The 57,671-nt window shown below is 44.8% G+C and carries 45 protein-coding genes (1 of these 45 cut by a window edge); 29 read left to right on the top strand and 16 right to left on the bottom strand.

Features of this window, described 5'->3' with window-relative positions; all coding sequences use genetic code 11:
• The first annotated feature begins 272 nt into the window (after positions 1–272).
• Together ACYQ28_RS11575 and ACYQ28_RS11580 are read left to right on the top strand one after the other, a co-directional pair.
• Positions 273–842, top strand: coding sequence for a PoNe immunity protein domain-containing protein (locus tag ACYQ28_RS11575; RefSeq protein WP_460052311.1), 570 nt, complete (start codon positions 273–275; stop codon positions 840–842).
• Positions 843–910: 68 nt separating this feature from the next.
• The gene (locus ACYQ28_RS11580) at positions 911–1,321 is read left to right on the top strand and encodes an energy transducer TonB (protein WP_460052309.1); all 411 of its coding nucleotides are present in this window, start codon (positions 911–913) and stop codon (positions 1,319–1,321) included.
• A 589-nt stretch (positions 1,322–1,910) separates the two neighbouring features.
• On the opposite strand, the gene ACYQ28_RS11585 is transcribed toward ACYQ28_RS11580, so the two are convergent.
• From ACYQ28_RS11585 to ACYQ28_RS11595, 3 genes are all read right to left on the bottom strand, one after another.
• Positions 1,911–3,227 (bottom strand): aminotransferase class V-fold PLP-dependent enzyme, encoded by a 1,317-nt coding sequence (locus ACYQ28_RS11585; RefSeq protein ID WP_460052308.1) that lies wholly within the window; start codon positions 3,225–3,227, stop codon positions 1,911–1,913.
• A 508-nt stretch (positions 3,228–3,735) separates the two neighbouring features.
• Positions 3,736–5,076, bottom strand: a complete 1,341-nt coding sequence (locus ACYQ28_RS11590; protein ID WP_460052306.1) for an imelysin family protein — start codon at positions 5,074–5,076, stop codon at positions 3,736–3,738.
• Positions 5,077–5,098: 22 nt separating this feature from the next.
• Positions 5,099–5,752: a histidinol-phosphatase gene (locus ACYQ28_RS11595; RefSeq protein WP_460052305.1), complete on the bottom strand. Its 654-nt coding sequence runs from the start codon at positions 5,750–5,752 to the stop codon at positions 5,099–5,101.
• Between the two features lie 249 nt (positions 5,753–6,001).
• On the opposite strand from ACYQ28_RS11595, the gene ACYQ28_RS11600 reads away from it, so the two are divergent.
• The 3 genes from ACYQ28_RS11600 (at position 6,002) to ACYQ28_RS11610 (ending at position 9,430) form a co-directional block, all read left to right on the top strand.
• Positions 6,002–6,499 carry an RNA pyrophosphohydrolase gene (locus ACYQ28_RS11600; RefSeq protein WP_460052304.1) on the top strand — a complete coding sequence of 166 codons (498 nt, stop codon included), beginning with the start codon at positions 6,002–6,004 and terminating at the stop codon, positions 6,497–6,499.
• A gap of 3 nt (positions 6,500–6,502) precedes the next feature.
• A complete protein-coding gene (gene ptsP / locus ACYQ28_RS11605) occupies positions 6,503–8,779 on the top strand; it encodes a phosphoenolpyruvate--protein phosphotransferase (RefSeq protein WP_460052302.1) in 2,277 nt (758 codons plus the stop codon).
• 141 nt (positions 8,780–8,920) lie between these two features.
• Positions 8,921–9,430: a shikimate kinase gene (locus ACYQ28_RS11610; protein ID WP_460052301.1), complete on the top strand. Its 510-nt coding sequence runs from the start codon at positions 8,921–8,923 to the stop codon at positions 9,428–9,430.
• 229 nt (positions 9,431–9,659) lie between these two features.
• Here ACYQ28_RS11610 and ACYQ28_RS11615 read toward each other — a convergent pair whose 3' ends face one another.
• Positions 9,660–10,436 carry an NRDE family protein gene (locus ACYQ28_RS11615; protein ID WP_460052300.1) on the bottom strand — a complete coding sequence of 259 codons (777 nt, stop codon included), beginning with the start codon at positions 10,434–10,436 and terminating at the stop codon, positions 9,660–9,662.
• 126 nt (positions 10,437–10,562) lie between these two features.
• Here ACYQ28_RS11615 and lgt point away from each other — a divergent pair, with 126 nt between their 5' ends.
• The 8 genes from lgt (at position 10,563) to ACYQ28_RS11655 (ending at position 18,055) form a co-directional block, all read left to right on the top strand.
• Positions 10,563–11,393 (top strand): prolipoprotein diacylglyceryl transferase, encoded by an 831-nt coding sequence (gene lgt, locus ACYQ28_RS11620; RefSeq protein WP_460052299.1) that lies wholly within the window; start codon positions 10,563–10,565, stop codon positions 11,391–11,393.
• Between the two features lie 22 nt (positions 11,394–11,415).
• The gene (locus ACYQ28_RS11625; RefSeq protein WP_460052297.1) at positions 11,416–12,249 is read left to right on the top strand and encodes a thymidylate synthase; all 834 of its coding nucleotides are present in this window, start codon (positions 11,416–11,418) and stop codon (positions 12,247–12,249) included.
• 643 nt (positions 12,250–12,892) lie between these two features.
• Entirely contained in the window at positions 12,893–13,678 is a 786-nt protein-coding gene (locus tag ACYQ28_RS11630; protein ID WP_460052296.1) for a DUF3450 domain-containing protein, read from the top strand.
• The gene (locus ACYQ28_RS11635; RefSeq protein ID WP_460052295.1) at positions 13,675–15,054 is read left to right on the top strand and encodes a MotA/TolQ/ExbB proton channel family protein; all 1,380 of its coding nucleotides are present in this window, start codon (positions 13,675–13,677) and stop codon (positions 15,052–15,054) included. Before ACYQ28_RS11630 ends, ACYQ28_RS11635 begins: the two co-directional genes overlap by 4 nt.
• Before the next feature lie 11 nt (positions 15,055–15,065).
• Complete coding sequence (locus tag ACYQ28_RS11640; RefSeq protein WP_460052293.1) at positions 15,066–15,590, top strand: MotA/TolQ/ExbB proton channel family protein; 525 nt, start codon at positions 15,066–15,068, stop codon at positions 15,588–15,590.
• A 43-nt stretch (positions 15,591–15,633) separates the two neighbouring features.
• The gene (locus ACYQ28_RS11645) at positions 15,634–16,038 is read left to right on the top strand and encodes an ExbD/TolR family protein (protein ID WP_460052292.1); all 405 of its coding nucleotides are present in this window, start codon (positions 15,634–15,636) and stop codon (positions 16,036–16,038) included.
• Positions 16,039–16,040: 2 nt separating this feature from the next.
• The gene (locus ACYQ28_RS11650) at positions 16,041–16,643 is read left to right on the top strand and encodes an energy transducer TonB (RefSeq protein ID WP_460052290.1); all 603 of its coding nucleotides are present in this window, start codon (positions 16,041–16,043) and stop codon (positions 16,641–16,643) included.
• A 17-nt stretch (positions 16,644–16,660) separates the two neighbouring features.
• Positions 16,661–18,055: a tetratricopeptide repeat protein gene (locus ACYQ28_RS11655; protein WP_460052289.1), complete on the top strand. Its 1,395-nt coding sequence runs from the start codon at positions 16,661–16,663 to the stop codon at positions 18,053–18,055.
• A gap of 76 nt (positions 18,056–18,131) precedes the next feature.
• On the opposite strand, the gene ilvD is transcribed toward ACYQ28_RS11655, so the two are convergent.
• The 5 genes from ilvD to argE all read right to left on the bottom strand — a co-directional run bounded on the left by ilvD (position 18,132) and on the right by argE (position 24,221).
• The gene (gene ilvD, locus ACYQ28_RS11660; protein WP_460052288.1) at positions 18,132–19,967 is read right to left on the bottom strand and encodes a dihydroxy-acid dehydratase; all 1,836 of its coding nucleotides are present in this window, start codon (positions 19,965–19,967) and stop codon (positions 18,132–18,134) included.
• A gap of 187 nt (positions 19,968–20,154) precedes the next feature.
• Positions 20,155–20,703, bottom strand: coding sequence for a cysteine hydrolase family protein (locus tag ACYQ28_RS11665; RefSeq protein ID WP_460052286.1), 549 nt, complete (start codon positions 20,701–20,703; stop codon positions 20,155–20,157).
• 144 nt (positions 20,704–20,847) lie between these two features.
• Complete coding sequence (gene argA, locus ACYQ28_RS11670) at positions 20,848–22,164, bottom strand: amino-acid N-acetyltransferase (RefSeq protein ID WP_460052285.1); 1,317 nt, start codon at positions 22,162–22,164, stop codon at positions 20,848–20,850.
• 71 nt (positions 22,165–22,235) lie between these two features.
• On the bottom strand, positions 22,236–23,018 hold the full coding sequence (locus ACYQ28_RS11675; RefSeq protein WP_460052283.1) for a nucleotidyltransferase domain-containing protein: 783 nt from the start codon (positions 23,016–23,018) through the stop codon (positions 22,236–22,238).
• Between the two features lie 57 nt (positions 23,019–23,075).
• Positions 23,076–24,221, bottom strand: coding sequence for an acetylornithine deacetylase (gene argE, locus ACYQ28_RS11680; protein WP_460052282.1), 1,146 nt, complete (start codon positions 24,219–24,221; stop codon positions 23,076–23,078).
• Between the two features lie 1,212 nt (positions 24,222–25,433).
• Here argE and ACYQ28_RS11685 point away from each other — a divergent pair.
• The 7 genes from ACYQ28_RS11685 to waaA all read left to right on the top strand — a co-directional run bounded on the left by ACYQ28_RS11685 (position 25,434) and on the right by waaA (position 36,418).
• Positions 25,434–27,188, top strand: a complete 1,755-nt coding sequence (locus ACYQ28_RS11685) for a GspE/PulE family protein (RefSeq protein ID WP_460052281.1) — start codon at positions 25,434–25,436, stop codon at positions 27,186–27,188.
• Positions 27,189–27,223: 35 nt separating this feature from the next.
• Positions 27,224–27,631 carry a GFA family protein gene (locus ACYQ28_RS11690; RefSeq protein ID WP_460052279.1) on the top strand — a complete coding sequence of 136 codons (408 nt, stop codon included), beginning with the start codon at positions 27,224–27,226 and terminating at the stop codon, positions 27,629–27,631.
• 33 nt (positions 27,632–27,664) lie between these two features.
• Positions 27,665–30,787, top strand: a complete 3,123-nt coding sequence (gene glnE / locus ACYQ28_RS11695; RefSeq protein ID WP_460052278.1) for a bifunctional [glutamate--ammonia ligase]-adenylyl-L-tyrosine phosphorylase/[glutamate--ammonia-ligase] adenylyltransferase — start codon at positions 27,665–27,667, stop codon at positions 30,785–30,787.
• A gap of 88 nt (positions 30,788–30,875) precedes the next feature.
• Complete coding sequence (locus ACYQ28_RS11700) at positions 30,876–31,805, top strand: branched-chain amino acid transaminase (RefSeq protein ID WP_460052277.1); 930 nt, start codon at positions 30,876–30,878, stop codon at positions 31,803–31,805.
• 422 nt (positions 31,806–32,227) lie between these two features.
• Complete coding sequence (gene waaC, locus ACYQ28_RS11705) at positions 32,228–33,235, top strand: lipopolysaccharide heptosyltransferase I (RefSeq protein ID WP_460052275.1); 1,008 nt, start codon at positions 32,228–32,230, stop codon at positions 33,233–33,235.
• Positions 33,236–33,257: 22 nt separating this feature from the next.
• Positions 33,258–35,003, top strand: coding sequence for a lipid A export permease/ATP-binding protein MsbA (gene msbA / locus ACYQ28_RS11710; protein ID WP_460052274.1), 1,746 nt, complete (start codon positions 33,258–33,260; stop codon positions 35,001–35,003).
• Positions 35,004–35,134: 131 nt separating this feature from the next.
• Entirely contained in the window at positions 35,135–36,418 is a 1,284-nt protein-coding gene (gene waaA, locus ACYQ28_RS11715; protein ID WP_460052272.1) for a lipid IV(A) 3-deoxy-D-manno-octulosonic acid transferase, read from the top strand.
• Here the strand turns inward: waaA and ACYQ28_RS11720 are convergent.
• The 3 genes from ACYQ28_RS11720 to ACYQ28_RS11730 are packed head-to-tail and all read right to left on the bottom strand — an operon-like array spanning position 36,404 to position 38,508.
• Positions 36,404–37,138, bottom strand: coding sequence for a sulfotransferase (locus tag ACYQ28_RS11720; RefSeq protein ID WP_460052271.1), 735 nt, complete (start codon positions 37,136–37,138; stop codon positions 36,404–36,406). The genes waaA and ACYQ28_RS11720 overlap by 15 nt on opposite strands.
• 17 nt (positions 37,139–37,155) lie before the next feature.
• A complete protein-coding gene (locus ACYQ28_RS11725; RefSeq protein WP_460052269.1) occupies positions 37,156–37,623 on the bottom strand; it encodes a GNAT family N-acetyltransferase in 468 nt (155 codons plus the stop codon).
• Between the two features lie 9 nt (positions 37,624–37,632).
• The gene (locus ACYQ28_RS11730; RefSeq protein ID WP_460052267.1) at positions 37,633–38,508 is read right to left on the bottom strand and encodes a LysR family transcriptional regulator ArgP; all 876 of its coding nucleotides are present in this window, start codon (positions 38,506–38,508) and stop codon (positions 37,633–37,635) included.
• 139 nt (positions 38,509–38,647) lie between these two features.
• Here ACYQ28_RS11730 and ACYQ28_RS11735 point away from each other — a divergent pair, with 139 nt between their 5' ends.
• On the top strand, positions 38,648–39,268 hold the full coding sequence (locus ACYQ28_RS11735) for a LysE/ArgO family amino acid transporter (RefSeq protein WP_460052265.1): 621 nt from the start codon (positions 38,648–38,650) through the stop codon (positions 39,266–39,268).
• A gap of 68 nt (positions 39,269–39,336) precedes the next feature.
• On the opposite strand, the gene ACYQ28_RS11740 is transcribed toward ACYQ28_RS11735, so the two are convergent.
• The 4 genes from ACYQ28_RS11740 to ACYQ28_RS11755 all read right to left on the bottom strand — a co-directional run bounded on the left by ACYQ28_RS11740 (position 39,337) and on the right by ACYQ28_RS11755 (position 44,679).
• Positions 39,337–40,740: a hypothetical protein gene (locus tag ACYQ28_RS11740; protein ID WP_460052263.1), complete on the bottom strand. Its 1,404-nt coding sequence runs from the start codon at positions 40,738–40,740 to the stop codon at positions 39,337–39,339.
• A 41-nt stretch (positions 40,741–40,781) separates the two neighbouring features.
• Positions 40,782–42,218 carry a rhomboid family intramembrane serine protease gene (locus tag ACYQ28_RS11745; RefSeq protein WP_460052262.1) on the bottom strand — a complete coding sequence of 479 codons (1,437 nt, stop codon included), beginning with the start codon at positions 42,216–42,218 and terminating at the stop codon, positions 40,782–40,784.
• A gap of 249 nt (positions 42,219–42,467) precedes the next feature.
• Positions 42,468–42,935 carry a 2TM domain-containing protein gene (locus ACYQ28_RS11750; RefSeq protein ID WP_460052260.1) on the bottom strand — a complete coding sequence of 156 codons (468 nt, stop codon included), beginning with the start codon at positions 42,933–42,935 and terminating at the stop codon, positions 42,468–42,470.
• Between the two features lie 403 nt (positions 42,936–43,338).
• Positions 43,339–44,679: a TolC family outer membrane protein gene (locus tag ACYQ28_RS11755; RefSeq protein ID WP_460052259.1), complete on the bottom strand. Its 1,341-nt coding sequence runs from the start codon at positions 44,677–44,679 to the stop codon at positions 43,339–43,341.
• Positions 44,680–45,182: 503 nt separating this feature from the next.
• Here ACYQ28_RS11755 and ACYQ28_RS11760 point away from each other — a divergent pair.
• The 8 genes from ACYQ28_RS11760 to ACYQ28_RS11795 all read left to right on the top strand — a co-directional run.
• Positions 45,183–45,809, top strand: coding sequence for an NUDIX domain-containing protein (locus ACYQ28_RS11760; RefSeq protein ID WP_460052258.1), 627 nt, complete (start codon positions 45,183–45,185; stop codon positions 45,807–45,809).
• A gap of 348 nt (positions 45,810–46,157) precedes the next feature.
• Positions 46,158–46,619 (top strand): DUF1249 domain-containing protein, encoded by a 462-nt coding sequence (locus ACYQ28_RS11765; protein ID WP_460052257.1) that lies wholly within the window; start codon positions 46,158–46,160, stop codon positions 46,617–46,619.
• A 250-nt stretch (positions 46,620–46,869) separates the two neighbouring features.
• Complete coding sequence (cpdA, locus tag ACYQ28_RS11770; RefSeq protein WP_460052255.1) at positions 46,870–47,655, top strand: 3',5'-cyclic-AMP phosphodiesterase; 786 nt, start codon at positions 46,870–46,872, stop codon at positions 47,653–47,655.
• Between the two features lie 105 nt (positions 47,656–47,760).
• Entirely contained in the window at positions 47,761–48,354 is a 594-nt protein-coding gene (locus ACYQ28_RS11775) for a YqiA/YcfP family alpha/beta fold hydrolase (RefSeq protein WP_460052254.1), read from the top strand.
• Positions 48,355–48,433: 79 nt separating this feature from the next.
• Positions 48,434–50,317, top strand: a complete 1,884-nt coding sequence (gene parE, locus ACYQ28_RS11780; RefSeq protein ID WP_460052252.1) for a DNA topoisomerase IV subunit B — start codon at positions 48,434–48,436, stop codon at positions 50,315–50,317.
• 1,106 nt (positions 50,318–51,423) lie between these two features.
• On the top strand, positions 51,424–56,391 hold the full coding sequence (locus tag ACYQ28_RS11785) for an RHS repeat-associated core domain-containing protein (RefSeq protein ID WP_460052251.1): 4,968 nt from the start codon (positions 51,424–51,426) through the stop codon (positions 56,389–56,391).
• On the top strand, positions 56,392–56,730 hold the full coding sequence (locus tag ACYQ28_RS11790) for a hypothetical protein (RefSeq protein WP_460052249.1): 339 nt from the start codon (positions 56,392–56,394) through the stop codon (positions 56,728–56,730).
• A gap of 461 nt (positions 56,731–57,191) precedes the next feature.
• Positions 57,192–57,671, top strand: the 5' portion of a protein-coding gene (locus ACYQ28_RS11795) for an RHS repeat-associated core domain-containing protein (RefSeq protein ID WP_460164713.1). It continues 183 nt past the right edge of the window; only the first 480 of its 663 coding nucleotides appear in the window; the start codon lies at positions 57,192–57,194; its stop codon lies off the right edge, out of view.

Consider the following 57,671-nt stretch of genomic DNA (forward strand, 5'->3'; position numbering starts at 1 on the left):
TAACGCAATGAGAGATACATTCAGACCAAAAGAGTTTTTTGATGCAAAAATAAACTCGATTATCGAGTTTTCGTCTCAGGTGAACGTAATGGAGTTGTATCAGGCTTCATGCCAGAGAGAAAAGCACGGAGTACAAAAAATGCTTCCGTTGAGAATAATACTGCTAGATAAGCCTACTAGAATGATTCCTCTCCAATATTGCAGAGGAGAGGCATTGGTGGATATTCAGCAAAAATCGATATTTCCTTGTTGGATAATTATGTTTTTTTGTAATGGAAATGAAAAAGCATAATCTTGAGGAAATATTTTTATTAACAAATCAGACCCTAGGCACTAGCGGATTACGAGGTGAAGGTCCAGAGTGTAATTATCATTCTGTCTATACTTGGCTTTGTTGGTTTATCTGCTTTGGGGGAGATGCGCAAAAAATTGCTGAAGTGGCTCCATTTTTAGGGCGTGCAGGAAAAGATCGCTTAATTGATACCATTATTAAACATTATCAACCGAATCGCATTATAGCTAAAACCTGTATGAACCCAGAAACTTTCGGTTTGCTTGATCAAGTGATTGATGCTGATGTAAACGAACGCCCGGCTTTGGTGAAAAAGTATCTAGATGACTGGCCGAGGTTAATAGGCCATTTGCGTGGCCTTCATTCGATAGGAGTGTCTGCAGGTGTTAGGGTAAAAGACCGGAAAACTTTAATTGATTCAATTGATAGCCATTACCAAGGTTTTTGGGTTTGGGAAGCTGCTTTGGTGGTAAAATTCTTTAATATTGATGACAGGTCGTTTAAAGATCATGAGTTTTATCCCTACGAGTTAGTACACTTTTTGGATTAAATTTAGTTTTTAAGTGTTAGTGGTAAAAATAGATATCCGTATAAACGAGGTGTAGAGGGTTTTGGATCGTGACAAAATTTTTAGTATTTTTAGTTTTATTTACACTTATTGCTTGTACTTCAACTACTGACTCTTTTAATGGCTGTAATTCATACGAAGAATGTCCGCAAATCGTTGGATCGATTAGGCCTGATGAGGAATCCAGAAATAGTTACATCCAAAAAAGATGGCCTGTTTTGGTATACGCTACACCACCAATTTATCCGAAAGAAATGTTAACTCAAAAAATTCAAGGATTTGTTATAGTACGGTTCGATATTTCTACAAATGGCTTACCGATAAATATAGAAGTTATTGATGCATTTCCCAAAGATGTTTTTGATAAAAATGCTATTGCGGCGGTATCTCATTTTAAATACGAAGAAAGGACATCGGTATTAAAAGGGCATCAAACTAAAATTACGTTCACCATTGATTAATGATTCCCAGTAATTTTGAAGCTTACAAAAGATAACTAAATAAATTTCATGGATGATAATTAGCCACTTTTTGATATTGAATGCATAGGACATGTACAAGTTTAGCTTTGCTTTTATCCTTTGTCATAGTCCTAAACGGTGACTAAACCCCGCTCGGAACAAGTTTGCATCGACGACATGCCGTTTTATCACTGCATAGTTTGCTGTGTACGTCGCGCTTTTTTATGTGACGATGATGATGAAACTGGTGAGAATTTCGATCATCACAAGTAGTGGTTGGTCCCGTGCCTTCACTTTTTATACTACGTTTACGTTATCGATATTTTTGCTTACGCAGTGATGAATAATTATTACGACGTAATTTTGTATATTGATAAAAGTCGTACCGAAACTGTAGTTTGGTTGAGGTTGAGATAGTCGAGCGCTGGTTACGGTTGTTTAAATGCGATAAATCAATTTAGAAGCGGGTAAGTTTTCACGCGTGAATGTCTCGGGCTGAAATTGCTAAAGCCCGAGACATTATCAAATAGTGATGAGAGCGCCCAGACTAGGCTAGTTGGTTTGTGCTTGGTGTGACTGTTTAACGATTTTAAGCAGATTCTACTCGCAGCGCATTAATCAGCGCTTGAATGTCTTCGGTCTTTGTAAAAATCTGCGGTGTTACGCGAATACAGTAGCCGCTATTTAGGCCGTCTCTCACCACGGTAAATACGCCGTATTTTTCTTCCAATGTTTTTTGCAGGTTTTTTACTTCGGTTTCGCTGGCTTTGCCTTTTATGCGAAAGCTGCCCATTCCCGTTGTGGATTCTTCGTCGATTGCGCCAAGTATTTCAATGTTAGGATTTTCTTTAAGTTGATTGACCCAGAGTGAGCGTAGGTATTTAAGTCGGGCTTCTTTGTTTTTGCCGCCTATTTTTGTGTGAAAATCCAATGCCATGGGTACCGATATAAAACTCGCGAAGTCTGCGGTTGCCATGTGTACACGTTGGGCAATGGTATCGGTATTGGGCTTTGCATCTCCCGGAAAGGGTGCAATTTTATCGAGTAGTCCTTCTTTTATGTAAAGTGCACCCACTCCTAGTGGCGAGCCAATCCATTTATGCAGATTAAATACGGCTAGGTCTACGCCTAATTCTGGTAAGGTAAAATCAACTAACCCCCAAGATTGCGCGCAATCACAGATAACATCAATGCCATGTTTTTTTGCCTCGGCGGTAATTTCTTTTACAGGAAGTTTTAATCCGTGTTGATTACTAACGTGAGTAAGTAGGGCAATTTTAATGTTGGGATTTTCTTTAAATGCTTGTGTGTATATCTGAATTAAATCTGCTTTGGAACACTGCGCCGGTAACTTAAGTTCAATAGCTTTTGCATTGTGGCTTTCTGCTAGCCATTGCATGCCACGTTTAAAGCTGGGGTAATCTATATCTGCCCAAAGTACAGCGTCAGATGAGTTTAAGTTTTTGTACTGACGAATTAATGCATGAAACCCTTCTGAAGCGTTGCGTGTTAGTGTAATTTCGCTTGAATTTATATTCAGCGCATTGGCAAGCATTTGGTTAACACTTGTCATGTCTTGATTAAAATCTTTCCTCGCGTAGTAGGAGTTTTGTTGATTCACCGTTGTTATGGCGTTTAGATAAAAATCTTGAACCGGGTGCGACATTTTGCCCCAGTAGCCATGCTCTAAATTAATGATACCTTCGGTACGATCATAATATTTTGCAATGCCATTCCAATAGGATTCGTCTTTGGCGAGCATTGAGGGATTAGTATTTTTTGTTTCTTTGAAGTTGTAAGGTTCTAAAAGCTTAGTGGCTGCGAAAGTAGGTATGCTAGTGGTGGTTAGGAGTCCTAGGGTCGAGGCCAAAAAACAACGTCGGTTTAGTCTTATAGGCGAGGTCACTGTTAACTCCTGAGCAAAAGAAAAGTGAAGATGATTTTTAGAGGGTGCAATAAAATAAATGATTAAACAAGAGCTTGAGGTTTATTTTTTTAAATTGAGTAAGTATTTTTTTGGATTTTCTGAAGGTGTTTCTGCGAGTTATTGTTGGACGCAGTTTTTAAAAAGCAGGAATTCACCTGGAATTGAATGTGATAGAAGAATACTTGGAAATGACTGTTTAAAACGGTAATTTTCACCGTAGGTTGTTCTGTGTAATTATTTTTTTGGGGTTTTCTAATCTCGACTTTTTATTTCATAAACATAGAATTCTGTAATTAACGCCTTCTGGATTTAATCAACGGGTAAGAATTGTCATCACTTATCGCTCTTGAAATTAGTGACGCCTGACTACACTACGCAAATCTCTGGTTTATTCAGAGTTGCCTTATTTAATTGTATGTAGTCTTTTAACTTATTGATGGAATCATTCTGGAGTTAGTAAGTTCTACCTTGTATGTCTTGGTAGTTGTTAAATGGATAAAAGATTAAGGATTTCGGTTGCCTGTATCTTTAAATTTAAGTCGGCTTGAACGTCTTCCAAAGCAGAGTTATCTTCTAAAGGATCGGTCTCAAGAGCGTCGGTTTCAAGAGTGTCGATTTCAAGAGTGTCTGTGTTAAAAGTACCTGTATTAGCCGTGTTATTATTTTTGCTCGATGGATTAATGTCTTCTAAAGAATTATTTGTGTGCGAATGACTAATTTCTATAGCCGATTTAAGCGATTGTAGTTTTGTAATTATTTCGGCGTTGTTCACTGAGGCGGTTGTTCTTGAGTCGACTTGTAGTTGTCTGCTGAATATTTCTAAGTACAAATCGATGCTATTGCCGATAATAGCTTTTGGGATATTTGCATCGCTAATGCGAGAAAAAAACTCATGGTGGAGTTCTATCTCACCGTTGTCATTGATGTTGCTCAATACTTCTGTTTGCCAATGGGTTTTCAGTGCAGAATTCCACAAGGTAAGTTGTGAAATTGGCTCTAGATTTTTTAGGCGTATTGAGGTGTTTTTCTGCCAAAATAAGTGTAGCGCGGTTAAATCGTCGTGAAGTAATTGTGTTTGCAGTCGAATTAAATCTCTGCGGCGATTTTGTGGAGTTTGGTTAGGTTTTAAGTCTCGACTTTTAGCGGCAATAAAGTCTTTGATTGTACGAGTTCCGTCGGCGCCCCAAAGTAAAAACTCTATAGCGTGCAAGCCAAGAGAGACTTCTTCTGAATCGGTGATTTGGTGCTGTCCCCGAATTGTTTCGGCGTTGATACTTACCAGTAAGTCATTAACAATTCCGCTGTTGGTATAAATGCCAAAGCTGTCTAGGTATCCGGGTAGAATCGGTTGCGCATCTAACACCGTTTTAAAGCCTGCTAATTCGTAAAACAAATCTTCACTGGCATCTATTAAATTAAATAGAGCGCTAAGTTGAGTGTAGGATTTGTGTGTGGCAATCCACTGTTCTTTTATTACCGCCAAGTTTTCGCTCGAAGGCGTTGCATAAAAATCCGTGGCGAGGCTTTTGAGTTTTTCGGATTCCGCCAACGTAGCGTTAAATATTTGATGAAACAGGTTAATAACCGCTTGCGCCGATTCTTTTCGGGAGTCGCTTGTTAGTTCCGATGATTCAAGCGGTGCAATTTGGGTAGTAGGTAGCGGTTCTGGTTCATTCTGTGAAGAAGGCTCTGGCGAGCAAGCATTTAAAATGGGCAGTATCGCAACTGTAATGATGAGTGGTTTGAGAGAAGCCCAGTTTAGTGTCCATTTTATAAAACCTGGGCGGGTATTTGCGGTGTATTTATTGTTGTGAATTGAAGTTTCCATACTCAATTTTTATCAGTCTCTTTTAACGTAGAGAGGTAATTTTCCAGCCGTGTGCTAGGGCATGTTGTTTTAGGCGATCGTCTGGGTCTACAGCAATAGGATTTTCAACAATGCTCAATAGAGGCAAGTCGTTGAATGAGTCACTGTAAAAATAACTACCGGTTAGGTCACCTGAATATTCTTCCAGCCAATCATACAGACGTTTTACTTTTCCATCTTGGAAGCAAGGCACACCGGTGATTTTTCCAGTGTATTTTTCTTCCACAACTTCGGGCTCGGTTGCTAATAATTGGGTGATGCCAAGCCAAGTCGCAATGGGTTGGGTAACAAAACGGTTGGTTGCGGTAATAATTAATAGGTCGTCGCCTTCGTTGCGGTGGCGCTCAATTAATGCTTTGGCTTTTGGTAAAAACATTGACTCAATTTTTTGAGAAAAGAAGTCGCGTTGCAGGTGCGCAAGTTCTTGTGCGGTTTTTCCGGCGACGATTTGCAGAGCAAATTCGGAGTATTCAAAAATATTTAAGGTGCCGTCTAGATACTGTTGATAAAACCGATTGTTCTGAGCCCGAAATACTTCACTATCTACTAATCCTTGATCCGCAAGGTATTCACCAAATGCGTGGTCGCTGTCACCGCGAATTAATGTATTGTCTAAATCGAAAATGGCTAAGCTCAAAACTTCCCCCTAAAACCAAGTTTCCGAAACTTGAAAGTGTGCAGTTGCAGCATTTTTTTGGAATGTCGGAACAATCAATGCCGAGTTTTTATAAAGGGGTTTATTTTGAGGGATATTTTGAGTATTTGTCACTGTAAAAGTGTTTTTTGTGGGCTTGAATGGTAGAGAGTTCTTTTTGAAATTATGAAACTTGTGAAACAATAGTTTATATTGAAGGTTCAGAATTTCTTTCGTTAACAGGAGCAGGGTTTGATCGACGCCGATGGATTTCGTCCGAATGTGGGTATCATCTTATCGAATGATGAGGGCCAGCTATTTTGGGCACGGCGTGTAAACGGCCAAGATGCTTGGCAGTTCCCGCAAGGTGGTATTAACGAAAATGAAACACCGCGCGATGCGTTGTTTCGTGAGCTTTATGAGGAAGTTGGCTTACAGCCTGATGATGTTGATATTCTCGGCTGTACGCGCGGCTGGTTGCGCTACCGTTTACCAAAGCGATTGATTCGCCAAGGTAATACTCCGGTTTGTGTTGGCCAAAAGCAGAAGTGGTTTTTGCTGAAGCTGAGAACAAAAGATTCAGCAATCGATTTGCAAAAGTTTGGTCACGCCGAGTTTGATCAATGGCGCTGGGTCAGTTATTGGTATCCGCTTGGGAAAGTGGTGGCATTTAAACGCGATGTGTATCGCAGGGCGTTGAAGGAACTCTCAACCCTGCATTGCCAGTTGGAGGTCGCCCGCGGGCTGTAAATCATGCTTAATTCCCTGCGCACCCTCGTACAGGAAGTTAACGGCGCCGATGATTTGCAAGTCGCGCTGGACATTATTGTTCAGCGCGTGCGCGAAATTATGCACACGCAAGTGTGTTCAATCTATTTGCGAACCACCGAAGACAATTACCAGCTGATGGCCACTCAGGGCTTACGCCCAGAGGCCGTGGGTAAGGTTAATCTACAGTCACATGAAGGCTTAGTGGGTTGGGTTGTGGCCCGAGCTGAGCCTATCAATCTTGAAAATGCCGCAGAGCATCCTCGCTACGAATATTTCCCTGAAACCGGTGAAGAAAAGTACCAGAGCTTTTTGGGCGCGCCGATCATTCATCATCGCGAAGTATTGGGTGTGCTGGTTATTCAGCAGATCGAAAGTCGCAAGTTTGATGAAAGTGAAGAGGCGTTTCTGGTTACGGTATCGGCTCAGCTGGCCGGCGTTATTGCCCACGCTGAAGCTACCGGTGCTTTGGGGGCTATCGGTAAAGAATCGCGACAGGCGCGATTTAGCGGTATCAGTGGCGCAGGCGGTGTGGCACTGGGTGTGGGGGTCGTTGCATCGCCTTCAGCTGATTTGCATTCAGTGGCGCAAACAACCTGTAAAGATCCCGAGTCGGAAGTGGAGTTTTTGCTGGGCTGCATGGGCAAGGCTCGAAACGATATTGAGCATTTGGCTGAACATCTAAAAGAGCGGCTCAGCGCACAAGAGCAGGTATTGTTTGACGCCTATTTGGCCATACTTGAAGACACCATGCTTATCGACGAGGTCAGCCAGCGTATCCGTTTGGGTGAGGGCGCAGCTTGGGCATGGAGCCAAGTGGTGTTAACCCACGTCTCCAGTTTTATGAGCATGAACGACGCCTATTTACGAGAGCGCGCCAGCGATTTACGCGACTTGGGGCGCCGAGTGTTGGGTCATCTACAGCAATCCGCGGCTAAATCGCGGGTTTATCCTGAAAATACCATTCTAGTTGGACAAGAATTAAGTGCCTCTATCTTGGCAGAGGTGCCGCAAGAATGCCTTCGGGGCATCATCTCTGTTCAAGGTTCAAGCAATTCTCACGTAGCAATCCTAGCGCGTGCCATGGGTATTCCTACGGTAATGGGTGCCGTAGATTTACCCTATAAAAAGATGGATCAACGCCAGATAGTGGTGGATGGCTATCGTGGGTTAGTGATTACCGATCCAACCCAAGAGTTGGTTGAGCAGTATCGAAATATCGCTGAAGAAGAAAAACAGTTGGCCTCGGGTCTTGAGGCGATTACCGATTTGCCCTGTGAAACCCTCGATCATCACCGCGTAGCGCTCTGGGTCAATACCGGTTTAATGGTCGATGTGATGCGCTCGCTGGAGCGCGGTGCCGAAGGCGTGGGTTTGTTTCGAACCGAGGTGCCGTTCTTGTTGCGCGACCGTTTTCCGTCTGAAGAAGAGCAGCGCAAGATTTATCGCGAGCAGTTGCAAGCCTTTCACCCCAATCCGGTCACCATGCGCACACTCGATATTGGTGGTGACAAGTCTTTACCTTATTTCCCCATTGAAGAGCAAAATCCGTTTCTGGGTTGGCGTGGCATTCGTGTAACTCTGGATCATCCAGAAATCTTTTTGAGTCAGGTCCGGGCCATGCTTAAGGCCAGCGAAGGTTTAGACAACCTCCGTATTATGTTGCCGATGATTTCAAGCATTGGTGAGCTGGAGTCCGCTCAGGTACTGATTTATCGGGCGTTTCACGAGTTGTTGGAAGAAAACTACAATATCACCCTGCCGCCGATTGGCGTTATGGTGGAAGTGCCCGCGGCGGTTTATCAAGCGCGAGAATTGGCGGCGCGAGTGGATTTTCTATCGGTTGGTAGTAACGATCTTACCCAGTATTTATTGGCGGTTGATCGAAATAACGGCCGAGTTGCGGGTATTTATGAATCTCTGCATCCGGCAGTGCTTAGAGCCTTGTACGAGGTGGTGGTGCAGGCCCATAGCCAAGGTACGCCCGTGAGTATTTGTGGCGAACTCGCCGGTGATCCGGGCGCGGCAATGTTGTTGGTTGGAATGGGCTTTGACGTGTTATCGATGAATGCTACTAACCTTCCCAAGGTTAAAGCGGCGTTGCGTTCTGTATCTTTGGACGACATAGAAGAGTTATTCCTTCAGGTGCGAGATCTACCCGATGCACAAAGTATTAATAATTGTGTAGACGCATTTCTTAAGGAGGCCGGAATCTACAAGTTGTTGCGTACGGCAGTAACCGAAAACGTGACGGTTCCTTAGTAATTAGCTAGGTCGATTCCCTGAATTTTCCCAAGAAAACCCTTATCGGTGCGCAGTTTTATTGGGCTGCTTGCTGGAGTGTTGGGTGATGAAAAACCTGTTTCAAACAGTGTCTTATTTTTAGTAATTGAGGTATTTCTCGTGGCAACGAGTGCACAAAGCGTGGTATTGGTGGGTATGCCCGGAGTGGGCAAAAGTACTCTGGGTGTTTTATTGGCTAAAGAGCTCGGTATGGAGTTTGTTGATACCGATTTAACCATTCAGACCCGAGAAGGCAAAACTTTACAAGAAATTATGGATGGCCGTGGTTACTTAGCGCTGCGTGATGTTGAAGAGCAAGTGTTGCTGGAGATGTCTTTTCACTCAACCAAGGTTGTTGCTACCGGTGGCAGTGCGGTGTACAGCGAACCGGGCATGAATAACCTTAAGCGCTATGCGAAAGTTGTGTATTTATCCCTGTCGCTTGATGCCTTGCGCGGTCGTATTCACAATTACGAAAATCGCGGTATCGCTCGTGCGCCGGGCCAAAGTTTTGAGTCGCTGATGGAAGAAAGAACAGAGCTTTATAAAAAGTTCGCCGACATTGAAATTAACTGCGAAGGGAAAACACCGCAACAATGTCTTATGGCCATTTTGAAAGCGCTGAAATAGTTAGCGGTTTTGTCTAAAAGTAGACGATCGATCGAAATCGTTTTTGGGTTTTTTGGGTTGCTCGAAAACTTAAAAAGAAACTTTGATTAACCCGGAGTTTCCTGCGAAGAAATTGGAAGTCGCATTTTCAATTTCGGCCCTTTGATGAAATTACCGATGAGTTCATCGAATGCTTCAAAAGTCAGTCTGCCCAACTAAAAAAGGCCTTATCAAAAGGCCTTTTTGCTTATTACCAATTCACCTCAACGGCGGTTTCGGTGGAAATTTCACCGCTTTCGTGATTACGCTCGTGCCAAACGCCGTGGCCGTTTTTATCAATCATGATGATCGTGGTTGAGCGTGTACCGTAATTGCCATGGCTATCTGGAATGTTATCGGCCGTAGGCGTAATAAATTTTGACGATAAATGATGTTCAAGCTCTGTACTTACACCGGTGCGAGGTAGGTCTTCAATATCAGCCCGTTGAGTATCGGTCATTAAGTTGAATAGTTCTTCAATATCTACATCGGTTTGATCAATAATTTCGGCAAATGTGCGTTTGCCACTGACCACTTTTGGCCAAGGTGTATCTAGCAAGTGGTTCGATAACCCATAAATACCGGGCTCAAGTAATTTAGGGCCATCGGATTTATTGCTGGTGTAGCCCAAATCTTTTCCGTCAAATACCAAAAGGTTAAAGCCGGTGTAGTCTTCTGGGTTAATATTTTGCAAATAATCTAAAGCGCCAGCGTTACCATTGACGAAATCGGTAACCAGTTGACCGCGACTGATTTTGCCCAGTGATTGATTAGGATCGCGAAAATTTGTGACCGCACTGAAACGACCGTTTTTGTTGACGGCAAGCCAAGTGCCGCCGTGTTCTTGATCCTTTCCAGCGAGCAGGTTAAATTGCGGGCCCCAAAAGTGACCAGGTTGGGTTGGGCGATTGAAAAACTCATCGCGATTACTGGCAATAATTAATGGCCAATCGCTATGTTGCTGGTGAGCTAAAAAAATCAGACACATATTTTTATTCACAGGTCACAAAGAGCGGCTAGTCTACCCGATTTAATGTGCCAGTAGGCAAATAGGCTCGAAAAAAGCTGTCATATTTCTTAAACAGTTGCAGGATTTTCGAGTATTGGAGAATTTATGCTGAAATACCCAGAGATCGATCCCGTTGCGTTTAGCGTAGGTCCGCTGACGGTGCATTGGTATGGATTAATGTATCTTGCCGGTTTTGCCGCTGCTTATGCTTTAGCGATGCATCGATCTGGAAAAGATTGGACACCCATTCGCAAAAGCCAAGTGGATGACTTGGTGGTGTGGGTGGCGCTCGGTGTTATCTTAGGAGGACGCTGCGGTTATGTGTTCTTCTATCAATTTGAGCGTTTTTTAGAAGATCCCCTGTGGTTGTTCCGTGTTTGGGAGGGCGGCATGTCTTTCCACGGCGGTTTGCTGGGCGTAATTCTTGCGATGGTCTTGTATTCCAGACACATCAAAATTTCGTTTTTAGCGCTCATGGATTTTGTGGCGCCGTTGGTTCCGCCGGGATTAGGTTTTGGCCGCATCGGTAACTTTATTGGTCAAGAACTTTGGGGGCGCGAAACCACTTGGGAATACGGAATGATTTTTCCAAAAGATCCCGAAGGCTTAGTTCGCCACGCTTCACAGCTGTATCAAGCGGCCCTTGAGGGCTTGCTGTTGTTTGTGATTTTGTTTTTGTATTCGCGCAAACCTCGCCCAATAGGTACCGTAGGGTCGTTATTTTTGATTTGCTATGGTGCTTTCCGATTCATTGTTGAATTCTTTCGTGAGCCAGACAGCCATATCGGGTTTGACTTCGCCGGTTGGATGACGCGCGGGCAATTACTGAGTTTGCCGATGATTTTAGTGGGTATTATTTTGTTCGTTTGGTTTTATCTGCGCGGTAACAAACCAACACCCAATTCCGACCCAGAGCCCGCTCCGTCGAAGTCATGAGTTAGAGTCCTAGGTACAATTTATGAAGCAATACCTCGATCTTATGCGTTTGGTGCGCGACCAGGGTACGTTGAAATCCGATCGAACGGGTACAGGTACTCTGAGTATCTTTGGTCATCAGATGCGATTTAATCTCGCCGATGGTTTTCCGCTGGTTACCACCAAAAAATGTCATCTTCGTTCTATCATTCATGAACTCTTGTGGTTCTTGAAAGGCGAAACCAATACCCAGTATCTCCGTGATAACGGAGTTTCAATCTGGGACGAGTGGGCGACAGACTCCGGTGACCTCGGTCCGGTATACGGATATCAGTGGCGATCTTGGCCAACACCAAGTGGCACCAAAATTGACCAGATGAGTCAGCTTTTGTCCCAGCTTCGCACCAAACCGGACTCGCGACGGCTGATTGTTTCTGCGTGGAATCCGGCAGATTTACCCGACGAAACGGTTGGTCCTCAAGAAAATGTCGCCAACGGCAAGATGGCGCTGGCGCCTTGTCACGCCTTTTTTCAATTTTACGTGGCCGATGGAAAGCTCTCATGCCAGCTTTATCAGCGCAGTGCTGATATCTTTTTAGGCGTACCGTTTAATATTGCTTCTTATGCATTATTAACACTCATGATTGCTCAAGTTGTTGATTTAATTCCCGGTGATTTCGTTTATACCTTAGGCGACGCGCACTTGTATTCCAATCACATGGAACAGGTCGAGAAACAGTTGTCACGGGAGCCAAGAGCCTTACCGACAATGCGGTTAAACCCAAACGTTCGTGATTTATTTTTGTTTACATTCGATGATTTTGAGTTGAATAATTACGACCCTTATCCGCATATTTCTGCGCCTGTGGCGATATAAATAAATTATAAAAATGCTCGCACAGGGGTTTTTGAACGCCAAAGGTTTTTTTAAAAAACTCTTTGTTCAAAATAAATTGAAATCATTTTTGAAGGTATTTATCGCTAGAGCGTCTTCTTGCGCAGTTGTTTTCAGTATTTGCAACTGGGCGTAAAAATACCGAAATGAAAATAGAGTATTTTAAAACGTCGACCTAAATTCGAAAAAATTGCATAGTTATTGCGTAGCGGATACCGAGTTTATTTTCGCGTTGTGAGTTTAATCGACGTAGGTCTCAAAATATTTTTTTTGATGAACAGAAAATGATGCTCGTCAAAAACAATTATCAGTATTTTTGCTGAATTAGGCTTGGTTTGAGATGCATATCGGTTGCATGTCATTTAAGCCCAAGGTACTTTATAGCGCCTGCAAAGCAGCATATTAGTAATAATGAAACAACCCTAAGTTGTCAGCTGTATGTTTTATTTGAGGGCGCGGGTTGGAAGTTTGGCTTCAGTTGAAACCTCTATTGCCAAATTAAGTTAGGTTTCTCAATCTGCTTATTGTGATTGGTTAAATAAAAAGCAACGTGTTTGGTTGCTTTTTTTAATTGTTTACTTAAGTAATTTTTTAATTTTTAGCTAGCACCCGAGTTGGGGGAAATATGAAGAAGCAGCGAGTGAAAGCTGTGGCAGCTGCCACTTTCATCACCGCAACCACTCTATTCGCTGGGGAGGTTTTTGCGGATCAGACTTTGGATGAAATCTTTAAAGTCGGTGAAACAAAAGTAAATGCGGGGATTCAATCTCAGCAACGGATCGATAAGCTCCAGTCAGAAACCGAGTCTTTATTGCAAGAGTTCAAAACTGTAAACAAGCAAATCCAAGGTTTGCGCGTGTACAACAAGCAGCTCGAAACCAGTATCGCCAGTCAGCTTGAGCGCATTAACGAGCTTGAAGAATCAATCGAAAACGTAACCGTTATCGAGCGCCAAATTCAACCTCTTGTATTGCGTATGCTTGAAGGTTTAGAACAGTTTATCTCTCTTGATATGCCTTTCTACATTGACACTCGTACCGAAGAGCTAGAAAAAGTTAAAGCCAACATGGACAGCTCCGATTTCTTGGTTTCCGAGAAATTCCGTCAGGTACTTGAGTTGTACAAAATCGAGTCTGAATACGGTCGTCGCGTAAGTACTTACGAAGACACTCTTACTCTTGACTCCGGTGAGCGTGAAGTAAACATTCTTCAAGTTGGCCGTATTGCTTTGTTGTACCAAACAAAAGACACCAAGTTGTCTGGTGCTTGGGATGCCCGTCAAGGAGCTTGGGTTCCGATTGATTCTGGCGCTTACCGCAGTGCAATTTTAAAAGGCATTCGCATCGCTAAGAAGCAAGCCTCTATCGATATTCTAGATCTACCTATCTTGGCACCGGAGGCTGCACAATGAAAATGACCTTCGTAAAGAAATTTGCCGTAGCGTTTACCGCGGGTGTATTGGCTTCTGGCGCATTTGCTCAGTCTGAAAAAGCAACTTCTCTTGAAGAATTGTTGAAAATGGTTCAAGAGGACCGAGTTGCAGAAACTAAAGAGCACCGCGATCGCGAAGCTCAGTTTCGTCGTGAAAAAAATAACCAAGCTCAATTGTTAGCTGAAGCTCAAGCTGTACAACGAGCTGAAGAAAATCGCTCTACCGCGCTTGAAAAAACGCAAAAAGAACAAGAAGAGTTGGTTAACCAAAAACGTGTTCAATTAGATCAACGTTTGGGTTCATTAAAAGAATTGTTTGGTCACTTAACCTCTGCGGCGGGTGATCTTCGTTCAAACATGGAATCTTCAATCGTTAGTGCTCAGTACCCAGGCCGTACCGAGTTCTTGGAAGGTTTGATTGAAAAAATGAACAGCGCAACCAGTCTTCCTAAAATCGAAGAGATCGAGCGCCTATGGTACGAACTGCAACGTGAAACTGTGGAAGCAGGTAAGGTTGTTAAGTTCTCTGGTACCGTAATCACTCCAGAAGGTGAGCAGTTAACCCAAGACGTAGTTCGTGTTGGTTTGTACAACCTTCTATCAAACGGCAAGTACCTGACTTACAGCCCAGAAAGCGGCCACATGTCAGAATTAACTCGCCAACCTGACAGCAGTTACCAAGCTGCGGCTGCAAGCCTACAATCGTCTACTTCTGGCTTCACCAAAGTGGGTATTGACCCAACAGGTCCTCAAGGTGGTACTTATTTGGCTGCGTTGATCAACAGTCCAAGTCTTGAAGAGCGTTGGCATCAAGGTGGTACCGTGGGTTACATCATCACGGCAGTTGGTGTTGTCGGTATGCTTCTTGGTATCTACCGCTTAATCGTATTGAGCATCATCAGTGCGAAAGTAAGATCACAGCTTAAAAATCCTGAAAGCCCAAGTACTAGCAACCCATTAGGTCGCGTACTAACAGTCGCTAAAGAGAATCCAAAAGCGGATACCGAAACTCTTGAGTTGAAACTCGAAGAAGCGGTTCTCAAAGAGAAGCCTTCCATCGAATCTGGCTTGAGCTTGTTGAAGATTATCTCTGCAGTTGCACCTCTACTAGGTCTTCTAGGTACTGTTACCGGTATGATCGTAACTTTCCAAGCGATTACTATCTTCGGTGCGGGCGATCCTAAAGCTATGGCCGGTGGTATTTCTGGTGCGTTGGTTACAACCGTACTGGGTCTTGTTGTTGCGATTCCAGTTGTACTTATGCACACCTTTGTAAATGGTCAGGCGAAGAAAGTTCTTCATGTAATTGAAGAGCAAAGTGCTGGTATCGTTGCAGAAAGCTCTGAAAAAGCATAAGGAGATCTGCCATGTCATTTGCGGATGCATTAGATGCAATTAGCGCTTTTATCGCTTCCGGCGGGAAAATTCTGCCTTATATTGCAGTGCTTACACTTGTGATGTGGACTTTGATTTTTGAGCGCATTTGGTACTTCAAATTTGCTTTACGCTCCGACGCGAAACAAGCTCTTAATACTTGGGAAGCAAGAAGTGAGCGTAAATCATGGAACGCGCACCGAGTTCGCGATGCTTTAATTTCTCGACTTGGTCTTAAGATTAAATCCAATTTGGATATGATCGGAGCGTTAGTAGCCTTAGCACCCTTGTTGGGGTTACTCGGTACCGTAACAGGTATGATTGAAGTGTTTAATGTTCTTGCAGTCACCGGTGGTGGTGATGCCAAATCTATGGCCGGGGGAGTTTCGGCTGCGACAATTCCAACCATGGCGGGAATGGTGGCAGCACTCTCTGGCGTATTTGGCTCTACCTATGTCAACCGAATTGCAGAGCGAGAAAATCATCTGTTCGCAGATCATCTAACAATGGACCATTAAGGTCCGTTGTTAACCATTACAAATTCGTTTGTAGGACGTTTCCATGGCTAGACGAACCCAGAGTCCGGAAGAAGAAGCTGGCGCAATTGACCTAACTCCCATGTTGGATGTGGTGTTTATTATGCTTATCTTCTTTATCGTGACCGCTTCGTTCATCAAGATTCCTGGTATCGAGGTCAATAGACCTGAAGCTACCAATTATATTGAGAAGAAAAACGCAGCGATTTTAATCGCGTTGAATGACAAAAACGAAATCTGGATCGACAAGAAAAAAGTTGATCCGCGCAGTGTTAAGAAAGAAATTGAGCGCATTCACGTTGATAACCCCAAGGGTAGTGTTGTGATTCAAGCCGATGCTGCGTCAGATATCGAAACTGTTAACAAGGTTTACGAAGCCGCAACCGAAGTAGGCATTACTAATATTGCTATTTCCACGGAGAGGGGCTAGTTATGCAGTTTGTTAGAGTCCTTGTCGGTGCAGTGTTGGCGGCAGGTATTACTTTTGGCCTGTTTGGTTTGATGACCTATTTGATTCATTCCAATACCAAACCACCAGAAGAACAAGAAGATACAAAAATTGTTGATATCACGCTGCCTCAAACCACGGTTGAGCAGCGTTATCAAACGCCCAAGGTTGATAAACCTATTGAGCCAGAGGTTCCGCCTCCAGATTTGCCGCAAACCACAACGGTTACTCCAGATCTTGACCTCAATATTTCAGTTGCTGCACCTACTACCGGTATCGACCTTAAAGTAGCTGGCGGAAGCCAATTTACCAGTGGTGAATACTTACCGTTAGTTAAGGTTCAACCTGTGTATCCGCGTCGTGCTCTGGAGCGTGGCATTGAAGGTTACGTAATTGTTGAGTTCACCGTTACCAAAACCGGACAGGTCCGTGATCCCGTTGTTGTTGAAGCTGATCCACCAAAAATTTTCGACTCTGCGGCGATCAATGCAGCGCTTAAATTTAAGTACAAGCCGCGCGTAGTTGAAGGTGAGCCAATTGAAGTTCCGGGCGTACAAAACAAAATCACCTTTGCGCTTGCTAAGTAATACGGTAGGAGTTAGAAATGAAGCTTATTGCTAAAAAATTCCTCAAAAATTTGGCTATTGCAACGCCTTTGGCCTTTGTTCCAACTGCGTCGGTGATGGTGTTAGATGCTATTGGTGTAAGTGCAGAGTCTTTTAAGGTTTATGCTCAAGAAGAGCGAAAAACTCGTAAGACTCCGGCATTAAGCCAAGCAGTTTATAAAAAACTTGCGGTTCCTAATGGCCTTGCTAACCCAGAGGAAGAAGGTGTAGAACCTGATTTCAAAAAAGCTTTGGAAGAGCTTAAAAAGTTAGAGGCCAAAGACGCTAAAAGCTGGAATGAGTACGAAGTAGCTAACCTGTACAACACGTTTGGTTATGTGTATTACAGTCTTGAGAATTTTCCTCAGGCGATTAAATACTACAAGCTGGTTGTGGCTCAATCGCCGAATATTCCGGAAGGTCTTGAGATAGGTACGATCTTCACAATTGCTCAGTTGCAATTTGTCAGTGAAGACTACGCGGGCGCCTTGGAATCTTTGAAAAAATGGTTCACTTTACAAGATCCAATGTTTATCACGGCGGATAACTACTCGCTATTAGCGCAGGCGTATTACCAAAATAAGCAGTTTGATCAGGCGCTGAGCAATATATACAAAGCGATCGATATCTATAAGAAAAAAGGCGAACTTCCTAAAGAAAATTGGTATTCCATTGCTCTTGCAATCGAGTTTGAGCGTGAAAACTATAAGGAAGTTGTTGGAATTTTAGAGATTCTTGTTCGTAACTATCCTAAACCTGCTTACTTCAAGCAACTTGCTGGGGTTTATGGTTTAGTGAATAAAGAAAAGAATCAAATGTACCTGAGTGACGCTAACTACGTTGCTGGTTTCAGTGATAAGCAACAAGAAGTGCTTAACTTGGTGTACATGATGATGGGTGAAGGTTATTCCTATCGTGCTGCCAAGGTTCTTGAGAAAGGTATCGATTCTAAGCTAATTGACGGTACTGAGAAGAACTACGAGTTACTCTCTAATGCTTGGTTGGTTTCTCAAGAAACCGACAAGGCTATTGATGCCTTAACAAAGGCTGCTGAGAAGTCTGGTAGTGGTGATCTCTATGCTCGTCTCGCTGGTTTATATGCGGATGACGACCAAAGTAAAAAAGCGCTTGAATTTGCAGACATTGCTTTCAAGAAAGGCGGTATTAAGCGAGAAGACTCTCTGTATATTTCTGTCGGTATTGCTAATGCGAACTTAGCTCGCTGGGCTGAAGCTGTAAAAGCTTTTGAAGAGGCGAGTAAAGATTCACGCAGTAAAGCATTTGCAAGTAACTGGAAAAAATACGCTGAGAGTGAACTTGATCGCGAGCTGAAACTAGCCGCGGACGAGAAAAAAGCGAATCAGTCAAAGGCAGCTAAAACGCCTAAGTCATAAAAAAACCGGCGAAAGCCGGGTTTTTTATGTCCGTCAGATCTGTCTTTAAAACTGTCTCTGACGGTTGTTTCCGAGATTAATCTAGCTTAGATAAATCTCGAACTGCGCCTTTATCCGCACTGGTAGCAAAGTGCGCGTAAGCTTTTAAGGCGCCTGAAACCTTTCTTGGGCGAGCTTCTTTAGGCTTCCAACCTTTAGCATCTTGTTCTGCACGACGCTTCGCTAATTCTTCATCGGAAACTAACAAGTTGATGCTGCGGTTAGGAATATCGATGTGAATCTTATCGCCGTCTTCGATCAAACCAATAGTGCCACCCGATGCAGCTTCTGGAGAAACGTGACCAATACACAAACCAGAAGACCCACCAGAAAAACGACCATCAGTAACCAATGCGCAGGTTTTTCCCAAACCCACAGATTTTAGGTAGCTGGTTGGATACAACATTTCTTGCATACCCGGACCACCTTTCGGGCCTTCGTAACGCACAATCACGATATCACCGGCTTTTACCTTGCCGCCAAGAATATTTTCCACTGCTTCATCTTGGGACTCGGTTACGTGAGCGGTGCCTTCGAAGACCAAAATTGAGTCATCAACACCGGCCGTTTTCACTACACAACCATCAAGGGCGATATTGCCAAACAACACCGCCAAACCGCCTTGGGTTGAAAAGGCATGTTCGTAGGAGCGAATACAACCACCGGCACGATCTAAATCGAGAGTTGGCCAGCGAGTACTTTGGCTGAATGCGGTTTGGGTGGGAATACCGGCAGGGCCTGCTTTGAAAAAGGTTTGTACTTCTTCCGATTGATTTACGGCAATGTCCCAGCCAGAGATGGCATCGGCCATGGTTGGGCTGTGAACCGTGGGAACTGTGGTATCCAGTTTATTGGCTCGGGCTAACTCGCCCAAAATCGCCATAATACCCCCGGCACGATGTACATCTTCGATGTGGTACTGCTGAGAGTTCGGTGCAACCTTACACAACTGCGGCACCTTACGAGACAGGTCGTCGATATCAGCCATGGTGAAGTCAACTTCGGCTTCTTGAGCGGCGGCAAGCAAGTGCAAAATGGTATTGGTTGAGCCACCCATGGCGATATCTAAGGTCATGGCGTTATTGAACGCGGCCTTGGTGCAAATATCGCGCGGTAAAATATTGGGTTCTTCTTGCTCGTAATGACGTTTAGCAAGTTCAACGATCAAGTGACCGGCTCTTTTAAACAACATCTCACGATCGGCATGGGTCGCTAAAGTTGTACCGTTACCCGGAAGACTCAAGCCCAACGCTTCGGTGAGGCAGTTCATTGAGTTGGCGGTAAACATACCCGAGCAAGAACCGCAGGTAGGACAAGCGCTGCGCTCGTATTCGGCAACGATTTCGTCGCTCACTTCTGGGTTGGCCGCAACGATCATCGCGTCAATCAAGTCGAGCTTAGTTTCAGACAGTTTAGTTTTACCGGCTTCCATTGGCCCGCCTGAGACAAATACCACCGGAATGTTCAAGCGCATGGCTGCCATGAGCATTCCCGGAGTGATCTTGTCGCAGTTAGAAATACATACCAAGGCATCAGCGCAATGGGCATTAACCATATACTCAACAGAGTCGGCAATAATATCGCGGCTTGGTAGGCTGTAGAGCATACCGTCGTGGCCCATGGCGATACCATCGTCAACGGCGATGGTGTTGAATTCTTTGGCAACGCCACCGGCCGCTTCAACTTCACGAGCAACCAGCTGGCCCATATCTTTTAGATGAACGTGTCCAGGTACAAACTGAGTAAATGAGTTGGCAATGGCAATGATCGGTTTTTGAAAGTCGTCGTCTTTCATTCCGGTAGCGCGCCACAATGCGCGGGCACCGGCCATATTGCGTCCGGCGGTGGAAGTTTTCGATCGGTAGGCAGGCATATTGAACTCCTGGTTCACCAAGAAATGGATGTGGGCCTAAAAAATGGGCGACAAGAATACCAGAAAGACAAGAATAGGCCACCGTTGACGGTGTATCCTTGGGTTAAAGGAAAAAGCTTTAAGAAGAAAAATCCTAAAAATTCAAGCGACCGAAACTGCTCCAACAATCAATGGCACTAACACCAAGTTAGTCACATAAAAGTAATTTGAGCGCAGCACTTTCGATAACAGTCGCATACTCACCATGGATGTTTGCCAACGACATGGCGTGAACTTCATCGGCGCTGTGGGCGTTCCCGAAGTAGTCGGCCTTCTCGAACGTAAAGCAAGCATCGGCGACCACGAATGCCTCAAAGCCGAGATTACCAGCGCTGCGCGCCGTTGCTTCTACAGAATTATTGGTGGCAACCCCGGTTATTACCAGTTTATGGAGGGAGCGCTTGGTTAATTCATCAGCAAGCGTGTTTTTGGTAAATGCGCAGGGTACGGATTTCTCGATTAAAAGCTCATCATCAACAGGTTTGAATTCTTCCTTTAGGGTAAAGCCGTCTTGCTCTGGCCAAAATACCGAATCTGGCTCTTTGGAACGATGAATAACGTGAATAATTGGCCAGCTACGATTTCGCCAAAATGCTATCAAATCCAACATGATCTGTTCGGCGTTGGGATTATTACGACGGCCCAATTTAGGGTGATCAATGCCTTTTTGTTGGTCGATAACAATTAATGCGTACATAGGGTTTCTGTTTCTAGTTTTTAGTCGCTTTTAAAAGCGGTGGCCGAGTGCTTGGGTGTTAACAGCGAAAACAAAAAACGCCTTTGATTCTAGAGCAAAGGCGTTGGGTCGAGATATTTGCGCTATTTCTTTTCGAACGGATCGTTAATATTGCAGCGTTTTGATGAATATTTTTGATTTACGTTGATAGTTGTAAGCCAGCTGCTTTTGCGACGGTAATTCGGAAATATCCGCAGGCTTAAAGCCTTGCTCCATAAACCAATGCGCCGTTTGCGTGGTGAGCACAAACAGCTTTCGATAGCCCAATTTACGTGCTTGATGCTCTAGGTCAACCAAGAGTCTGCGAGCGAATCCGCGACTTTGATAATCGGGGTGCGTTGCAACACAAGCCAGTTCGGCGAAATCGCTGTCGCTAAATCCGTACAGACCAGCACAGCCCACAATGCTGCCGTCGAGTTCGAGCACAAAGAATTGATCGATTTCGCGCTCCAACAGTTCTCGCGAGCGCCTCACCAATATACCCTGTGCTTCAAGGGGTTCGATCAAACTCAAGATGCCGCCAACGTCGTCGATGGTTGCTGGACGCACAAACTCGTAGCGATCGCTGTGCACTAAGGTGCCGCGACCATCAAGCGTAAACAACTCTTCGAGCAATGCACCGCTTTCGCAATAACTAACGATCTGTGCGCGCGCTACACCTTTGCGACACACTCTAAATGCGCAGCGCAGTGCCGATACCGCGTCTTCTTCGGTGATCGCGCCGGAGTTAATCAAATCTTGGCAATCCGATACGGCCAACTGGCGAATAAGATCACCGTTTAAATCGAGTAGACCATCTTCATTAATGAAGGTAATCAGTTTATCGGCGGCAAGAGCAATGGCAATTTCAGAGGCCACCTCTGTAGCCGGAATATTAAAAATCTCGCCGGTCAGCGAAAATCCTAATGGTGATACAACCACCATGGCATCGCTATCTAAAGCTAAAGTCAGATTTTTAGAGGCGATTTTGCGGACTTTTCCAGACAGCTGAAAATCAACACCATTGATAACGCCGCGCGGCATTCCCACCACAAAGTTACCCGACAACACTGAAATATCGGCGCCGTGCATGGGTGAGTTGGGCAAACCCATGGATAAGGCCGACTCAACGTAAAATCGAGTTTCGCCAATGGCTTGCAAGATTGCGGGCAGCGTTTGCAGGTCGGTGACGCGTGCACCGAATTCGTCTTGCCAGGTGTTATTGCCGGGGCCAAGGCGTTCATCAATTTGTGGTCGCGCACCGTGAACAATGACTAATCGAACACCCAAACTGTTCAGTAATGCTAAGTCTTGGATGATGGTGGAAAAATTATCGTGAGAGATCGCCTCGCCCGGCAAATAAACCACAAAGGTTTTCCCTCGATAATCATTAATATAGGGCGACGATGCGCGAAACCAGTCGATGTAATTATTGGAGTTCAATGTTCGGCTCAAATATACAGTGTGAAATTTAATGTCTTTTTATTATACCCATAATAAAAAGCAGCACAGATTCAATTTGCGGTTACGACTTCTCTAAAAAACGCGTTAAGAATTTCTGGGTCGTAATTTCGGTTCGAAGAAACAACATCAACCGATTCAAGCCGAGTTAATTCCCGCTCAATAAAATGATGAATTTCTGGAATTTTAGGGCCAAGTTGTTTTTCTTGGGCTTGTTTCTTGAGCTCCAGCAAATCGTTTATGGCTGCTAATAAGCTTGAATCGTGTGCGATTAATGTTTTAATCCTATCGAATTCTATGTGTGCTGGGGTTTTATGTTGTTCGATCCAACGAGCAGAAAGTAGCGGACGCAATACGTATAAGTATTTTTTTAACGGCACTAAATCTTCTTGCAGATAACCACGGAAATTGGATTTAGCCATGCTTCTGTAGTGATAAATCCCTTGTTCAGCGGAATACATCTCAGCAATCCAGTCGCGTAGTGTGCTAGCAAATCGACCGTCATCCAGGTAGGTAATTGGCGAGTACAGCCATTCAACCAGCGAAGGATTAGATTTTCTGAACAGTTGCAGCGCTTTGCGAATATCCCAACCGTTAATGTCTATTTCATCCACAATCGGGTATTCGATCACGTCGCGTTTATTTTCTACATCAATTGATAAATACCAATCTTGATGGCGCGCATACACAAAGCGCACATCGTAATCGCTGTTGGGAGAGGCAAAACCCCAAGCGCGGCTTCCAGACTCTATCGCATAAAGCACGCGAACATTGTGCTCGGCTTCAGCGGCGTGAATGCGACGCATAATTTCTTGGCGGATTTCAGGATCGATCATTAAACAGTTTTCTAAAATGTTGAAAATAAAAACTTGGGTTCGCTAATAAAACACCTATTAAAGACAAAATCGCTTGATCAGCGAGCGCAAAATATCAACGGCCGGATCAATTTGCGCGATTTCTATAAATTCATTGGGCTGATGCGCTTGATCAATAGAGCCTGGGCCCATCACCAAGGTTTGCATGCCCAAGGCTTGCAGATACGGTGCTTCGGTGGCGAAGGCAACGGTTTCGCTGGCTCTGCCCGAAAGCTCTTCAACCACCTTAACCAACTCACTATTTCGCGCCTGCTCAAAGGCGGGTACACCGGGGAATAGACTTTCAAACGTTAAGGGCGTGGAATACTTTTCGGCAATGGGTGTCAGCAACACGCTCATTTGCGAGCGCAGTTCTTCTAAATCCATACCGGGTAGCGGGCGTAAATCGAAATGCATTTCGCAGTGCCCGCAAATGCGATTGGGATTATCGCCGCCGTGAATGTAGCCAAGGTTTAGGGTTGGTACTTGAATATCAAAGCTCGCATTGGTGTAGCGCGTTTGCAATTCTCGGCGGTAATTCATTAACACATTGATGGCGTCATTCATGGCTTCCATTGCGTTGTGGCCAAGGTTGGGATTGGACGAATGTCCCGCCAAGCCCTGAATGCGTATGGCTTCCATCATAATGCCCTTGTGGGCGCGAATGGGCGTAAGGTTGGTGGGTTCGCCAATGACTGCGTAACGGGCTTTGGGTTGCGCCATTTCCACAAGTGCGCGAGCGCCGCACATAGATGACTCTTCGTCGGCGGTGGCTAACACCATCAGCGGTTCTTTAAAGTCTTTGGCTTTAAACGTTTGCGCCGCTGCGGCGATAACAGGGAAAAAGCCTTTCATGTCGGTGGCACCCAAACCGTAGTAGCGATTGTCTCGCTCGGTGAGTACAAACGGATCTTGATGCCAGCGTTCAGCATTGTATGGAACCGTGTCGGTGTGTCCCGCCAATACCAAGCCGCCTTCACCTTGCCCTAGGGTTGCTAGAAGGTTGGCCTTGTTAGGATGGCCGGGAATATCCAAGTACTGAATCTTAAAACCTAAATCAGCAAACCAAGTCGCCAATAAATCCAGAACTTTACGGTTACTCATGTCGAGATCTGGGTGAGCGCTGCTAACCGATGGCGCGGCAACCAGTTGTGAGAGTTGTTCTTTGTAGGAGGGAAGCATCATAGAAAACCGTATTTTATCGCTATTTATGATCGGGTTGGCGGCTGATTCAGTATAGGAAACTCGGATTAACCCAGAGTTTCCGGCGACGTTTTCTGTAAACCTGATAAGCGCCGTTTAATGAACGCATCACATGTTGGTTAATCGTCGATACTTACCAGTTTTAAGGTCAGCGTGCAAAAATCTACCACAAATAAGACATTTAAATACCTAAAACCTTCAGTTCTAAATGATCGGCTTGTTGATAGAAAAAATGGTTCTCACGGTGAATTTTGTTGGAATGTGTCCAATCACTGTTGGCTCATAACATTCGAAAAAACATGTGCATATATAAGAGCGTTAAACAAGAAGAATGTTTGATTCTTTAGACCCTATTCGAAAAATATATTTAACTAAATTTATCGTCAGGAAGCTCTGAATTAATCAGAGATGAGTTAATCGGCGGTTCCTTTAATAAAAAAATAATGAGAATTCCCAAGCTTTTAATAGCGCATTCATGAGCGTTGCTGTGAGTAACAGTTTATAGGAACCTCTGATTAACTCATCCTTGATTTAATCAGAGGGAAGAAATTGAAAATGTGATTTCCAATTTCTTCACAATTTCAATCACTTGCCGTTCTTGAAATTGGCGACACATCCTTGTGTCGCGAGAAACTCTAGGTTAATCAGAGTTTCCTATATAAATATTTTTGTGTGTTGGCGCTAACACTGTTGTTTTTACAGAAAGTATTTAACTTCTTTTGATAAAAAATCGCTTAATTTTTGTATTTAAAGAATAGTTTTTACACGTAAAAATAATGAGCATCTTCGGGTGTTTAAAAATCGTGCTTTGCTTCTGGAGGCCGTCAATGCTGAGTTCTTTGTAGTTATCCACACGGTTACTCAATATTTCTGTGAGTCTTAATGGTTCAAGACGGAAGAAAATTTACAATGTTGAGCGCTCGACTATTATTTCGCTAGATTAAATAGAAATTGATCAGCTGAGCGGTGGCTATTTCTGTTATGCACACGCCGAAATACTTCCCGAAAATAAATCGACGACGACGGTATCAATAACCTGTCAATTACGCCGTTATTTTTTAGTGAGTATTGTTCGGTTCGCAAAAAACACTCTTTAACTACAAAGCGTTGCCTGCTTCGCCGTTTTGATCATTGAAATCTTGTTGAATAAGTATATGTTCTTAACCCAGAAATTCTTTGGCAAAAGGCGGTTCAATGTTAAATCGAGTATTAGACCTTCGGAATTGTTTAGACGATCTTGTCGCCGAAGGTAGGTTGCATCGGGGTGATGCAAATTTACTGTCGGGTACACCCAGAACCCGAGAACAAGCGCTCATGCACCCGTTGGCGTTTATTGCCAGTCAAGAATTAGAAGATCCATCCCGTCCGGGTAAAAAATTAACCGACGACGATCTTGCCGAATGGCTTGCCGAAAAAGCAAAACTACCGCTTTATCACATCGACCCGCTGAAAATAGACGTCGCTAAGGTTACGTCGGTTATTTCTTATGCCTTTGCCAAACGCCACAGTATTTTGTGCGTGAACGTTTCTACCGATGAAGTGGTGATTGCCTGTGCTCAACCCTTTACTGGCGATTGGATTCCGCAGGTAGAGCAGGTCTCGCGACGCGTTGTGCGCAAGGTGGTTGCCAGTCCCGCCGACATCAACCGCTACATGGTGGAGTTTTACAGTCTTAGCAGTTCCATATCCGGTGCTCGTGGCATTGGTGCACAGTCTAACGTGACTAACTTTGAGCAACTGTTAGAGCTTGGCACCCTAAAAGATCCAGAGGCCAATGATCAACACATTGTGAATATTGTTGATTGGCTGTTGCAGTACGCCTTTGATCAGCGCGCCAGTGACATCCACGTCGAGCCGCGCCGCGACATTGGTAAAATTCGTTTTCGTATCGACGGTATTTTGCATCAGGTTTATGAAATGCCTGCTGCCATTACCAATGCCGTTACTAGCCGTCTGAAAGTATTGTCGCGAATGAACGTAGCCGAGCGCCGCAAGCCGCAAGATGGCCGCATCAAAACTAAGCGTGGCGATGGTAGCGAGGTGGAATTGCGGTTATCCACATTGCCAACGGCCTTTGGTGAAAAGCTGGTGATGCGTATTTTCGATCCCGAAGTTTTACTGCGCAGTTTTTCTGATTTGGGTTTGGTCGGTGAAGATTACGCCGTGTGGAAGAAAATGATGGCCAGCCCTAATGGCATCATCTTGGTTACCGGGCCAACGGGGTCGGGTAAAACCACCACGCTCTATTCGACGCTCAAACAGCTGGCGACCTCGGAGGTAAACGTCAGCACCGTTGAAGATCCTATCGAGATGGTGGAGGACAGCTTCAACCAAACTCAGGTGAATCCGCAAATAGACTTTGACTTCGCCTCGGGAATTCGCACCCTAATGCGACAAGACCCAGACATTATTATGGTGGGTGAGATTCGTGATTTGGAAACCGCGCAGATGGCAGTGCAAGCAGCGCTTACCGGTCATTTGGTGTTATCCACATTGCACACCAATGACGCGCCTTCGGCCATCAACCGATTGTTGGATTTAGGCGTGCCGAGTTTTTTAATCAAAAACACGGTAGTGGGTGTTATGGCGCAGCGTCTGGTGCGAACCTTGTGCCCGCACTGTAAAGAATCTGGCCAGATTTCTGTGCGAGACTGGGAGTCACTAGTAAAACCTTGGAAAGCACCCGTGCCGAAAACGGTGTATTTGCCGCAGGGTTGCTTGGAGTGCCGTAATACCGGATATCTTGGACGACAAGGCATTTATGAGATTCTACCGATGAATCCGAATGTGCAGAAATTCGTGCGCGACGACGCCGATATCAGTCAGCTTAGAATGGCGGCGATCAAAGAAGGTATGCGTACCTTACGTTTATCGGGTGCCCAAAAAATTGCCGCAGGTACCACAACGCTTGAAGAAGTACTGCGTGTTGCCCCCGCTTTAGAATCTTGATCCATTGGTGTCTTAACGAACTGGAAATCACTAGTATGAGCAAAGAATACAAAGGCAGTTGTCTGTGTGGTGCGGTGCGTTTTTCGGTCTCGGGCTTTAGCGAAAAGGTCGCTCATTGTCATTGCACCATGTGTCGAAAATTTCACGGTGCGGCCTTTGGCACCTTAGCGCCCGTGAAGGATTTGCACTGGTTGGCTGGCGAAGATCAGCTAAAACACTTCACTGCTGCAAACGGCACCACGCGTGTGTTTTGTGAGAACTGTGGTTCGAGTCTAGGCTTTTTATCAAAGGGCGAAGCGCTGGAGAACCTAGAAGTTGCCATTGCTTGTTTTGACGACGATATTCCTGTTGAAATCGACGCCCATATTTACACCGATTACAAAGCCAATTGGTGCGAGATTACCGATGGCAAACAACAGTTCCCCGAAGGGCGAGGCAGTTAGCGCTGCCTCTGAATTTACCGATAAGAATAATCTATGATTACCGAGCAACTTTCTAAACACTTCTCTCAATTACCGTCTTCACTCCGCTCCAGCAGCGAAAAACTTCTCGCAAATTTTCAAGAACGATGGCCCGAGCACTGGGATTCAGCTCAAACGCTGTTTGACGATAAAAATACGCCACACTTCGTTCGACTTATTGCTTGCAGCTTATATGCGCAAAAAATCGTACTTTCAGACCCAGATCTATTGGGGGTGCTGTTAACCAGTTCCGGTCGGGAATACGCGGATAATCATCGCGAGCAGCTCAACAAAGCACTTTTGAGTGCTATCAACGTGTTCAGTGAGAAGCATCCGGGATTGGGTTTAGAAACCCGTGGCGATGCTAAATGGCAGGCATTGAGTTTTAAGTTAACGCCCAACAAAGCACAGCTCGACGAACTGGCAGCGCTTTGGGATAGCCGCATTCGCCGCTACCGCCAACGCATTATGGTGGCGACCATTTGGCGAGAATTTAACAGCCTGAGTACGCATCAAGAGATCACCTTTAATCTATCGGAACTCGCCAGCGCCTGTGTGCAGGTGTCCATGGATTTGCACTATCAACTGCTTGCTTTGCAACACGGTTTTCCGGTAGGGCAGTTCACCCAAAAAATTCAACCCATGCTGGTGTTAGGTATGGGTAAGTTGGGCGCATGGGAGCTGAACTTATCGTCCGATATCGACCTGATCTACGCATTTCCTGAAGCCGGTGAAACCGCGTTTATCGAGAGCAAAACCGCCGCCGTTATTCCCAGATTAAAAACCCTTTCAAACCAAGAGTTTTTTATTCGACTCGGCCAGAAGATCATCAAAAGTTTGGATGCACAAACCGCCGATGGTTTTGTGTTTCGTGTTGATATGCGATTGCGTCCCTACGGACAAAGCGGAGCTTTGGTGGCTAACTTTAATGCCCTTGAAGATTACTACCAAAACCAAGGTCGAGAGTGGGAACGCTACGCGATGATCAAATCCCGTGTCATTGCCAGCAGTGAACACACTTTAATTGACCCTCAATACAGCGAAGCTCGCCAGCGCAGTTTAATGAATCTTCTACGGCCCTTTAGTTATCGCCGTTACGTCGATTTCTCGGTAATCAATGCGCTACGTGATCTTAAAGCCATGATCAATCGCGAAGTTAAACTGCGCGGCAAAACTCAGGATGTGAAGCTCGGTTTTGGCGGGATTCGCGAAGTGGAGTTTATCGCTCAAGCCTTTCAACTGATTCGCGGTGGTCGCGAGCCACAATTGCAAGAGCGGCGTTTACTTAAAGTGTTGCCGATCTTATCGCGCCTGCATCACCTCTCCGAACAGACTACTCAAGCTCTGGCCGAAAACTACCTATTGTTGCGCCGCGCCGAGCACGGTATTCAAGGGTGGAATGATCAACAAACCCAAGCACTGCCGGTGGATGTGCCTGCACAGCAAGCCTTGGCGGTGATGATGGGTTACGGCACTTGGGATGAGTTTTACGATGCCTTGCAGCAGGTTCGTGAACAGGTCAACGAAGAGTTTCAGCGAGTTATTGATGCCTCCGGCGAGACTAGCCATCAAGACAACCTAACGGAATCGCGCTTTTGGCACGGACTGGTGTGCGGTGAGAGCAATGATGAGGTTCTGCTTGAAGAGCTTTCTGAAATGGGTTTTCCAGAGGCTGAATCTACTTTGGAGCATCTGCGAGGCTTTTTGAGCTGCCAAGAACTCAAACGCATGAGCACCACCGCACGAGATCGCCTCGATAAGGTTATGGGGCAGGTCCTGCATGAAGTTGCTAAGTTGGATATTGCCGAACTCGACTGGGCGCTGTCGCCAACACAGGTTTCGCCCGTTGAGGTGTTAAAACGGGTTCTGCCACTGCTAGAAGCCGTCGCCAGACGCAGCGCTTATTTGATTCTCATGCAAGAGAATCCGACGGTGATAAAGCATCTGGTGCGATTGTTTTCGGCCAGCGTTTGGATTGCCGAGCAAATTACGCGGCATCCGGCCTTGTTAGAAGCTTTAATCGACGCTGCGAACTTGCATCGCGTACCAGAAAAGGTCGCGCTCACCCAAGAATTAAACCAAGCGCTGTTGGGTATCGCCCACAACGATCTAGAAACACAAATGGAAACGCTGCGCTATTTTCGCCGCGCTCATGCGTTACAGGTCGCTGCCTGTGAGGTCAGTGGTTCATTGCCGTTGATGAAAGTCAGTGATTATCTAACTTGGGTTGCCGAGGCAATTTTGGTACAGGTTTTAGAGTTGGCTTGGCAAGCGTTGGTGGAAAAACACGGTGTGCCCACCGATCAAAATGGCCCAAGAGCGGATAAAGGCTTTGTGATCATTGCCTACGGAAAATTAGGGGGCATTGAGCTAGCTCACGGTTCTGATCTGGATTTGGTGTTTATTCACGATTGTGACCCGCAATTATCCACCGACGGTGACGCGCCTATCGATAACCAAACTTTCTACACGCGTCTGGGTAAAAAAATCATTCATATATTGAATACCCGAACGCCTTCGGGGCGTTTGTACGAAGTCGATATGCGTTTGCGGCCTTCCGGTAACTCCGGGCTTTTGGTGAGCAGTCTGTCGGCCTTTGAGCGTTACCAAAAAGAACAGGCCTGGACTTGGGAGCATCAAGCCTTGCTGCGCGCAAGACCGGTTGCCGGTACCGAATCCTTAGCACAAGGCTTTATGGCGTTGCGACGCGAGGTGCTTTGCATGGCGCGAGATAGCGCCAAATTGCGCCAGGAAGTGGTAGAAATGCGCGACAAAATGCTCTCCCACCTTGGCTCGAAACCTAACCAACCACAATTCGACATTAAGCATGATCGCGGTGGTATCGTTGACATAGAATTTATGGTTCAATACGCCGCCCTAGCCTGGGCGCACCAATTCCCTGCGCTGGTGACTTTTTCCGATAACATCCGGATTCTCGACGAGATAGAACAAGCTGGTTTGATGCCTTCACGTGATGTGCAACTCATGGTGGACGCTTACAAAGCCTATCGCTCCATCGGACATCGTCTAGCTTTACAGCAACAGCCTAATGTATTACCTGCAGATTCGTTGTTGGACTATCGTCAAGCTATCTCAGCCCTCTGGCAAAAGAGTGTCGCTGAAAATCCTGAAACCTAATCGCCCTGTAAAGCGATTAGAGCGCCCGAAGTTTGAGGTTCGGGCCGTGAAACTGAATTAAGTTGTTGAATAATCGTTGGAGTTTTCTATGTCGTTTGCAGATCGCGAAGGCGTAATCTGGCTTGATGGTGAGTTAGTTCAATGGCGCGAAGCCAAGACTCACGTGCTCACCCACACCCTACACTACGGAATGGGTGTCTTTGAGGGTGTGCGTGCCTACAACGCCGACAACCTTGGTGCGTCCATCTTCCGTCTTGAAGAACACACTCGCCGTTTATTTAATTCGGCACACATCATGAACATGGACATTCCGTTTAGCCGTGAAGAAATTAATGAGGCGCAACGAATTGCTGTTCGTGAAAACAAATTAGACGCAGCCTATTTGCGTCCTATGGCATTTTACGGCTCAGAAGGCATGGGTCTTCGCGCCGATAATCTAAAAGTACACGTTGTCGTTGCCGCATGGCACTGGCCGTCGTACATGTCACCAGAAGCCAAAGAAGTGGGTATTAAAGTTCGTACCTCCAGCTACACGCGCCATCACGTCAATATTTCTATGTGTAAGGCAAAGGCAAACGGTCACTACATCAACAGTATGTTAGCCCTGCAAGAAGCCTTGCAATGCGGCTGTGACGAAGCCTTGTTGTTAGATGTAGACGGCTACGTGGCAGAAGGTAGCGGTGAAAACTTCTTCTTGGTTCGTGACGGTGTCATTCACACGCCTGAGCTGACTTCTTGTCTAGACGGTATTACTCGCTCGACCGTGATGCGTTTAGCCGAAGATGCCGGCTACACCATCAAAGAACGCCGTATTACACGCGACGAAGTGTACATCGCTGACGAAGCATTCTTTACCGGCACCGCAGCAGAAGTCTTACCGATTCGTGAACTTGATGGCCGTAAAATCGGTTCTGGTAAGCGCGGCCCTGTGACCGAAGCATTGCAAACAAAATATTTTGATTGTATTCATGGCCGTGATGAAAAATACCTAAACTGGTTGACTCCAGTAGCGAAATAATTTTTAGTAGCGACTAAAATTCGAATATAGAAAAAGGCCTCATTTAGAGGCTTTTTTCTTATTTATTAAAGCTCTGATGACGTTAGAGGAAACTCTGATTAACCTAGAGTTTCTCGCGACACAAGGATGTGTCGCCAATTTCAAGAACGGTAAGTGATTGAAATTGTGAAGAAATTGGAAATCTCATTTTCAATTTCTGTCCTCTGATTAAATCATGGATGAGTTAATCAGAGGTTCCTAGAGTTTTTACCGACACAAGCAGGTGTCGAACAATTTAATGACCACAAGTCGTTGAAATTGTGAAGAAATCGAATACAACACCGCCGATTTCTCTCTTTTGATTAAATCACGGATGCATTAGTCAAAGATCTTAGAATTTTTGAATTATCGATGTAACCCTACTTTCTGTACGGAAGGTTTTTGTGCGAATCCTGGTTTTAAATGCCGGAAATTTGGCTGACGTTGTTCAAATGCTACCCGCGTTTAGCGATGCCAAACATGCTTTTCCCCACATAGCAATTGATGTTGTCGTTGACGAGCGTTGGGCTCAGGTTCCTTCTTGGCATCCTGCGGTCGATAGAGTATTCACATTAGCGGTAAAAGACTGGCGAATCGGTATGTTATCGCTGGTTGCGTCTAACGAATTAAAACGCTTGCGCATTCAGCTGCGCAAACATGCCTACGATTGGGTGGTTGATTTACACGGAAATTGGTTGAGTGCATGGTTCAGTCGATCATTCAATACTAATAGTGTGGGCTTTAGTCGCCTAAACGATAAGAAAAAAACCTATTCGTTTTTGTACAATCAAAAAATTCCCGCCCAATGCAATCTGCATCGAGTCGAACAAATTCGCCGTCTGTTTTCAGAAGGCATCAACTACAAAATTACTTATCCAAATTGTTTTTATTCACTGGACGCAAACAGTTTTTGCCAAGGCTGTGATAACAGTGTGGTACTGTGTTTTGGCTGTAAAGATAACAAGCAGCGTTATCCAGCTGCGTTAGGTAGAGAGTTAATTCAAAATTTGGTTGATCAAGGCTTGCGAGTGAAGCTGTTGTGGCGTGATGCCGAATCGGGCAGCTACGTTAAAAGTATGGCCGAAGGAATTTCTTCGGTAGAAATTATGCCAAGGCTTTCACTTTCGGGAATTGCTGCGGTAATGGTGCAGGCGCGCGCCATAGTGACTGTTAATAATGGTTTAAGTCATTTGGCAGCGGCATTAGGTATTCCCACCGTTTGCCTGCTTGGACCAAAATCGGATTTAAACTCCGCCGCTAAAGGCGCTAATCAATTAAAAATTATTGAAATACACTCCCCCGGATTTGACTATCCGCCTGCAAAAATTCAAACAGAGATAAACGATCTTATCGATCAATACCCATCTATTTGTTATTCCACCGAATTTTTTATGCAAAAGAGCACCGCATAAAAACACAACACATTGAAACGCTATGAATAACCAAGAATCTGCGGCTGGTAACAAAACCAGCTGGGACATATATAAAAGACTTCTCGCGTATATAAAATCCCATAAACTCAAATTTGGTTTATCGATTTTGGGTTTTCTTATTTACAGCCTAACGCAAGCATCGTTTGGTTACGTTATTGAAGAATTTATTAAAGCACTGCAAAACCCACAGGAAGGCCATCTATATTTCGTGCCTTTATTGGTGGTGGTTTTAGCGTTTATTCGTGGTGCCAGTTATTTTCTAGCAAACTACTCCATGTCGTTGGTCTCACTGGCCGTTGTTAATGATCTACGCAAAGAGTTGTTTGCGAAAATTCTTTATTTACCGAGTCATTATTTTGATCAACGTAATTCGGCAGAAATGGTTGCCATCATTACCTACAACATAAATCAGGTAAGCACGTCGGCTTCTAATGCGGTAAAAACCGTATTTCGCGAGGGTTTCACGGTAATCGCATTGCTGTGTTATTTATTTTATAAAAACTGGCAGCTCACACTGATCTTTTTATTAATCGCGCCCTTTATGGCGGGTATTGTTGCTCTGGCGAGTAAACGATTCCGTAAGCTCAGTAAGCGTATGCAATCGAGTATGGGTGATCTTGCTCACGTCGCCAACGAAGCAATTTCTGGATATCGCTTAGTGCGCGGCTACGGTGGTGAAGATTACGAACGTGATCGTTTTTATCAAAGCAGTGATCGTAATACTCAACAGGGTAATAAATTCAATTTCGTGCACTCCCTGCAAACGCCCGTGCTGCAATTTATTTTGTCGATTGCACTCGCCGGGGTTATGTTTTTGGTGTTGTTTATTAACGGCACTCCGGAAGAACACGTAGCCTATATTGTTATGGCGGGTTTATTGGCGCGTCCTATTCGTGCGCTCACTCAGGTAAGCGGCATGATTCAGCGCGGCATTACCGCCGCAGAAAGCGTATTTGACGTTCTCGATAGCGATTCTGAACCCGATCAGGGGCAGTATGAAATTGATCGAGTTGAAGGCCGTCTAGAAATTAAAGATGTACTGTTTCGGTATAATCCCGAATCGAATCCGGTTATTAATGCCATTAATTTAACCATTAAACCCGGCGAGACCGTCGCTTTGGTTGGGCAGTCGGGCAGCGGTAAAACCACCTTGGCTGCGTTAATTAGCCGTTATTATGAACCTGACTCCGGTGAGATTTTGTTGGATGGTCGGAACCTAAAAGATTATAAATTAACGAATTTACGCAACCAAATTGCGTTGGTGAGCCAAAGCGTTACCTTATTCAATTGCAGTGTAGCCGAGAATATTGCCTACGGTACACTCAGTAAAGCCAGTGAAGAGGATATAATCCGCGCTGCCGAAGCCGCACACGCTAAAGAGTTTATCGACCAGCTTCCAGAAGGTTTTAAAACCATTATTGGCGAAGATGGTACCCGCCTTTCGGGTGGCCAACGTCAGCGAATTTCGATTGCTCGTGCACTGTTAAAAGATGCACCGATATTAATTTTGGACGAAGCAACCTCTGCACTGGATACCGAATCAGAACGCGCTATTCAAGCGGCGCTTGAAGAGTTAATGAAAAACCGAACTACCATTGTTATTGCTCACCGTTTATCGACCATTGAAAATGCCGATCGCATTGTGGTTATGGGACAAGGTGAAATTCTTGAAATAGGTACTCATCAAGAATTACTGGCAAAAAACGGTGCCTATGCTCAGTTTCATTCCAACCAGCAACAGGACTAAAATCGACACCTACGGCAACACGAAATCATCCAGAGTTGCCAGTGATACAAGGACGCGTCCTTTGATTAAATCGTGGCTAAGTTAATCAGAAGTTACTTAACTACCAGCGTTGATGGAATACCGTCGAACTCATGAACTATTGGCAATATCAATTAATTTGGCGAGCCGCTTTACCTTTGGTGAAGCGACGTTTAAAAAAACGCGCACAATTAAACCCTGGATACGGCCAAAACGTTTCAGAACGCTACGGAACCTATACCCAGAGTTATCACAGCAATAAACCGGTTGTTTGGCTGCATTGCGTTTCTGTGGGTGAATCCATTGCCGCGCAGCCGCTTATTGAGTGGCTTATCGGTCTAGATCGTTTTCAATTATTACTAACCTGTTCAACACCTACCGGACGAGATCAATTGCAGTCAACCTTTGGCGATCGCGCTTGGTTGGTATTTGCACCTTACGATCTGGAAAAATTTGTCACGTCTTTTTTGGATACGTTTAATCCTAAAATACTGTTGGTTATGGAAACGGAATTATGGCCGAGTATTTTAAAGCACTGCAAAAAACGCGGTATTACCAGTTTTTTGGTTAATGGGCGTTTATCTGAGAAATCCGCAAAAGGTTACGCGAAGCTCGGTCGTTTAAGTCGAACCATGTTGGCGGATATTGATAAATTACTGGTTCAATACGAAACCGATAAAATACATTTTTTACAGCTGGCAGACGTTGAATCAAAAATCAACGTACTTGGCAGTATTAAATTTGATATTACGATAAGTGAAAACCTGCGTAACTGCGCCTTACAGCTCAAAAACCAATTGCGTGAAGCGGGTAAAGATTTTATTTGGATCGCAGCATCCACGCATTTGGGCGAAGATGAAATTATTCTTCAGGCTCATCAAGAACTTCTGAAACAAAATCCTAACGGCTTGTTGATACTTGTTCCTAGGCATCCAGAACGTTTTGAATCTGTGGCGCAATTGTGCTCGCCTTATAAATTCGTAAAGCGCAGTTTATGGATTGCTAATTCAGAGTTATATTTTAATGATGTCCAGGTAATTTTAGGCGATACGCTTGGCGAATTAATGTTGTTGTACGGCTTGGCCGATGTGGCTTTTGTAGGTGGCAGTCTGGTTGAAAATGGCGGACATAACTTAGTAGAACCTGCTAACTGGTCGCTGCCATTACTGAGTGGGCCGAGTCTGTTTAATTTTTCGGTGATTTCCTCGCAATTAAAACAAGTTGCTGCTTTAGAAATTGTTCACGATTCAGGGCAATTACTGAAAGCATTAATGGCGCTACAAAGCGATAATTTACGCGCAGAAAAAGGTGGTGCAGCCCTAGCTTTTGCCAAGAAAAATCGAGGCGCGCTGGATCGAGTCAAAGACGCGATATTGCCGTTTTTATCGAAGATTTAAGGGTTTATTGTCGGCATCAAAGAACGCAAGCGTTGGTGAATAATCGTAATAATGCCGACGCTGATCGCCTGATAAATGCGAGCTTATTTTGTTGTCGTGCTTTAATTCATTCCAGGTGTTTATTTTTCCCGCCGAATTAGATTTTTGTGTTGCTAGAATTATTGTCTTATTTTTAAGAGTGAAATTCGAGATTTTTAACGTGGCCGAGAGAATATTGGCGGCGGTATTATCGAATTGTGCAAGAGTAGTTTCTGGCGTTAATTGAAATTCCAATAGATTTTTGTTTAAGGTTTTTGCGGTATTCTTAACGGTGTTGTAATGATTGATATAACATCGGTGTAGATGTTCATGAATAGCTGGTTGTTGCTTTTCATCATTAAAACCCAACGAATATAAATCACCAAAAACTCGTGTTAATGATCGGTGCAATAACGGATGTAAATCTCTAGCTGGTTGTTGCGTTATTTTTTTTAATAACAACGCAATGGACGGTAACCAGTCGTTAAAATCACGATGTAAATAAATCCAAATACTGTTTGGAAAGAATTTGTTTAATTCATAAAAGTCTGAAAATATAGGTGTGTCAGCAATCACCTGGGCTTTTTCAATACAGGCTTGGCTGTAAGAGGTATGTGCAACCGAATAGTTGAGTTGTAAAAAAAGCTGGCACATGCTGGTCGTACCTGTGCGCGGTAGACCAACAATGAATATTTTGTGCATGAAATTGATCTGTGGCTTTATTGGTTTTGGTATTCTTCGTACATCAGATAATAACTTTCATGCATGCCCAGGTTTTGATAGGTATTTTGCGCCGTAGTATTTTCTTTTTCTACGTATAAACGGTATCCGCACACATTGCCTTGGGTTTCGGCAATTTCTTTTACCGCCGTATAAAGTTGTTTGTACACGCCTTGGCGACGAAATGGTTCGGCCACATAAACACTTTGAATCCACCAAAATTCTTTATTGCGCCAATCGCTCCACTCTTTGGTAATCATTAAACTTCCAGCGACCACATCATTTTGTGTTGCCACTAAATAAAATCCGCGAGAAGGGTTTTTAAGAAGTTCGGTGACACCGGCGGTTAAAATGCTGGAGTCTAGCTCTTTGCCTTCGGTTTCTAAAGCCATGGCTTGGTTGAAATCAACCAGTGTTTGCAGGTCGGGCAATTGTCCCTGACGAATAGTGAATACAGATAAGGTCATAAAAAATTCTTAAAAATGTTGATGGCAATAATGAATTAATTTCGTGGTGAACGCGCGTAATAAATCGGATTTTACCGACCAAGTATGCCAGTAAAGAGGCACAGTAATGGGAATTTCTGGATTTAAAATTATCAGTTCGCCACGATCAATGTATTTTTGGCATTGTAATTGGGGAACAATTCCCCAGGCAAATCCGAGTTTAATAAAATCCAAATAGTTTTCAACGGATGGAATTTGATGGTAGCGGTAATCCGCCAAGGTAATATCAAAATGCTCCGCCAAATATTTTTCTTGCAGCTGGTCTTTGGGGCCGTAATGCAGGGCCGGTGCTAATTTAAAACGCTCGGTGCTGGGTTTTTCGGGAAAATATCGCGCATAGAATTCCGGCGTGCATACGCAGTGGTAAATCATTTCGCCTAAGGTGTAGCAATCGCAGCCAGATACCGCTTGAGATTCGGCGCTCACAGCGCCAACTACTTCGCCGGTGCGCAATAGCTGCAAGGTTTGGTCTTGGTCATCAACACGTAGATCGAGCAACACGGTTTTTTGCTGCATAAATTCAGCAGTTGCCTTCAAAAACCAGGTGGCAAGGCTGTCGGCGTTTACGGCAATGGTCAGTTTGTGAACGGTGTTATTGGTGCTGCCGAACATTTCAGATTCAAGCAGTTCGGCTTGGCGGTAAAAGCTCATAAGGCGCTTGCCCAGCTCGGTCGGCACGGGCGGGCTAGAGCGCAACAGTAGCGTTTGCCCAGATTGCTGTTCGAGCTGCTTGATGCGTTGCGATACCGCCGACTGGGAGATATTCAGGCGTTCCGCGGCGCGATCAAAGCTGCCGCTTTCGATTACGGCGGCCAGCGCGCGCAGTTGTTTGTTGATGAGCTGCATTAGAAAAACTTATCTGAGATAAATATATTTAGTTTTTGTGGATGAAAGCAGTGTCTTAAACTTAGCAGAACTTGTCCACAGTACCCGATGAATTCCTCATTGGTTTTATCTCTATCCCGTATTTTTTAAGAAGAAAACTATGACCAGCTTGTTGCCGATCGTTCAAGGCTATTCTTTGACTCTTGGTTTAATCGCCGCAATTGGCGCCCAAAACGCGCTGCTTATCAGCCAATGTATTCGTAATCAACACCAGTGGTTGATGGCCGGAATTTGTATGCTGATTGATATCATGTTGATCAGCGCCGGTGTGTTCGGTTTGGGCCTAGTTATCGAAAACGCGCCCGGTTTGATGATGTTTTTTAAATTAGGTGGCGCTGCCTTTCTGTTTTGGTACGGTGCGCGATCGTTTATGGAAATGCGTGTCGAGCAGAGTTTGGTGGCCGATGATCAGGTCGTTACCGCGCGTAGAACCATTATTCTCACTACCTTAGCGGTGAGTTTGTTAAATCCACACGTCTATCTTGATACCGTTATTTTGATTGGCTCGGTGGGTGCTGCGTTACCAGAAAATCACCAGTGGTTGTTTGCCCTAGGCGCTTCCTTGGGTTCTATCTCTTGGTTTATTAGCCTATGTTTGCTCGGTAAAATTTTGCAGCCCGTGTTTGCCAATGCCAATGCTTGGAAGGTGTTGCACGGTATTGTTGGTGTGACCATGTGGGCGATTGCATCGAGCTTGTTATACGCGGCCATTAGCGCGTAAGTGCTAAACGGCAAAAGTACTCAACTGGCTAGAAAAATAACCGCCAGAAAAGTAACAGTTAGGTTGATCTAGCGCGACATGAATTTTGCCAGCGGGTTGTCTTTGAGTTCTTGCTCCCGCTCGGCAGACATGTCCGCTTCAAGTTTGGCTAAAAACTTACGGTAGTTGTCGGCTTTGGCAGCAAGATTAGGCACCTTTTCAAGCGCGGTGACTAATAATGAGTAAGCAGAAAAGACCAACGACTTATCGTTAAAGCGTTTGTGGAAGTTGTTGAGTAGCTTAATTGCCGCCTTAGGATCGCCTTGGTTTAGTAGGTCCCGAGCCAGTTGAATACAAATATCGGGTTTTTGTGGCATGTAATCAGGCGCCACATTAATGATGGTTCTGTAGGTGCTTGTGGTTGCGAATTCTTCATTGCGTGACATAATTCTGGGTAGATAAGCGTCGGCATATCGAACCAACCCGTCTTTATCGTTTACCGCACACATCAATCGAAAGCATTTTTCCCAAAGACTTAAATTGTTGTAATTTTTGGGCAGAATTTCTTTGTAAATCTCTAACGCGTCTTGATAAAGACCTTCTTTTACCAACACCTCAATGTGTGCCAGACGCACGTCTAACTCCTGGCGTGGCTCGCGAATAACGCTGGAATCTGCGGCGTAAAATCCTAAGGCATCTTGTTTTTGGAAAACCAAATAACCCATCATGTGAAAGGTGATGATTTGGTAGTAACCAGAGATCATGCTGTTGGCAATGATTTGAATGTTGGAGTGACCCGCGCCGATTAATCCATCAAGTACCACCACCGACGACATCATAATGGCGATAAAAATTAACATGATTACATAGGATGCGCCGGTGGCCTTGATAAGCCGACTGATGTTACTCGGGTTCACCGCTTCCGGCAGTGAACCTTCGATGGCCAGTAAAATAAATACGGCGGGCAGCAAGAATAGTTCGAGCAGCACCATCACGATGGCGAGCTCTGCTCCTAAAAATGCGCTGGTAAAATGCAGTAACGCAAACGCCAAGATCATGATGCCGATAAGTTGAATCAGCAGTTTTAAGCCACCCTGTAAACTATCGACAACCTGGGGCGGTTCCATCACGCCCTCTGCGGTTTTTTCTAAACAATCGAATGAGTAGCGCAGCGAAATTGCCAGCGGCAAGATATACACCCAGAAAATACCAATGAACTGGGCGACTAGCGTCAATACGGTTGTCAGTGCAATGAGCTGAAGTGCTTGAGGTTTGAATCCGTAGCGGTAGATTTTATTCAGACGGCGCCAAAAGGGTTCAACACTGTAGGCAGCACCCAAAAAACTGAGTGGCTGGCGACAAATAAAACAGCGCTTGGCTTCATCGTTTTCAGATGCCACATTCTCGTCGCTACAGTTATCGCAGGTAAAACGCTTACAGTGGCGGCAGTAGTAACTGGCCGAGACCAGTGGATGATATTTGCAGTGGCTCATGAATGGCGACGATCGAGGTTTAACCTCGTAAATCCCTTAATTTATAGTTTGGCGGTAAGTTCATCGGCCAACTGATCATAGTGAAGTTTTTTGTCGATGTAACCTTCACGTTCATAAAAATGCGATAACCGGCGCGCTAGTTTGGCGCAGGCGGCACCCACGAAGTTATTTTCTAAAAGGTTTTTCAGAATTTTTTCGCTGGCCAAGCCTTCTTTATTATCCAAGAGTTTTAATGCAATTTGTGCTTGGGTTTCATTGGCAAACTCGAATTGCTCCGTCTCCCCTAGGCTTCGCCAGTAGTTAGACCAAGCGGTAGCCAGTCCTTCGAGCTTATTGTGTTGATTCAAGCACTCGATCAAAAATTCTCTCTGGTTTTCTCCGCCCACGGCTTTGAATAAATTAAGTTTGATCTGCAATAACGGTGTTTGCTCACCGTGGGTTGCGATCATTTCATCCACCAGTTTTAGTGCACGAGTAAAGTCGTAGGAGGCAATTGCGCGATATACCTTGTCCTGATCTTCTAAAAAAGTATCAACCTGTTGATTTTGTTGTAGATAATCTTGGTCGATGGCGCGGCTGTTGGTATAGAGCGTATAAAAAATCAATGATCCACCGGCTAAAAAACCACCGACGTGAGCGCTGTAGGCGACAGGCGAGTTGTCATCAAAAATAAGCCGCATTAATTCGCTGACAATATAAAACGGTAAAAGCCACAGAGCCGGTGCTCTAAAGTAGCCAACGAACACAAAAGCCCAATAAAAGAACTCTATTTTCTTCAACTGAAACAGGGTTACGTACATCGCCATAACCGCTGAAATGGCGCCACTTGCACCGACTAGATGCGTACTTCCGTCAAAGCTCGATGGAAAAATACAGTACATGAGGCCGCCGCCCATGCCGCCAATTAGGTAATAAATGACAAAGCGAGTTAATCCCAGCGCAGCCTCAACGGCGAAGCCGCAAATCAACAAAAACACCATGTTACCCAATAGATGCCAAGTATCGCCGTGTAAAAATTGGTGGGTGATTAGGGTGACAATGCTGAATTCTTTGGGACTTAAACCATAAGCGCGATGACTAACGGTGTTCACAATCGCTTGGACTTTTTCGCGATCGGTACGCCAGCGGTTTAATAAATCGGGATCACTTTTGTAAAAGGAGTCGGTCTCGGCAACAAATTCGGCGAATTTCTCGTTGAACACCATATCGCCGAGCACATCGTTAGGATTTTCACGTTTGTATTCGGCGAAGGTCAGTCCTGTTTTTTCGCCGTAGGTCTTCTCCCAAAAATTTTCGTAGGGCGCTAATTCGAGTTCATTAAGGCCGCGGCTTTGATATTCCCCAACTGCATGTTCGAACTTCTTGTCGTCACCACTTTGATAAACAAGGAACACCAAAATATTGATTAGAATTAACGCAAACACCGCAATCGGTGGGCGGGTCCAATCAATTCGCTTTTCTGTAGGTAAGACGACCATAGTTTCGCAATTTGGCAGTTGTAGGATTAATGTTTAGGACGCTTTAGAAGTGCGTCTACATCAGTGCTTTTCTCAGATGACATTGATGTCACACTATTTTGGCGATGCTGATCCTATTTTAGAAGAGTTTGCATCAAGAAATGTCATTCTTTACCCGGGTTTTGGTTATAAACCCGAGTAAAGAAGAATATGAAGAGATTTTTATTGGTTTTGCGGATAAAACACTGGTCTATTTATGACGTGTTATTTTTACAGCTTTCTGCCAAGGCGCTTTTCGATCTGACGTTTTTCCCAGTTAGCACCAAACAGGTTGGTGATTTCAAAAGCGCTCAATCCGTGACTGATAATGCCAATTCCCCAGCCCATCGCCGGCCACCAAGCCCAAATGTGCGAAGGATTTGTCGCCAAATTGATAATAAACAACAAGCTAATCACAGTTACATAGGTAACGCAGTGAGAATAGAAACTTTTTATCGATCTTACTTGATCAATTACAAGTTGTTCTTCCATTGTCATCGATGTGTCGTTTTGCATGTCTGGCTCCGTTTGTAATTTTTCGATCGTGGTTTCGAAAACAGCAGCTAAGGATTTCAAAGACTCCAAACTGGGCTTCTCGCCACGCTCGATTCTTTGAATCGTGCGAATGCTTAAACCACTTAGCTGGGCCAATTGGTCTTGGGACCAGCCGCGTTGCAATCGAAGTTTTCGAATGATCATATCGTTTTCCTATCTGCTGTAACGGCGTTAAAAGTAGTGCTAAAACGGCTTTGACGGTGACGACAGGCACCCGACAGCTTTATGACATGTTATAAAAATCAAGCACTTACAAAATTTTTTGGTTGTGGACAAATTCAGCACTTAAAAATCTGTGATGCATTTATGGTGCAACAATCTGGCATCAACCCTTCATAAAAAATGCTTTGGAAGCTGGAGTCAAACGATATAACAGTTCTTTGTAGTTGGGAGATGAGAGAGAAGGGTAGAGCGGATTGCGCGGCGAGAGGGTGTAGGTTTGAAAAGGTGCGAATCTTAAGAGCTTGAAGTATGTGCACCTATTAAATCGATTTGATAGGACAATCAATTTGATCGGACAACCAATTTAATAGGTGCACAGCAACGATTAATCTACACCGTAATTAGCACGGGTTTTTTCATCGGCAGAATCAAGCCAGTTGTTTAACTCTAAGATATCCCCCGGAGTTAAGGTGCCAGCAGTTTGCTTCAACGACAGCGTATCGATGATGTAATCGTAAAGCGCGTTGTAGTAGTTAGACTTGGCTTCAAACACACCTTGTTGAGCATTCAATACATCAACAAAATCACGGGTACCTACTTCGTAGCCCGCTTGTGTTGCCTCCAAAGAGCTCTCACTAGAGATGATGGCTTGTTTACGGGCTGAAACAGTCGCGACATCGGTTAACACACCCAAGTGCTGTGAACGTGCCGATTGGATAACTTCACGCTTGGTTTGCAAATACGATTCTTGAGTTTGCGTATATTGGGCGTGCGCTTGGCGTTTTTGCGCATTCAAACCACCGCCATTGGTGATTGGCAGGGTCACCGATACAGTAAAACCATCGCGATCGATATCTGGGTCGCCGTCAAAGTTGTGATCCTGTGACGCCAATAGCGTTGCATCAACGGTTGGTAAAATAGCACTGGCTGCTGCTTTGGAGCTTTGTCTTGCTGCTTCGGCGGCAAGTTTTGCAGCTTTCAACGAGTTGTTGTTTTGCAGAGCAAAATCGACCCACTCTTGGCGAGTGTTTGGTACAGGTTCGGTGACCGGGAAGTTGTCCGACAACGACGATACCGAGTTTTGCAAAGCACCGGTAATCACTTCGAGTGTGTCGTAGGCGCTGCCCAGAGTGTTGCGGTTACCTAGGGTTTGTGCGCGAGCACTGTCGTAATCAGCCTGAGCGTTATGCACATCGGTAATGGCCGTTAGGCCCACTTCAAAACGCTGCTGAGTTTGCTCCAACTGGCTTTTAAGTGCTTTTTCAAGCGCAATGGAGTTCTCCAACACGTCTGCGGCACGCAAGACATCAAAGTAAGCGTTGGCCACACGAAGAATAAACGCTTGCTCATCGGCAGCAAATTGCGCTTCTGCCTGATCAGTTAAACGTAAACCTTGTTTGTAGGTGTACCAAGCGTTTAGGTCGAACAATGCTTGGGTCAGTGAGATGGAGTAATTCACTGAACGCGATGCGGTATTAAAGTTACTGAATCCGGTTTCAATATTAATGTCGGAATATTCTGCCGACGCGCCAATGTTTGGCACAATCCCGGTTCGGTTGATGATTTTTGCCTGAATTCCGGCTCGGTAGGCGGCTTCGTCGGCTTTTAATTGGTGTTCATTTTCCAACGCGAGCTGGTAAACGCCTTTTAAATCGATGGCGAAGCTGGTCAATGGAGCGGCCAGTAACGAGAAAGATAACAGATACTGAAGTGGTTTTTTTACCATGCGTATGAAGCCTTTGATTCCATAAAATACCTTTTGGATTTACCAAAAGGCTTGAGAATTGGAGCGAGTTTGCATTATGAAGCGTGCAACATTCAGATGATTGATGGTTCGACGCGATTCACCAACACAGTTCGAGAGTGGTTTGTGGACGTTAACCCTAAGACGATATAGGTGTCGAGAGTCGTCGAGTTGTGACCTTTGACGTAAACGGAACGAAAATGGTTTCACTTCAATCAACGATAAATGCAATAGTCTGTTTATATGGGTGCTTAAATTACGGTTTCAAATGTCAATGAAAACACTCAGTCTTAAATGATGTGCATTGTTGGTGGATCCATTCTCATTCTCCTGTAATTTTATCGCTTCTCTATCGTTTGTCTTGCACAATCCTGCAAATATATTTAACAAAAGCCCAAAGATTATGGTCGCTGCGTAAGTAAGTGCTGCGAACCATTAAGAATTGTTGTGTGCAGGGCATTAACGCACTGATTTAGGAAAACTTTATGGATACAAGCAATAAGTCATCATTCACAGACCAAGACGTTACGCTTGAAAACACGCAGGTTGCCTATCAAGGCTTCTTTAAGATGCTCAAGTACACACTTAAGCATCGATTATTTAACGGCGGCTGGAGCAAAAATTTTTCTCGGGAGCTATTTGTGCGCGGCGATGCGGCTGCGGCTATTTTGTACGATCCAAAAGCCGATCAAATCGGCTATGTTGAGCAGTTTCGGGTAGGCGCTATGGCCGCCGGACAAAATCCATGGTGCTTGGAGGTTGTAGCAGGAATGATCGACAAAGGCGAAACCGGCCGCTCGACCATTGAGAGAGAGCTTGTCGAAGAGGCCGACTTTTATCCCGCAGAAATTATCGAAATAGGTTCTTATCTATCAACACCTGGAGGTTGTGACGAGCGCGTTTGGCTGTATTGCGCGCTGGGAGATCTTAGCAAGATTGGCGGTGTTCATGGTTTGGATGACGAAAACGAAGACATTCGTGTGCACGTTGAATCTGCGGAAACTGTGCTAAATCGAATCTTTACGGATCGGTTCAATAACGCTGCAACCGTTATAGCTTTGCAGTGGCTAGCGCTAAACCGAGCGCGACTTATCGAGGCGCATCGAGACTAACTCTTCTTTTGGGATTATCGGGAGAAGCAAAGCAAGTCTCCAAATCCGAAAAGTTGGCGTATTCATTGCGCCTAGCCATGTCTTTGGAAATTCGTTAATTTGGCTGACGGATTCTAAACTGAAGGAACCTCTGATTAACTCATTCATGATTTAATCAGAGAACAGAAATTGACAATGCGATTTCCAATTTCTTCACAATTTCAATCACTTACCGTTCTTGAAATTGGCGACACATCCTTGTGTCGCGAGAAACTCTAGGTTAATCAGAGTTTCCTGAACTAGAAACTGGCCGTTTAGGGCAATCATTTACCGTACAAAACTTACCGTACAAAAGAGTTGTTGGAGATTATGAACTCAGTACTTAAAGAACGCCGTCAGTATGTCGTCGACTTGCGCGCTCAGCAGGCTGAGTGTGATGCCAATTATCATCGCCTACTTAAACTGCTACCAACCATGGAGCCAAAAGAGTCTAGAGATTATGTGCTTGATGGTCGTCACCATCACAATCGCGAACAGGTTTCTCTAAAGGTTCTTGAGCAGGCGCCGTATACCTCCACCATTGAATTTAAACAGAGCGAGCCTAGTCATGGCTGGTCGCCCAACTGTGTTTTGCGTGTGCGTATGTATCACGATGCGAAAATGGCTGAGGTGGTTTCTTGGGATGAGCATTGGAACACACGTGCTCGATATCATTATCCCAACAAAAACATGTACCACGTAGATGAGAAGGCACAGCTCAACAAATTCTTAGGTGAATGGCTTGCGCATTGCCTATCGTGTGGTCGAGTTGACACTCAGAATGTCAGTTGACGGCTTGAAAATAGGTAGATTTTACAAGATTTCGACGCTTTGACGCTCCAATTTGTGTACTGGAGCATAAAATCAGACAAAAGATTCTCGAATTCAACCCGTATAGTTTCTGATCACCAATCTATTTTTGTATACTCCGAACTAAATAGCTCTGACTGTTCAGACCAACGGAGTTGGAACCTTGATATCAATATTTTCAGGGCTACTACGCAAAGCTTTAAACTCCGCAAAACGGGGGCAGACCTTGTATATGCACACATCAAAACCGATTCGTATCGCTCAAGTTACCGATCCTCATTTGGGTCGCAACTACGGCGATAAACTGCTTGGCGTTGACGCCGATCAAAGCCTACGGGATGTGTTGGCAGATCTGTCTGCTCACGACTTATTGATTGCATCTGGCGATATTTCTAACGACGGCAGCCCAGAATCTTACCGTCGCTTCGCCGATACCATCGCTGAGTTTGGGTTCTCTCGCTATGCGTGCTTGCCTGGTAACCATGATGACCACGAAGTCATGGCCCGAGTGATGGGGCCTGCGGTAATGAATCCGGTGTTGGTTCACGATTCGTGGATTTTCATATTGCTCAATTCACGAGTACCCGGATACGAGTACGGTGATCTTGCCGATACTGAGTTAACGTTCTTAGACAAAACGTTGGCGCGTCACCCTAATCACCACGTTATGGTGTTTTTGCATCATCAGCCGGTGCGTGTTGGTAGTGCTTGGATTGATCAGTACATTGTTCGCAGTGCCGATCGGTTTTTTAGCATCATCGACAAGCACAAAAATGTTCGCGGCGTTGCTTGGGGACATGTTCACCAAGATTTTCATACCGAGCGTAATGGTGTGCATTTGTTTGCCAGTCCATCAACGTGCATTCAGTTCAAACCCAATTGTGATGACTTCACATTAGATACTGAGATGCCCGGTTATCGAATGTTTGAATTACACGCCGATGGTCAAATCACGACGGAAGTTAATCGAGTGTCCGAGAGGGACTACAAGGTTGATTACAGTTCTCACGGCTATTAGTCTCCGGTCATATCTCTCAAATCCGCAAACCGCTTAGGCTGCGGATTTGGCATCACTAAGTTCATCGATTAGTATTCCTGAAGCATTAATTGGAATACACCAACCATGTCTGATGAAACTCTCTTATACATTCACGGATTTTTAAGCTCGCCGCAGTCTTACAAAGCGCAAAAAACCAAAGAATGGCTTGCTGAATGTCATCCCGAGATACGATTTGTTGCCCCAGAGCTAAGCCCATATCCTTTTGACGTTAGAGACACCTTGACGCAAATCGTTGAAGGTTTGGTCGGGCGCGTCTATTTAATGGGAAGTTCACTGGGTGGTTTCTGGTCTACTTATCTAGCCGAGCGCTACGACTTGCCAGCGGTTTTGATTAATCCTGCCTGTGAACCGCATAAGTTACTCCCGCGATATGTAGGTCAAACCGTGCAAAATTACCACTCCGAGCAGAGTTACCATTTAAGTCAGCAACATGTTGATGAGTTGGCCGAAATCGGAGCTGCTCCCATGACCAAGCCAGAAAACTATTGGTTAATGGCGCAAACCGGCGATGAAACCCTTGATTATCGCTTGGCTGTGGCCAAATACGCCGGTGCTCGTCAATTAGTTGAAGAGGGTGGGAATCATGGTTTTGAAGACTTCGAACGGCATCTACCCTCAACCGTTAGCTTTTATCGTGAATTCTTCCAAAAGGGCTAACTGATTGATTTTTGAGGGAATACATTTTTCCAAGAAACGGTTACGCTAGAACTATCGCCACTATTATTTGAACGCTTTCATGTCTAAATATACCTCTCAAGATATCGAAGTCCTAACGGGACTGGATCCGGTGCGAAAGCGCCCCGGCATGTACACAGAAACCACACGGCCAAACCATTTGGCACAAGAGGTTATCGACAACTCCGTGGATGAAGCCTTGGCCGGTCACGCCAATGAAATCATTGTTACTTTGCATAAAGATCACTCCATGACCGTTACCGATAATGGTCGCGGTATGCCTGTGGATATCCATCCCGAGCAAGGTAAACCGGGTGTTGAAGTGATTTTGTCTACCCTCCATGCTGGCGGCAAATTTAACAACAACAACTACCAGTTCTCCGGCGGCTTGCACGGGGTGGGGGTGAGTGTTGTAAACGCGCTGTCGAAGATACTTGAAGTAACCATTCGCCGAGATGGACAAATTCACCGCATCGGCTTTATGGGTGGTGACAAAGCCAGCGATCTAGAAGTTATTGGCACCTGCGCTAAAAAAGATACCGGCACCAGCGTGCGCTTTTTACCCGATCCTAAATACTTCGATACCTTCAAATTCTCGATTTCACGCATGCGCCACGTGTTGCGCGCAAAAGCGGTTTTATGTCCCGGTTTAAAGGTGGTTTTTAATAACCAGCAAACCGATGAAATCGACGAGTGGTATTTCGAAGACGGACTTAAAGATTATCTGTTAGCAGCAACTTCAGGCTGGACAAGCCTGCCGGAAGTGCCTTTTGTCGGGTCATTCACCGGTGAAACCGAAGGCGCCGATTGGGCCGTGCAGTGGTTGGTTGAAGGTGGCGAACTTATTCAAGAAAGCTACGTAAATTTAATTCCTACCTCCCAAGGCGGCACCCATGTTAATGGTCTGCGTACCGGCTTATTAGAAGCTTTGCGTGAATTTTGCGAGTTTAGAAACCTGCTTCCGCGCGGCATTAAACTAACGCCCGACGATATCTGGACTAACTGCTGTTTTGTTTTGAGTTCGAAAATGGCCGATCCACAGTTCTCTGGCCAAACCAAAGAAAAGCTCTCCTCCCGTGAGGCAGCAGCTTTCGTTTCGGGTATATCCAAAGATGCGTTCAGCCTATGGTTGAACCAGCACACCGGAGAAGGTGAAAAGCTTGCCGATTACTGCATCAGCAATGCCCAGCGTCGAGTGCGTTCCAGCAAAAAGATTGCCCGTAAAAAAATCACCCAAGGCCCCGCTTTACCCGGCAAACTGGCCGACTGCTCCAGTGACGATCCGGTTCGCGGCGAACTGTTCTTGGTGGAAGGTGATTCGGCGGGTGGTTCTGCCAAGCAGGCGCGCGATCGCGAATTCCAAGCCATCATGCCGTTGCGCGGTAAAATCTTAAATACCTGGGAAGTCGATAGTGCCGATATTCTTGCCAGTCAAGAAGTACACGATATTTCCGTAGCCTTGGGCGTTGATCCCGGTAGCGACAATATAGAAAGTCTGCGCTATCACAAGGTCTGCGTACTGGCCGATGCCGACTCCGATGGATTGCATATCGCCACACTGTTATGTGCATTGTTCGTCAAACACTTCAAACCTTTGGTAGAAGCTGGCCACATCTTCATTGCCATGCCACCCCTGTATCGAATCGACCTAGGCCAAGAGGTCTATTACGCCCTCGACGAACAAGAGAAAAACGGCATCTTAGAGCGACTAAAAGCCGAGAAAAAACGTGGCACACCCAACGTACAGCGTTTCAAAGGCCTTGGTGAAATGAACCCTATGCAACTGCGTGAAACCACCATGGCGCCAGACACCCGCAAACTCGTACGACTCAACATCGACGACGAAGAACAAACCTTCGGCACCATGGACATGCTGCTCGCCAAAAAACGCTCCGGCGATCGCAAAGTGTGGTTAGAGTTAAAAGGAGATTTGGCAGAGGTTTAATCGCTAATAAATAATATCTTTGAATTTTATAAGACAAGCCTCAGCAAATTTGTTGGGGCTTTTTTCTAGCGGTTGATGTGATAGATTTTTAAACTTAACAATTGGAAAGTCTTAATCACTATCAATGAGATACAAAAACCAATGAGATACAAAAACGTTATCTAAAACCATAATAGGTAGAGAACTCTTTTTGTTGGCGCTTTCCAAGCTTATTAGTGGAACTTGATGTTATTCGTAAAAACCGTATATATCTTTTAGCAAGCAATAATTTAAGTTATTTTAGGTTCGTAAATTATTCTCTAGTTACCGTTTTTAGTGTTACATCAATATAAGCCTGAAATTAATAACAAATAACACAGCTGCTTTTATTAAAAAAATAACATGCATTTAATGTATTTATTTGATTCGATAAAAATAAGCAGTTTCTTGCGTTTGCAACACTTTTAAAAAGCTCAAAGATTTTGTAAAAACTTTTGAAGCTGAAAATACTTTGCATTAATGCTAAGGGTCTTATCTGATTGCATCGCAATTACCAATCGCAACGCAAAGTACATTTAAAAAATGTTAACAAAGCTCAATAAGCCCCTTGTATCCCTACGAATCATGAGGCTGAGGTGTCCGGCGGCCAAGTTGACAGCTTTTCAAGGATTTCTTAAAACTGTTAGAAATAAAACAAACTATTTTCTGACATCAAAATTTACGAAACTCGCGTTAGCTAACACCTTTGTATGTTCTTTTTCTACGTATGGGTAATTGATAAGAATCCGGATTTGTGACGTAATCAGCGACTTGTCTAATTGGCGCAAATATCTGAGTTTTTCTTCTAGAATCTCAATTAACATCGTAATTGGATAGAATTTGATGTAAGTCTTGAGACTATCCTTAGCCCTGCATCACAAATTTGCTATCTGCCAATGTTTAAAGAAGTTGTTTAGGTTAAAAATAAACATATTCATATTTGTTTGTTGCGTTATTGTTTATTAAATTAGCAGAAAGAATTGAGCAATACAGAGCACCCGACACCGCCACACTCAACTTTAGAGTGTGTATGTGGTTTCCTGTTACTGATGGCTCTATCAATTAATTTCATTTAAGTTAGGGACACCATGTTTAACCTGCACGTAAAAGGTAAAGATGGCGAGCGCTTTTTGCTCTTACCAGGGTTAGGTACCTCCACACCAATCACAGGCGGGCCAACCGCTCAAGAAGCCAAAGCTATTTTAGATAACTTTGATGCCGCTGCCAGAAAGAAAATCTTTGAAGGTTTTTTTGGGCCCGGCAAGCCTATCGACCCGTTTGTTGAGCAAAAACAATTCCCTACCGGTAATGGTGTTTCTCGTCCCTCATTCAATCCTACCGCCCGAGCCGAAGATATTAATATCCATGTTGTTCGCTTGGGTATTGAAGATCGCATGGGTAAAGCACTATTTCTGGCATTTTTAAGTAAACGTATCGTTGTTAATGCGGCGCCACTTAATAATTACGAAAACGAAGAACGCAGTGCGAATTTAAAGGTGCAAATTCGCCAAGCCCTGCAAAAAATCATTGCCGAAGAAAAACGCGAAGCGGCAGCGATAGAAGCTAAACTCAGCAAACAGGGCTGGTGGGAGAAAACTAAAACTTATTCTGGGGCATTAGGTGACGGCCTATACGAGGCGGGCAAAGGTTTAGCTATATGGGCTAAAGATGTTGCCGAGGTTGCTGCCTATGTAAACCCAGTCCGTCAGGCCGTGGTGATTACAGGGTCATTAATTGAGCAAGGCGAACTCAGCTGGGAATCTCTCGAAAAAGCCAATAACACCTATCTTACTGGAGCAAAAAAAGAAATCGTCGATGTATTAGGGTTTGATCCTTCTGCGTTGACTGCCGAACAGTTCGATATGGCACTTGAAGTTGCCACGCTTATTTATAACGATTCCGGCTTGCGCAGTATTTTCTATAAATTTGCCAAAGACTACGCGGCTGCCCAGCATTCGCTTGAATTAACCGAAATGGCCGGTGGCGGCGTCTTTGAAATCATTCTCACCGTAGTTTTAGCGGCAGTAACCGCAGGTGCCGGGGCGGTAGCTTCTTTGGGCAGCAAAGTTCGTTACATGAAGAACTTCCAAAAAGTGGGTGATTTGGTGATGGACTACGTAAAAGTAATCCAGCGCCGCAAAAAGCTAGAACAAGAAGCCAATGCCAAAGTCAACAAGGGCACACTGTCTGATTTAACCACATCCGAGACCGTCGAGACCGATGCGCCCAAGAAAGCCTCCGGTGATGGCAGTAGCAAGGCTGATGAGTCTTCTAACCAAGCAGACGACGGAAAGTCTGGCGAAACGGATACCAAAACCTGCTCGCCAGATGCGGCTAATACCTGCACCAACGGTGAACCCATTAGCATGGTCACCGGCGAAGAGCTGTTGCAACAACAAGACTTCGTTTTACGTGGCCCCATTCCGCTGGCTTGGACGCGCACCTACCGCACCACCAATCCTCGCAACCGCACTCTGGGTTTCGGTTGGGGACATCCTGCTTGCGAAAATCTGTTTGAACTCGACGATAAACGCATTCGCTTTACCACCGGCGAAGGGCTTTACGTGGTTATTCCACGACCTAAACTGGGCGAGACCACACACAACAAAGCCGAAGGCTTGCGCTTAACGCGCTTCGAAAACGGCTACCTGCTGCAAAAGAAAGGTCACCCGCAAAAATTCTTCGAAGGCATTGGTTCGCGTAAAAAAATCAGCCGCTGGGTGGATACGCTTGGCAACGCCTTGACCTTCAACTACGACAGTGATCTGCGTCGTAAACTGATTTCAATCTCGTCAACAACTGGACAACAATTAGCCTTTACCTACAACGGTCAAGGCTTAATCACCGCCATTGATCTGGTGTCTTCAACTCAAGAATCGGAATCTACAGAGACATCACGAACTCTCGTTCGCTATCAGTACGATGAGCACGGTGATTTGATAGCCATTGTGGACGGTAACGACCACGCAGAAAAATTCGAATACACGAATCACATTGTTACCAAGCGCACCCTAAAAACCGGCTTCAGCTTTTACTTTGAGTGGGACAAGTTTGCCCCCGATGCCAAATGTACCCGCCAGTGGGGTGATAAAGGTCGTTACGACTATCGCTTTGAATGGGACGACGCCAATAAGCGCTCCAAAGCCATCGACAGCAATGGCAATGTGCTGCAATACGAATACAACGATCGCGGCCAAATCACCCAAGAAACCAACCCCGAAGGTGGCGTTACTCGAAACGCCTACGATGCCTACGGCCGCCTGATTCACACTCGCAACCCCAACGGCGACGCTACTCAATATCGATACGACGACAACGGCAATCTGATTGAAACCGTTGATGCCTTGGGTAATACCCAAAAGCTCACCTACAACGAAAACGATCAAGTTATAAAGTTGGTTGTTAACGATCAAACCCTTTTCCAGCGCAGCTACAGTAACAATGGTTTATTGATCGAACAGCAAGACGCCGAAGGCAACAAAACCGAATACCAATACGATCAACGTGGCTTCCCCACTAAGATCATTCGTCACGGCTTTGATGGCGAATCCATCAGCCAAGAATTACGCTGGAACGCTCTCGGTCAACTGATCCAAGAAACCAAACCCGACGGCAGCGAAGTCAGCTACAACTACGATAACCTCGGTAACATCACCCGCGTTGCAGCACCTTTAGGCACTCAACAATACCGCTACGACGATAACGGCAACGTCATTCTCGCCATCGACCACACCGGTGGTGTGACCCGTTTCGCCTATAACGAAAACAACCAGCTTACCCGTTACACCGATGTCAGCGGCCGAAGTACCGAATACCACTACGATGGTCTTGCTCAGGTGGTGAAAAAAGTACTGCCCAACGGTGCCGAACTGCATTACGAATACGACAAAGAACGCAATCTTACCGGCCTGATTAACGAAAACGGCGAACGCTACCAGCTGGAATACGACGGCAACGAACGCCTTACCAAAGAAATTGGCTTTGATGGCCGCGTACAAGCCTATCAATACGATGCCGCTGGATTCTTAGTCGCACACATCGAAGGCGACCACAACAACAGTCATCAAGTCAAGCTCAACACCACCCAATTTAAACGCGATGCGTTGGGTCGCTTACTTGAAAAACTCAGTCCCGATGGCGAAGTAACCACCTTTGCCTACGATAAGCATGGTCGTCTAGCTCAGGCCAACAACGCCTCCCAACAACTGCGTTTCCACTACAACGCCAGCGGCCGTTTGATTAAAGAACACCAAGGCGAACAGGTTTTACGCCATAGCTACAACAGTTTAGGTTTGCGCACCCAAACCACACTGCCCAGTGGCGATACCCTAAAGTATCGGTTTAATAACATTGGTCAATTACAGTCGGCCTCGTTTAACGACCAACTGATTACTAAACTAAAACACAACAATTTAGGCCAAATTGCCGAGCGCAAACAAGGCGAACTCACCAGCGAATACGACTACGACGCCATGGGCCGCTTGTCGGAACATCGCGTACTCAGCCAAGCGCAAAAACACGCCGTTATCCAGCGCAACTACCGTTACACCCAAGCGGGTAATCTAGAGAGCATCGACGACCTTAACAAAGGCAGCACCCAATACTTTTACGACGCGCTTGATCGCCTAAAACAAGTCGAAGGCTTTGTTAACGAACAATTCGACTTCGATCCGGCCAACAACCTTATTCAGCAAAGCGAACAGCCCAAAGCTGAGCAGGCGCAACAAAACCCAAATCGAGCCAAAGAAAACTCCAATCAAGCCACAGAAAATTCCCAAGAGTTTGCAAACAGCAACGTTGTTTCACTCGATAAAGCCCGCGAACAAAAAGCGGAAAAACAAACCAAAGGCAACCGCCTCGCCTTTCAAGGTGACAGACACTTCACCTACGACTCACGCGGAAATTTAATCAAAGAAGCGAGAGGCAAAAACGGCAAACTCATCACCGAATTCCGTTACAACGCCCAAAACCAATTAATCGAGATTGATAATTGCGGTACTAAAACCCAATACCAATACGACGCCTTGGGCCGCAGAACCAAAAAAATCAGTGCAGACACAGAAACCCAATTTCTGTGGAATGGCGACGTACTGTTAAGCGAAACCCAGTATGGGAAGAACGCAGAACAAAAAGAATTATTAAACGCAAAAATCTACGTCTTTGAGCCCAACAGTTTCAAACCGCTAGCGCAAATCCAAAACAATGAGATTTATCACTACCACCTAGATCACCTAGGTACACCCCAAGAACTGACCGCCAACGACGGTAGCATCGTATGGAGCGCCCAATACAAAACCTACGGTAACCTCGCTTTAAAAACCGTAGAAACAATCGAAAATAATATAAGATTCCAAGGCCAATACTTCGATAGTGAGACCGGCTTACACTACAACCGCCACAGATACTACAACCCCAATACCGGGCAGTTTACCCAACAAGACCCCGTTGGGTTATTGGGTGGGTTGAATAACTACCAGTACGTGCCTAATCCGGTTGGATGGGTGGATCCGTTTGGGTTGACTAGTAAAGATTGCCCTCCCTCTTATGATGTGGTTTTTGCCGGTCATGGCTCTATCGATCCAGCAAAGGTAGTAAAAATACCAGAGGGTACTTACCTTACGGTTTATTCAAGGGACGGAGCAACTATATCCGATGACCTAGGAAGGCTCATTGAATCAAGAGGAAATGTTCATAATATCGGTGCTGAGCCCGGCAGTGATTTAGCCGAATTTATCACTTCAGGGGGATCTCTGGGTGGCCTTTATCGAAGGACTTATGGGCCCGGTGAAACAGCTCCCATGTATGTATTGCATAATCCCATGGATTACCCACCTTTAGAAAATATAAATCCAAACTCCACAACGGTGGGAAATTCTACCAATATAGATGTGCTTCTAAAGGAAAACATGGGTCATTGTCATTGGGCCGCATGTACAAGTATTGACGGACACATAAATGAAGATGTTATGCATGACATACGTGGCGTTTATAAGTTTGAAAATGATAAAATATTTCAAGAAAATGAAGATGGAAGTTGGATTGAGGTAGGAGATTAAATGTCATTTGTGAAAAAAAAATATGGACGAGTTCTAAAATCACCTTATTCGCATAAACTTTTACCTGTAATTTATACATGGGATTATGAAGCGAAACAAGATCCTGAAGAGTTCAGCTTTGTGGATATTGATGATGAATTTGTGAATATTTTAAATAAATTAATTCAAGATTCAGAGAAAAATAGGCCCATCCTTGATAAGTGTGGTGAAAAAAAATTTATAGAGTTGCGAGGAGATTATCTCTTTCATATACCAATTGATTTTTGTGTAATACTAGAGTCTGGATACAAACCACCTAGACAATTAGTTGATACAATATATCAGATATATGAATCCTAACACTGGCTTTCATATTACAGAGATGGGGATTAAGGTAGAAACATTAACTGGTTAAATAATTAAAAATATAAATGGTTGAAGTAGCTAAGAACTAGTATCTAGTCAAAGAAAATAGCGAACTTTATCAGCTAGAAGAAAGTGTAATGAGACATCCATGAATTTGTGAAAGAAGCCAGAGCCAAAAACGGCAAGCTAGTCACAAGCTTTACCTACAACACCCAAACCAATTAATCGAAATTGATCATTGCGGTACTAAAACCCAATACCAATACGACGCATTAGGTCGCAGAATCAAAAAGATAAGCTCTGATGCAGAAACTCAATTTCTGGGGAATGGCGACGTACTTTTAGGTGAAAGCCAACACGCGAAGAGTGCAGAACAAAAAGAATTATTAACCGTAAAAATCTACGTCTTTGAGCCCAACAGCTTTAAACCGCTGGCGCAAATCCAAAACAACGAAATCTACCATTACCATCTCGATCACCTAGGCACACCACAAGAACTGACCGCCAACGACGGCAGCATCGTATGGAGCACCCAATATAAAACCTACGGAAACCTCGCCTTAAATACCGTAGAAACAATCGAAAATAATATAAGATTCCAAGGCCAATACTTCGACCAAGAGACCGGCTTACACTACAACCGCCACCGGTATTACAATCCCAATACCGGACAATTTACCCAACAAGACCCGATTGGGTTATTGGGAGGATTAAATAATTATCAATATGCGCCTAATCCGGTTGGGTGGGTTGATCCGTTTGGACTTTCATGTAAAGAGGGAAATGGGGAAATTCCTGAGAATTACGATCCTCTAACGGATACTTATATTGGCTCGCATGGTTTTAGAGCGCCAGATGGTGATCAAGAAGAGTTAGTAACTGTGTATAGGGGAGTTCATCCAGATCATCCAGATTATAAGAATGCGATTAATGGT

Source organism: Sessilibacter sp. MAH1 (assembly GCF_054658315.1).

Excerpts from the sequence above, each read along its gene's own strand:
- ACYQ28_RS11730 (WP_460052267.1), bottom strand. The coding sequence starts at position 38,508 with ATGCAGCTCATCAACAAACAACTGCGCGCGCTGGCCGCCGTAATCGAA.
- lgt (WP_460052299.1), top strand. The coding sequence starts at position 10,563 with ATGCTGAAATACCCAGAGATCGATCCCGTTGCGTTTAGCGTAGGTCCG.
- ACYQ28_RS11735 (WP_460052265.1), top strand. The coding sequence starts at position 38,648 with ATGACCAGCTTGTTGCCGATCGTTCAAGGCTATTCTTTGACTCTTGGT.
- ACYQ28_RS11590 (WP_460052306.1), bottom strand. The coding sequence starts at position 5,076 with ATGGAAACTTCAATTCACAACAATAAATACACCGCAAATACCCGCCCA.
- ACYQ28_RS11640 (WP_460052293.1), top strand. The coding sequence starts at position 15,066 with ATGTCATTTGCGGATGCATTAGATGCAATTAGCGCTTTTATCGCTTCC.
- ACYQ28_RS11575 (WP_460052311.1), top strand. The coding sequence starts at position 273 with ATGGAAATGAAAAAGCATAATCTTGAGGAAATATTTTTATTAACAAAT.
- ACYQ28_RS11745 (WP_460052262.1), bottom strand. The coding sequence starts at position 42,218 with ATGGTCGTCTTACCTACAGAAAAGCGAATTGATTGGACCCGCCCACCG.
- ACYQ28_RS11755 (WP_460052259.1), bottom strand. The coding sequence starts at position 44,679 with ATGGTAAAAAAACCACTTCAGTATCTGTTATCTTTCTCGTTACTGGCC.
- msbA (WP_460052274.1), top strand. The coding sequence starts at position 33,258 with ATGAATAACCAAGAATCTGCGGCTGGTAACAAAACCAGCTGGGACATA.
- ACYQ28_RS11655 (WP_460052289.1), top strand. The coding sequence starts at position 16,661 with ATGAAGCTTATTGCTAAAAAATTCCTCAAAAATTTGGCTATTGCAACG.
- ACYQ28_RS11785 (WP_460052251.1), top strand. The coding sequence starts at position 51,424 with ATGTTTAACCTGCACGTAAAAGGTAAAGATGGCGAGCGCTTTTTGCTC.
- ACYQ28_RS11690 (WP_460052279.1), top strand. The coding sequence starts at position 27,224 with ATGAGCAAAGAATACAAAGGCAGTTGTCTGTGTGGTGCGGTGCGTTTT.
- waaA (WP_460052272.1), top strand. The coding sequence starts at position 35,135 with ATGAACTATTGGCAATATCAATTAATTTGGCGAGCCGCTTTACCTTTG.
- glnE (WP_460052278.1), top strand. The coding sequence starts at position 27,665 with ATGATTACCGAGCAACTTTCTAAACACTTCTCTCAATTACCGTCTTCA.
- ACYQ28_RS11750 (WP_460052260.1), bottom strand. The coding sequence starts at position 42,935 with ATGATCATTCGAAAACTTCGATTGCAACGCGGCTGGTCCCAAGACCAA.
- ACYQ28_RS11665 (WP_460052286.1), bottom strand. The coding sequence starts at position 20,703 with ATGTACGCATTAATTGTTATCGACCAACAAAAAGGCATTGATCACCCT.
- parE (WP_460052252.1), top strand. The coding sequence starts at position 48,434 with ATGTCTAAATATACCTCTCAAGATATCGAAGTCCTAACGGGACTGGAT.
- ACYQ28_RS11700 (WP_460052277.1), top strand. The coding sequence starts at position 30,876 with ATGTCGTTTGCAGATCGCGAAGGCGTAATCTGGCTTGATGGTGAGTTA.
- ACYQ28_RS11685 (WP_460052281.1), top strand. The coding sequence starts at position 25,434 with ATGTTAAATCGAGTATTAGACCTTCGGAATTGTTTAGACGATCTTGTC.
- cpdA (WP_460052255.1), top strand. The coding sequence starts at position 46,870 with ATGCACACATCAAAACCGATTCGTATCGCTCAAGTTACCGATCCTCAT.
- ACYQ28_RS11630 (WP_460052296.1), top strand. The coding sequence starts at position 12,893 with ATGAAGAAGCAGCGAGTGAAAGCTGTGGCAGCTGCCACTTTCATCACC.
- ACYQ28_RS11790 (WP_460052249.1), top strand. The coding sequence starts at position 56,392 with ATGTCATTTGTGAAAAAAAAATATGGACGAGTTCTAAAATCACCTTAT.
- ACYQ28_RS11675 (WP_460052283.1), bottom strand. The coding sequence starts at position 23,018 with ATGATCGATCCTGAAATCCGCCAAGAAATTATGCGTCGCATTCACGCC.
- ACYQ28_RS11645 (WP_460052292.1), top strand. The coding sequence starts at position 15,634 with ATGGCTAGACGAACCCAGAGTCCGGAAGAAGAAGCTGGCGCAATTGAC.
- ilvD (WP_460052288.1), bottom strand. The coding sequence starts at position 19,967 with ATGCCTGCCTACCGATCGAAAACTTCCACCGCCGGACGCAATATGGCC.
- ACYQ28_RS11765 (WP_460052257.1), top strand. The coding sequence starts at position 46,158 with ATGAACTCAGTACTTAAAGAACGCCGTCAGTATGTCGTCGACTTGCGC.
- ACYQ28_RS11650 (WP_460052290.1), top strand. The coding sequence starts at position 16,041 with ATGCAGTTTGTTAGAGTCCTTGTCGGTGCAGTGTTGGCGGCAGGTATT.
- ptsP (WP_460052302.1), top strand. The coding sequence starts at position 6,503 with ATGCTTAATTCCCTGCGCACCCTCGTACAGGAAGTTAACGGCGCCGAT.
- argE (WP_460052282.1), bottom strand. The coding sequence starts at position 24,221 with ATGATGCTTCCCTCCTACAAAGAACAACTCTCACAACTGGTTGCCGCG.
- ACYQ28_RS11635 (WP_460052295.1), top strand. The coding sequence starts at position 13,675 with ATGAAAATGACCTTCGTAAAGAAATTTGCCGTAGCGTTTACCGCGGGT.
- ACYQ28_RS11760 (WP_460052258.1), top strand. The coding sequence starts at position 45,183 with ATGGATACAAGCAATAAGTCATCATTCACAGACCAAGACGTTACGCTT.
- ACYQ28_RS11775 (WP_460052254.1), top strand. The coding sequence starts at position 47,761 with ATGTCTGATGAAACTCTCTTATACATTCACGGATTTTTAAGCTCGCCG.
- ACYQ28_RS11625 (WP_460052297.1), top strand. The coding sequence starts at position 11,416 with ATGAAGCAATACCTCGATCTTATGCGTTTGGTGCGCGACCAGGGTACG.
- ACYQ28_RS11615 (WP_460052300.1), bottom strand. The coding sequence starts at position 10,436 with ATGTGTCTGATTTTTTTAGCTCACCAGCAACATAGCGATTGGCCATTA.
- ACYQ28_RS11720 (WP_460052271.1), bottom strand. The coding sequence starts at position 37,138 with ATGCACAAAATATTCATTGTTGGTCTACCGCGCACAGGTACGACCAGC.
- ACYQ28_RS11725 (WP_460052269.1), bottom strand. The coding sequence starts at position 37,623 with ATGACCTTATCTGTATTCACTATTCGTCAGGGACAATTGCCCGACCTG.
- ACYQ28_RS11740 (WP_460052263.1), bottom strand. The coding sequence starts at position 40,740 with ATGAGCCACTGCAAATATCATCCACTGGTCTCGGCCAGTTACTACTGC.